Source organism: Vagococcus sp. 211 (assembly GCF_056322705.1).
In genome coordinates, this window is sequence record NZ_CM150475.1 from 1,785,745 (window position 1) to 1,843,415 (window position 57,671).

Consider the following 57,671-nt stretch of genomic DNA (forward strand, 5'->3'; position numbering starts at 1 on the left):
ATGTGTCTCTATCTAATCTATGCACAATATACACCCGGTTTTTCGGATGAGTTTGACGAACATAGGTCATTAGCTGGTTGTGAGCAGTCGGTTCAAATCCCCCGCCATTCATAGCAACCGATAGGATTCCTGCATCTTTTGAAATGACAATAAAATCATCATCTTCATACATAATTTCAATCCCAACAATTGTTTTTTCTTGCATGGCTTTTTGATTGGTTTGAATCCCTATGATTTGTCCTGGTTTAATCGGGTGATTATGTTGTGTGGTGGCTTTGCCATTCACTGTTACTTGGCCACGTTTCAAAATTGATTTCACCGAATTACGGCTTGTTGTTGGCATAACCTCTAATAAAAAGGCTAGCAATTCACCTTCTTCTACAACCTTATGCTCTACGATACCTACCCCTTGATTCTTAGGTTTGTGTTTCGTTTGACTCGGTTTTCTGGTTCCTTTTTTACTCATTCTCTCACGACTCTTTTCTTTTATTTATCTACACTTATCCTTCTCCATCGTTTTTACTTTAACATATTTTTAAAGAAAACAAAAAATAAATAAGACAGAATCTTAAAAATAACTCTCTGTCTTATTTATCTGACTACAATCTAAGCTCATCCCCTACTGCCATGAACAAACCAACATGTTCTGGCAAGGCCTTAACGAAAGACTCACCGTCTTGTTCAATCACTGGGAATGTATTGTAATGAATCGGAACAACGTGTTTAGCCCCAATCCTAGCACTCGCTTTTAAAGCATCTGTTGGACCCATCGTGAAATTATCACCAATTGGTAAAAACGCCACATCAATTTGAGTCTCTTCTTTTAACAAACCTAAGTCGCTAAAATAAGCAGTATCCCCTGCATGATACACGGTCTTTCCATCAATGGTTATGACAAATCCCCCAGGTTCTCCCATATAAAGCATCTCTTCTCCCAACTCATAGCCAGAACTATGCTGAGCAACTACCATCTTAACTCGCCCAAAAGGAAACTCATAAGCACCACCAATATTCATACCATGAGTGTTCTTTATGCCTTGCTTTTCTGCAAAGTGTGTGACTTCTGGTACCCCTATAATCGTTGCCCCGCATTTCTTTCCTATCTCAATCATATCTCCCACGTGATCATTATGACCATGAGTAATTAAAATATAATCCACAGAAATATCTTCCACTACTAAGTCTGTTAGTGAATTACCTGTAATAAAAGGATCTACAATGATACGAGTCCCATCAGCTGCTTCTATGACTACAACGGAATGTCCATGATACGATATCTTCATAAAAAAACCTCCTTTTTCTTTCAGTATAACACGACAAACAAAGAAGAGATAAAAATAAAAAACTTGCTAGAATCAGCAAGTTTTTTTAGTGTTATTTATAATAAACTTCGTCTAAGAATAACCCTTGAGATGGTACAGTGATTCCTGCTTGTTCTCGCACTTTTTTCTCAAATATCTCATCAATATCTGATAATTGCATGCTTCCTTGACCAATTTCTAAAATCGTTCCCATGATGATACGCACCATTTTGTGTAAGAAACCGTCTCCTTTAAAGGTAAAATGTAACATACTACCATCTTGCTCCATAGTTAATGAGTCAATGGTTTTCACCGTTGATTTTTTAGATTTTTTTAAAGCAGAAAAGCCTAAAAAGTCATGGGTTCCTTCAAATTTTTCACAGGCTTGTTTCATTTTCTCAATGTCTAATGCTTGCCCTTGATGAAAGCTATATTGGCGTTGGAATGCCGATGGAATAATATCATTCCAAATATAATAGCTGTATTGCTTACCTTCACAGTGATATCTTGCATGAAATCTTTCCGGTACTTCTTCCATGTGATTAATCACAATGTCTTGAGGTAAATAAGCATTCATAAACTCAATCATGTCTGCTAAAATCATCGTTGATTCTGTTTTAAAGTTTGCAACTTGACCTCTAGCATGTGTTCCAGCATCTGTACGTCCAGAGCCCACAATCTCGATTTTCTCACCAGTCATTTGTTTAATAATGTTCTCAATTTTACCTTGAATCGTCTTATCTGAATCACCTAAACGTTGCCAACCTTGGTATCTCTTTCCATCATATTCAATGGTCATTTTTATGTTTCTCATCGGATGTTTTGTCTCCCTTATGTCTTTTCTATTTATATTACACAACACGACACAACTTTTTATTATCATCCTAAACATTCTAAGTACTCAGGATTCCATGTCAAACTGTTAGCTAACACTATAAAGGGTATTGCCTGTCATATAGTTAATACTCTACCATCATGTGGCTAACCATTGCAATAATACTGAATAAATAGTTGTAAAATAATAGAAAAGAATGGTCCTTTTACCATATCCATACCACTTTCCCTATGACTTGCTGTTGAGTAATATACCCATAAGTACGGCTATCATTAGAATATGGCCGATTATCTCCTAGTAAAACAAAACAATCTTCTGGAACAACGGTCTTATCTCCTAAATCTGACAATGTCACGTCTTCTGTAAACTGGCCACCATTCTCTCCAGCTTCGTTGACCTTATTAACCAAGTATTTTTCATCCTCAGGTTGGTCATTTATCAACAATTGATCCTTCACATGTTTCACTTTTTCACCTGGTAGCCCAATCACACGTAAAACGACACTCTGTTTCGTTCCTCTATCTACTAACACTAAGTCATGTCGTGTCAGTCTTGCTCTTTTTTTGACGAATAGGATGTCCCCCTTACTTAAAGTCGGCAACATGCCGTAGTTAGTAATAGACGTCACTTTATAGAAACTTAACAGAATGCCAACAACCACGATTCCCCACAATAACAAAGCATATATAAGGTAAAGAACACGATTTTTTTTATCGTGTCCCTTTATCTTAGAAGCCCTTTTTTTATTCCTTGTTACCATATGATTACACCTTACTTTTCTTTCAATGCCGTCTCATCAATACCAAAATAGCTATATACCTTTTTCTCTGTTTTTTTAATTTTTTCAATGTCCTTTTTTGTTTCTTCTACGGCTTCTGGATTACCATAAAACTGATTGTACGTCACACTGTGATTAATACCTAATTCTTGGATACTTTTATAGTATCTATTTAATCCTAACTGTCCTTCTTCTGAATTCAAGGGGTTTGCTGAATACAAGGCATAACTTGCCATTGTATTCGCTAAGTATTTGATATTACGGGAAAGTTTATCTTGGTCCTCTTTCCCTTCCCCAGCTAACTCTATTTGTTCTTCAAAATCTCGAATGAGGTAGTAACCATTTACAACGGTTTCTGTATCTTCTGAACTCATATTGGTTGCTATGTAGTGTTTCATATACAGACCACCTAAGCCACAACTGACACCTAAAACAAGACTAATCATACCTATTTTTATCTGGGAGATTTTTCTTTCGTTTAGTAACGATCTTTCTTCTTTCAGTCGTCGGTATTTTTTCTTATTCCGACGACTGACTCCTCCCATTTTTTTAAGTCGGTTACCAGTTACTAAGCTTTGGCTGAAGAAGAAAACAAAGAGACATAAGCCAATAACGGATAACACAAGTAAAACGATTAGTATATTTTCGGTGCTTAGCATGTGAATTCCTCCTATTTTCTTTTTCTCTTAGTGCTCTTTCCTTTATTTCCTTGTTTTTTCTTATTGGCAATATTAGTAATCAAGGTGTAAGCAACAATAATAAACAACACACTGCCTACAGCAATTGATAGAATCAGCGTCCAATTAACACCTTTTTCTTCAATTAATCCCACATCTCTTTGGTTAAACTGATCTGCTTCTTCTTTTGTAATCGTAAAATCCTTCGTCCATTCTTCTCTGATATTATCAGCACCGGTCACTAATATATTAGCCGTATACTCTCCAGCCACCATTTTTTCACCATTCATACTAACAGGAAAATCAATATGGGTGTTAGGTGCCATCCGCATGTCTGTTTTTTTCGTTTCATAAAGGACAGTTTTAGATCCTTTTTTCATAATTTGAACTTCCGTTGACATGTCTTCTAACATGGCTGCGTTAACATTAGAATAGTTGACATAAATAGTGTTTTGATAATTAAATTGCTCCCCGTATACCTTGTTTAATTCCAAAGCTGGCGTCACCTTTTTATCTGAATTTCTGAGAGTCATCCCCACAATATACATGTACTTATTTTTTACCTGTGAACCGGTAACTTTTTCTTTCTTGTCCTTACTGTCATCTCTAATTAACTGGATACCACCTAGAACAATCCCATCGTAGCTCGTTTTCGGCATCTTTATTTCAAACTCTGCCTTTTTAGATGTCCCTGGTTCAATGGTCACAGATTCTGGCCCTTTGACTAATTCTTCGAAATCAAACTTTAAAGAAGAATCTGTATCAATACTATTATCTCCGTATTCAACTACCCCATTTTTATTCGTCTTCGCACCATTCAATCCAACTAAAACGGTGACTGGTTGTTTTGACGGATTAATCAATTCAATCGACACTGTTTGACTTTGGCTTGGCTTCATTAGTAAATCATAGTAGCCTTTATCACTTGTTTGATTGTCTGGGTACTCAATATTATAAGTAAATCCTGCTGCACCAGCTGGATCTGTTGTTTCTTCTGCAAATGCTAGTGACGCGCCAAATACATGACACCAAGCAAAAAGCAAACAGATAATGACGACGAAACTCCCTCGTTTATTTTGTTGTTCCATTTTTTTACACCTCTTCTTTATTTTTAATAAACATGATACAGACTAGTTAAACTAATCTGTATCAGTTCGTTGGTTATTTTTTCTACATTGCTGCTTCTAAGGTCCAAGTAATCTCTGCTACATAATTACCTGTTGCCATTGTAGAAGCTGTCGCTGCTGGTACAGTCAATTCAACAGAATCTTTAGCTGTTCCAGCTACCCCACCATTACCTGTTGGGTGATCTTCAGGGTTCCAATCGTCACTTTGCCCGAACTCTACAAAGTATTCACCTTTACCTAATTTATCTTCTGATTTAGCAGTTACTACGTCTACAGCACCTTCTTCTGTTAACTCAAACGTCGGTTTATCTAAATTACCCCAATAGTCAGTATTAGCCAATGAGTTCATCATCCCATTAGAATAGGTAATACTTGAGCCATCTAATGTATTAGACGCCCCTTCTGCACTTGCGTTGGTAAATTGTTTTGTCAATTCTGCCTTTAGAGTATAACCAAAGTTGTCACTGCTACGGATATCTGTCCACTGTACAAAGTGACCACGATTAACTTCTTTTTCTCCTTCTACTTGTTTCACTGTTACTTCTTTGGCTTTTTTATTAATTTGAGAAACGCCGGTCTCAATCTTTTCAAAATCCAAAGATGTGACAGCTTGAATAACAAGAGAGCCTTTATCAGGGTTCACAACAATGGGCTCATCAGGTTCCACTTCTTTCTCTGGATCTTCCGGGTCTTTTGGATTCTCTTCAGTACCACCGGCTGTTCCTTCTGTGACTTCTACTTTACCATCAGAGATAAGTTCTCCTGGTGCAGCTAATACCGTTGTTGAGCATAATGCTAGTCCTAAGGTTGCGATTAATGTACTTGTCATAAATTTTTTCATGTGTAATTCCTCCTATTATTTTTGTTGGTTTTATTTATTAAGGTAACTTGGCTAATATCCAAGTTATCTCAGTATCATATTGCACTGGGTAAATAGGAACACTATCAGGGACCGTCAATGTCACAGCTGAATTAGTGTAACTATTTTTTTTAAAGGTGTCATTCATAACTGGTTGACCATCTTTATCCAGTAATGGTGAAAGAGTTGAAGCTATTTCACTGTCCTCTTTCCCAGAATGACCAAATTCAATGGTCCATATTCCCATACCAGAACCTGGTTCTGCCTTAGCAACATCATAGGATTCTCCTATGGCATGTAAAGCTATTGTGTCTCTGGTCACTTCTGGAGCCTTCATTACTGAAGCTCCTAAGGAATCTGCATGTCCTTTATCAAAGGACAACACAGCCCCTCTTAATTCTTTCTCATCTGTCTTTTGAATGACAGTGTTCGTAAATTGTTTTTCTTGTTTAACTTGTAAAGTCCAACCATCCGCCCGCTGCCGCTCATCCGTAACTTGGATGTAATACCCTCGAGCTTTCGTGTCATCATGAAAGAGTTGTGCCATAGAGGGGTAGATGCGATGGCTTTTAGTTATTTCTTGTTGCCCAAAGTTCAAAGAAGACACAAAATCAATTCTTAGACTGCCTGTAGTGTGGGGGCCAGGGCCAGGATCCACTTGTTTTCCAGGTTCTTCTGGATCCGTTGGAGGCGTCATGCCTTGCCCTGTCACTTCAACCATCCCTTCCCCCTCCAATGCTTCTCCTTGAACAAATACGGGACATACCATTAAACCAATGCTTAATAATAAACTAAACACGACATTCTTATATTTAATCGTCACATCCATATCCCCTCCTCTCCTTTATCATAATTGCCATACTCACTATTACTACTAATAATAAACCCGTTACCCTTGTGCTAAAATCTAAGTTGTCTCCTGTTTGTGGCAGATAATTTTTTTTATCACCTGAAGTGTCTTTCGTCCCTGACGGGGAGGTTTGCTTTGTTTCGTCGCTTTCAAAGAATGTAATTTGCCCATCAACGTTTGCACTTCCTCCTACTTCTTGTATTTCAGCCAGTCCTCGTACATTGAAAACAAAGCATCCTAATACAATAAGTAGAAAAGTCGCGATTACTTTATTTTTGTTTACCATTCTCAATCCCCCCTTAAGGTGCACTCTTCAGTGTCCACAACAACTCGCCTTTGTAAGTTCCAAGGTTTCCTAACTCTATTTCATTAATGTATAAACCTAAGCCACTCCCTTCCTTAGACCATGTGTCACTAATCACTGCTGAACCACCGTCTTTGCCAACAAAAATATCCGTTTCTGAGCTTGTTAACACCCGCTCATCTTGTTGATTTAGTCTATACCTAAAGGCATCTGTTAACATATTATTACCTGAAGTTAAAGGTTCTAGTACTTTGACGGAAACCGTCCATTTAGACTGATTGGCTCGACTATCTGACACCACTAACTTGTCTTGATGCGCTAAATTTTCAGCTTCTTTCTTTTCTACTGGCTGTCCTCTGTACTCCACCTTACCAAAATCAAACATCTCTGGTGCTGATGCCAGTAGAACGGTACCAAACACTTCTGTTGTCTTGACGTCTGCTTCTGCTTGATATGTTTCTTTCTTGTGTTGCTCATTTTCTGGACCAGGAACAAAAGTAGCTTCTCTCGGAGAGTTCCCAGTGGCATCAAAAATATTCATAATTTCTTTGCCAACCGCACTCACCAATACCTTCGTATCAAACGTGACTTTTGCTGTTTCTTGCGAGGTCAAATCCCCTATCGGAATCAGTAATTCATGTTTTTCTTCATCGTAGGTATACTCTTTTTCCGATAGTTTCATACCATTCAACTTAATATTTCCACGCTCTTTATCAAACACCACTTCTTTTGGTAGATAATCTCTAATGATGACGTCTCGCCAAGTCGTTGGTACCACACTTTCTTTATCATTTTTCACTGTTAATTGATATGTCAATGTGTCTCCTACTTGCGTTGTTTCTCCCCCACTAGAGGTATAACTTTTCTTAACATGAGGTTGGTCTGGTAACACATCTTTCGCCACTTTTAAGGTTGCTGGGTAAAGGGCTTTTTTATCACGAGCATCGTGATAGTTTCCTTTGCCTTGTTGATATTCTTTATATGGGACACTAAGGTTTCCTAATACATTATCTGGTTCTGAGGTGTAACTGTCTGGTAACGTATACGTCAAGTGGGTGCCTTCAATGACGACCTCATCTTTTAAATACACTTCAACCTCGTCTGTTTTATCCACATATCTCGGCAAATCAAGTATCCAATTTCCATCGTCTGATACTGTTGTCGTTATTAATTGTCCCGAGTTATCTAACAACCACTCATTTTTGACTTTAATGAAGACTTTAGCTCCAGGCTCATCACCTGTTCCCATGATCTGTTTAATACTATTGGTCACAGGATGACTTATTCTAGGTGTTTTTGGAGGTGTCACGTCAATAGTTGTGGTTTCATCTATCTTAATATCACTAGGTAGACTCACCATATTCGTTTCTTCTCCTTTATTAGGAGAGCCTCGCCAAGCTTCTAAAACATTAATTTTCCATCCCTCTGTCATAAATTCATCTCGGTACTTACTTATATTCTTAGGTAGATTTAGTTGAATAACACCCATTTTAGTCGTAGCACCATGAATTTGTTGGGCTTGACTTGACGCAATGTCTTCAACTATCTTTTTCCCTTGTTGATCATAAACAGCTAACACAGCATGTACTTCATCATCAAAGGCATCTCTGGGTTCGTCGTTTCGACCTTCAGGTACAATAGCATGTGCATAAATACCCGTATCAGCATTCGTTGGTACTCGTAGCTGATTGATCTGCGCTGCTTGATTGTTTCCATTAATCCGAGACATATTAACCATTGAGCCATTCAATGTCATAAAATCACGAATCTCTTGTGACGTACCTGTTTCAATTTTCCCGTAATTGGCACCTGAAAGAAAATAATCAGTGGTTAAGAAACTCTGAGTTGGGTTCCCTGTAACGTCTGTCCCAACCTTCCAAAAAGCAACTGTCGAATCTTGACTGCTTAATTTCCCAGAACTATTAGAGAACACTGTTCCTCCACCATCACGCATATTAGTGAAATCATAATATTTAGGACAATTCAGTGAGACATTTACAATACTCCCAGCAAATATTCCTTCATTACTAGAACTCGTACGCCCCCTTGCTATCATATACGTTGAAGTACCCGCCACAATATCTATGGCCTCTCCTGAATAAATAGCCGGTCCAAGATCCGCTGTAATCTCTACATTCGAATTTTCTCCACTTACTTCAAATGTATTAGGTGCAGCGTTAGAACCATTGGTATAATAAATACCTTGATTGTCTGTATTACCGCTACCGTCTTCAGCTCTTCGTCCACCTTTATTGTGAACAATGAACTCAGAACCGTTTTTCACAAAGATCTCGTTGTTCTCACCGTACATCCTGACACCAGGTGGTAAAGTTGAGTTACTATCTGTCGATTTTTTAATTTCCATTTTAGACCCTTTGTCCATCTCAAAGGTCATATCTCCTACCAATCTAAAACGCATGGTAGGTGATAAATTATTTGAATTACCAATGGAAGTCAAGATAATCTCTGATTCTTCAGTGATATAAAAACCACCCTTTAACGCCTGCATAACAACGGCGGGAGTCGCATTGGTTCCTTGAAGAGAATCTACTTCTAAAGAAGCTTTGTCTGATACAAAGAATTCTCCACCAGCACCTGACATAGAAATAATGCCTCCATTACTCCCGGTTCGGGTGCCTCCACCTTCTAAAACAACGTCTGATTTTTCACCCTTCAAGTTTAACGTAAAGTTTGGACAACCCGTGTCATTTGTTCCCACGTTGATGACGCTTCCTCCACCTGATAACCGGCGATTCTCTCCTTCTCCCGTGACTTCGTTAAAACTAGACGCAACTAAACGGGTTTCCATTAAATTTAATTCTGAATTCGCCGCAGCGTTGGTAGCAGAGAAAAACGTCCCTCTAACACTCGTACGAGAATCATTTTTGTGATAAATCTCTGCTTGAGTAAAGGTTATTTCCGAATCTGGAACGCCTGTCTCGATAAAAGATGTGGTTGCTTCAGTGTCTTTAACTTGAATCATTCCATTAGAAAAATGGAACACTGGTGCTGTACCTGACATATTAAAGACGTTAGAGTCATGACTATCCATAATGATATTCAGATGATTCATCTCTACTTTAAAACCTCTACCAGAATCAACTAAGCCATTAATACGACCAAACTCCCAATCTATTGGAGAATCATTGTTAACCATTAAATTAACTGAACTGGATCCTTCAATAAAATAACCTGCTTGTTGATTAGAAGCCCCCTTATGAACAGAGGTATTAGACAAATCCACATTGAGTGCTTCTGATGAAGAAATAAAATTCCCTCTATAGTCAGAACTGCTGTAATAAATATTGGTACCACTATCAGCCGAAACATTACCTGAAGTAGAATGATAGAACGGATATCTCGCTTCTGAATTGTAGGTCAATTCCCCACTAATGTTTAAATCACCCGCACTGATAAATGAAGCACCACCGGTATAGTTAAACGTATTACTACCCGTCATAGTTACCTGACTATTTGGTAAGTGAAGCAATGGTCGTCTCACATAATCAGAACCTTCTGAAGACACGTTGTCGAGTATAACGTGCCAGTTATCACCGCTACTTCCATTCAATATTGCCGTAGTATTACTACCACTGTAAGACAGATTTTTAATAACAAGTTGTGTTGGTACGGATACCGAATCAATTCCTATGCTTCGATTGGTAGTACCGGTAAAATCAAAGTGATGGCCATTCCCATTAATCGTTAAGTTACGATCTAATCCCAATCGATCTAGGCTATTATTAATAGTAATATCTGCTTCTAACTCAATGAGGTGAACCGTTTTATCTGACAAAGCCGTTTCAAAATCGTTCCAATTGTTAACAACTTTCCGATTAGCTCCTCTAATGTTTGACTCTTGTGTTAGATTTAATAACCCTCTTGATTCTTGTTCAACTATTGGTTCTTCCTTTGTGGTTTCATTTGTTATGTCCTTAACAACGTCTTTAGCAATGTTTTCATCAATTTTTTTAATTCTCTCAGCTTCCACATCAATCGTGTCAAATGTTATTTTTTTGACAACTTTTCCATCAACGCTTAACTGAACAAACCCCTCTTGGTAAGCGTCAGTTACTTTCCCAAAATTAAAATTAAAAACAGATGCTTGATTATCCTCACTAGCTATAAAAGTAAAACCATCCTCACTTACATGATTAGACGATGTCATTTTTATCTTGTCAGTATCAATCTCATCACCTGATATTTGAGATTCTTCCACTGATTCAGCCCCAAAACCACCAATACCACTGTATTTGATTGTTACTTGTTCTCCTTTAGATTGATCTATAGTAAGAGATACATCTATTTCATCTTTTGTATCCTGTCCTTTTTCTACTAAGTACTGTGCCTCGGCACTATCTACAGAAACCATACACGAGATGAACATGACAAGGAAAGATAACATCCCCCATATTTGTACCGACCATGTTCTGTTAATCGCTCTTATTTTATGGCCGTTCATCTGTTTTCTTGAATCCATCTATTTCTCCTCCTTTCTTGTGTAAAAAGAATAGTTGTTATATAAGCTGCGTTATGTAAAGTATCTTAACAAAAAAAAATTTAAATAATTAATTATTAGTTTTTTTTCATTTTTGTGTAAATTAATATCTCAATTTTTCTTGTTTTATGAATAAATAACGTGAAAAAACTGTTTATTCTATTTAGTCACAATTATTATCAGATTTTTACTGTTTTTTCCTTTTTATTCTCACTTTCTCTAGTCGAACACCGTTATTTAATTACTTTTGTTATTTTATTTTTTCACAAAGATTATTTTTTTTGTCAAAAACTGCTTGTATTATGCAATAAATGAATAGTTCATTTTACTCACCTTTTACTCATATTTCACTTATAAAAAACTCATATAACACTCTTTTTTCACACCATTCTTTTAAAAAAATTCATACTTTTATCTTCTTTTTGATGATTTATGAGTTTTTTTTCAAAGTTATTACCCTTATTATCTAAAAAAGAATAAAAAAATAGAGTGATTAGCTTAATACTAATCACTCTATTTATTAATTCTTAATCCAAATCAACGTTATGATAGATACTTTGTACGTCTTCTAAGTCATCTAATACATCAATCATTTTTTCAAATTGCTCTAAATCTTCGCCTGTTAAATTGACTTCACTTTGAGCCAACATTTGAATTTCAGCTACAGAAAATTCCGTAATGCCTTTTTCTTTCAAAGCTTCTTGAATATTATGGAAGTCTGTTGACTCTCCATAAACAATAATTTGGTCTTCTTCATCAAAAACATCTCTTACATCAATGTCTTTTTCCATTAAATATTCTAATATCTCATCAGCATCTTCTCCAGCAAAACCAAAGATAGCCGTATTATCAAACATATAGGCTACAGCACCTGATACACCCATATTTCCACCGTTTTTACCAAAAGCTGCTCGCACTTCTGCTACAGTACGGTTCACATTATTCGTTAACGTATCTACAATTACCATTGAACCATTAGGACCAAATCCTTCGTAACGTAACTCTGAATAGGTTTCATCCCCTGAACCTTTCGCTTTTTCAATCGCACGATCAATAATGTGTTTTGGTACATTATACGTTTTAGCGCGTTCGATAACAAAACGTAGCTTTTGATTAGAATGCGGATCAGGCTCACCTGATTTTGCTGCTGCATAAATTTCAATTCCAAACTTTGCATACACTTTACTATTGTTTGCATCTTTTGCAGTTTTCTTTGCAACGATGTTTGCCCATTTACGACCCATATATTCCACTTCGCTTTCTTATTGTCATTATTAGTTGCTTTCGTCATACAAAAACGTCCTTATTTATTATACTTGTAAACTGCTCGTTCTCAAAGGATTTTTTTTGGATGTAAGAAAAAATAAAGAAACTTTCATAAAAAAAACTTACCTTTTTTTCATATCTTACTATTTCTTTTAATTAAGTCGACTAAAAAAACTTTAAAAGCGAGATATGTATGGTAAAATTGGCTTACAAAATGATAATGAAGGTGATGTTTTTATGGAAAAAATCGATTGGAATAATTTAGGATTCTCATATATCAAGACTCCTTTCCGCTACTTAGCAACATGGAAAGATGGGCAATGGGATGATGGTGTGTTAACAGAGGATAATCAATTACATATTAGTGAAGGCTCTGCTGCTCTTCATTATGGACAACAGTGTTTTGAAGGAATGAAAGCTTACCGTTGTCAAGACGATAGCATTAATTTATTCCGTCCAATGGAAAATGCTAAACGTTTAAATCAAAGTGGTAGTAGACTATTAATGCCACATATACCAGAAGACATGTTTTTAGATGCCGTGACACAAGTTGTGGCTGCAAATAGAGAATTTGTTCCTCCTTACGGGACGGGTGGATCATTATACATTAGACCATTATTAATTGGTGTCGGGGATGCCATTGGTGTTGGTCCAGCTCCAGAATTTATTTTCACTGTTTTTTGTATGCCTGTTGGGCCTTACTTTAAAGGTGGGCTGAAACCAACCAACTTCTTAGTATCAGACTATGACCGCGCTGCACCAAATGGGACAGGTGCGATTAAAGTTGGAGGTAATTATGCTTCTAGTCTTCTTCCAGGTGAAGAAGCTAAAGAGAGAGCTTTTGGGGACTGTATTTATTTAGACCCTGCCACACACACTAAAATAGAAGAAGTCGGATCGGCTAACTTTTTTGGAATCACTCATGATAACCAATTTATTACACCTATCTCACCTTCAATCTTGCCAAGTATTACAAAGTATTCTCTGCTATATTTAGCTAAAGAACGTCTTGGTATGGAGGCGATCGAAGGCGATGTTTGTCTAGATAAATTAGATGAGTTCGCTGAAGCTGGTGCTTGTGGTACTGCTGCTGTCATTACACCAATTGGTGGGATTCAACACGGTGATGATTTCAAAGTCTTCTACTCAGAAACTGAAGTAGGTCCTGTTACTAAACGATTATACGATGAGTTAACAGGCATTCAATTTGGTGACGTCGAAGCACCAGAAGGTTGGATTGTCAAAGTTCCTTAAATAGAAGAAACAAAAAAACAAAGGCTAATATATGGCCTTTGTTTTTTTGTTTAAGCTAGTTGAGTTAGTATAAAGTCATCATTATCTGTTATAACAAAATCTTTGGTGGTAAGGTTTGCTTTTAATATAGAACACGATGTACCATCTCGACTCTCTCTCGTAATCACTATCTGATGGTCATCAGGTGTTTGAACCTCTATTTTCCCCTCTAAATCAAAACTATTCGAGGAATTTCTGTAGCGTAAAAGGTCAAATAAACGTTCCACAACTGGGCGTGATACTTCTTCTTCAATTTCATTTAAATCATAATAATGACGATTGATATTTCGACCTTCTTTACTGCTCTCAAGTAGTTCGATATCATTTTTACCTGCTAACAATCCCACATAATACACTTGAGGAATTCCTGGAGCAAAACACTGGATGGCTCTTGCCAATAAGTAACTTCTATCATCATCACCTAGGGCACTATAATAAGTACTATTAATTTGATAAATATCTAGATTATTATATGCTTCAGATGAATAAACTTTCTTCACATTGGCTCCTACTTGATACAGTTGTTCTGACGTATAACTAATTTCATCATCACTTAATAAGTCTTTTGCATCAACTACTCCAATACCGTCGTGTGTGTCAAGTGTTGTAAATTGTTTCATGGGACTCTGTTTTAACCAACTTGCAAGACGATGACTTTTACCACTATATAACGAATATAATGTAATCATAGGCAATGCAAAATCATAAATAAAATAATCATGCTCCGAAATTTTCATCTGAATACTATAGTGCTCATGTATTTCCGGCAATAATGCTACCCCATATTGGTCTGCTTCCTTCCTAATATTATCTAATAGTTCCCAGATATCAGGTTCTATAAAGAAGCAATTAGAATCTAATCGCTTAATCGCATACGCAAAGGCATCTAAACGAATCACTGAACAACCGTGTTTAGCCATGTCTTGAATCGTCTCTCGAATGAATTGTTTTGTGATGTCTTTTGTCACATCTAGATCAATTTGTTCTTCTCCAAATGTATTCCAAACACGGCCTACGTTACCATTGTCAAATGTCACCCTTTGAAAAGGAGCTTGGTCTTTTCTTTTATAAATGAGTCCAACGTCTGCTTCTGTAGGTCGATTTTCTGGATAGAATGTGTCAATATCAATAAACATGTCTTTGTATTTAGAATCTAGATGGTATTTTTTATAGTCTTTAAAGTACATTGATTCTCTTGAGATATGATTAATCATAAAATCAAACATTAAGTAATAATCTTTTGATAAAGCTTCAATATCCTCCCACGTTCCAAAAGTCTTATCTACAATCGTATAGTCACTTGGAGCAAATCCTCTATCTCCTGTTGACGGGAAAAAAGGCAGTAAATGAATACCACCAATAACGCCTTCCAATTGTTCGGTGAGGACATTTTTTAATTCTTTTAAGTTTTTCCCTAGACTATCCGCATAAGTAATCAGCATCACTTCGTTCGTTATCATTCTTTTATGGTCTCCTTACTCTCTGATTTCTAACACAACACTCTGATAACCAGCCAAAACTAATTCGTCTTTTGTTTCATTAAAACAGAGATCTAAGTTGCTTAATAATACCTTTGATCCCTTTGGAATAGTAACAACCGTCTCTGCTGTTTGAAAATTATTAAGAACCCAAATGCGTTGATTCTCAGCGACTCTTTCATAAGCAACCAAATTCGTTACTTCTGCCATCAATGGGTTAAATACCCCATAAACTAAAGTATCCCTATAACAGTCATTTTTTCTGAGAGCTATCATCTTCTGGTAGTAGCGATAAATAGACGCTTCTTTCGCTTTTTCTTTTTCTACATTGACCTCTTGGTAGTTTCCATTCACTGGAAGCCACGGCGTCACATCAGAAAAACCACTATTTTTTTCATCGTTCCATTGCATTGGTGAACGTGAATTGTCTCTACTCCTTGGTGTAATCAAACGAAAAGCTTCTTCCTCGCTGTATCCATTATCTAACGCTCTTTGGTAATGATCATGAGTCGATAAATCATCAAAAGTGTCAATGGTTTCATAATCCACATTAGTCATCCCTATTTCTTGTCCTTGGTAAATGAAAGGAGAACTTCTTAGGTGAAAATAAAGAGTCGCAAGCATAGTAGCTGAGGCATACCCTCTCTCTTTTTCCTCAATAAACTTATTAAGTGCCCGCGGACTGTCGTGATTTTCAATATGACTTGGTGACCAACCTATCTTCGCAATTTGACGTTGCGCTTCAAATATCTGTTCTTTCCACTCATCTACATGCCAATCCTGGTACTCATACCAATTACCACCTTTTGGTACTGATGGATGATCATATGAAAACTCAAAAATCATAGAAAAACAACCGTCATCCCCAACATAAATTCCCAAGTCTTCAAAAGGAACACCAAAAGCCTCACCCACTGTGACACAATCATATTTATCAAAGGTTTCTCGGCGTAACTCTGACAAAAAGTCATTGATACCAATCTGATTAATACTCCCTTTATCCACATGGGCCAATCCATCCACACCATCTGATGCTAAATTAGGAAATTCTTGGTTTTTCTTCAAGTATGAAATCGCATCTACTCTAAAACCACCGATACCTTTATCTAACCAATAATTAATCATCTCATATATTTTCTGACGTAACTCTGGGTTTTCCCAATTTAAATCAGGCTGTTCTTTAGCAAACACGTGGAAATAATACTCATCCTCTGAATTCGGTAATGGTGACCAACTACTCCCACCAAAAATAGCTCGCCAATTAGTTATTTCTTCTTTTTTCTTAATAATAAAGTAATCACGTTCCTTAGCATTAGTATCACTAATTGCTTTTTGAAACCATTCATGCTGATCTGAACAGTGATTAACAACTAAATCAAAAATAATTTTTATGTTTCTTTTTTTCGCTTCTTCAATTAATTCTTCTAAATCCTCGTTCGTTCCAAAGATAGGATCCACTTTATAATAGTTTGAGATATCATATCCGTTGTCTACCATAGGTGATTCAAAAAATGGACTAATCCAGATAACATCTATGCCCAATTCTTCTAAATAATCTAATTTACTAATTATCCCTCTTAAATCACCTACACCATCTCCATTACTGTCTTTGTAACTCTTTGGATATATTTGATAAAAAACAGACTCTTTCCACCATGTTTTCATAATTGCTTCCCCCTATTTAACTGCACCATCTGAGATGCCACTAATAATATTTTTTTGTAAGAATAAGAATAAAATGATAATCGGAATAATCGTAATCAACACTGCTGGAAAAATAAGATCCCACGCATTCCCATATTGACCAGATTGAATTTTGGCAAAGTACACTGATAACGTTAATGTTTTTACTTCACCATTACCTATGACTAGGAATGGTAATAAATAATCATTCCAAATCCACATAGAATTTAAAATGATTACAGTCATTGTCGTCGGTCTAACTAAGGGCATAATCACTTTAAAATATACTTTGAAAACTGAAGCGCCATCAATAATTGCTGCTTCTTCTAATGCTAGTGGTACGTTTTTAATAAAACCATGATATAAGAATATAGACATACTTAGACCGAAGCCACTATACATCAAAATTAACCCCAATACATTTTTCAAACCTACGCTATCAAACATGCTAATAAGTGGGTACATCACTGCTTGAAAAGGTATCAACATAGATGATGTAAAGAACAATAACATCATAGAAGAGACATTTCCTTTATGTCTAACCATCATCCACGCTACACTTGATGAAATAATAACAATCATTCCTACAGAAACAACAGTTATCACTAACGTCAGTAGAGCTGAATTGATTAAATCAATTTGATTGATAGCATTTTTGATATAAGAAAAATCTAAAGATTTTGGTAAAGCCAAAGGTGTTTTAACAATTTCAGTTTGTGATTTAAACGAGTTAATGATTAAAAAACTGATGGGAAATAGAGTATAGATAGCTAAAATTGTTAGAATAATATATTTCATTAATGTCCATGTTTTCATTTTATTCGTTAAATGTTTCATTACATCTCTACCTCTTTTCTTTTCGTAATCACAACTTGTGTCAATGATACAACAGCAATCAGAACAAAGAAGATAACCGCTTCTGCTTGAGCTAATCCGTAATTATTAGAACTATCCTTCGGTGCTCTTAAAATTTGTAAAGCTAGCATTCTTGTATTAAATTCTCCGTTAGTTAACGCCACGTTTGGATCTAGCATCTTAAAACAATTAGACAATACTAAGAAGAAAACAATGGTGAAAGATGGCATTAACATTGGTACCGTAACATTTTTAAATTTTTGCCAAGTATTAGCACCGTCAATGTCCGCTGCTTCATATAGTTCCCCTGGGATATTATTCAAACCTGTAATATAAATAATCATCATGTAACCTGACATTTGCCATACAACAATAAATAGCATAGCGAATAAATTTTTTGTATTATCCTGTGTCATATTCGTTAAGAAAGAAATAGGTAATATACCTTCTGGGCCAAATAATATCGTAGAAAAAATATTTTCAAAAATAAATAACCAAATAAAGCCTAAAGCTAATCCACCAAGTAAATTGGGTAAAAAGAAAGTAGCTCTAAAGAATCCGACTGCTTTAGAAATACTATTAACAAGTAACGCTAAACCTAGTGCTACTACGTTGACCGAAACAACCGCTAACATAGTAAATTTCAACGTATAAGCAAAAGCCTGTCTAAAACTTTCATTTTGGAAGGCTTTAATATAATTATCGAATCCTACCCAAGCTTGAAATGCATTGTCTCCTCCTGCAAAGTAAACACCTCTCCAAGCTGAGAAGGAATAAATTACACCAATAATAAAGGGAATCACAACCACACATGAAAATAAAATAAGGGCGGGAATCGTAAACGGCATAAACCATTTTTTATATACATTTTTCATCTGACTTTCCTCCTATTAAAAAATAATAAAGACAGAACCCTCGATCACCGAGGCGGTTGAGGGTTCTGTCTTTCATGTATTATTGACTGTCTTCTTTTAATTCAATCCAACGTTTAATAATAGTATCTGCCATATCAGGATAAGTTGACTCATCCCATGTTTCTTTAGTCATGTAATTTTCTTTTAATTCATTCCCTACAAACTCTAAGAAGTTTCCTGGTGAGGCATTGAAGGGATTAGATAATGTTTTACCAGTACTTACGTATTCTTGAATGGATTGATTTAATGTATTCGTAGATTTATCATTTTCTAAATCATTGAATAAGATAAAGCCGCTCTCATCTTGTAAGAATGTAAGTCCTCGTTCAGATGTATATAACCAAACAAGAAAATCCTCTGCTTGTTTTTTCTGTTCCTCTCCTGCTTGTTTGTTAATAATCCAATAGTTAGGAACAAATGTTGGAATGGTTTTGTTATAATCTTCTGGTGTCCAGTCTGCAATCTTAATGTCTTTTTGCTCAAACGGCATCTTAATTGGCACAATCTTTAAAGTCTCTAACATTGGTTTGTTCAGCTTAGAAAGGGTTGGATAAATCCAGTTACCTTGTTTAATAAATAGTCCTTTATGGTCTGCAAATAATTGTAATGAATTATCATAGCTTCCCACTGTACCATTGATAAAGTTTGTACCTCGTTGTAACGATTCATCTTCACCAGCGGCATGAGATGTATTGTACTCCAGTACTTCCATATACTTAATTAGAGAATCTTTCATTTCTTCAAATTGAGCTGGTTCCGAATAAAAAGCATCTGAATAACTTGTATAAACGGTATTCATCGCAACATTCAACATATGATCTGCATACGTCCATTTCTCAGCACCGGCTTCTACAAAAACACCTGTCAAACCTTTTGTTAATTCTGTTTTGTCTGTTGCTAAGGCATAACTGTTTCCATTTAATTCAATTTTTCCAGACTTATCATCTTGAATAAAATCATTGACTGTATCTGTAAAGGTAACAAAGGCCTGATAATCAACCACTTTTAAATCAGATAATAATACGTCAACATCGGCTTCTGGAAATAATTCCTTTAACACATTTGTGTCAACAATATAACCATATCCCTCTACTGTATAAGGTATTCCAAGATTACTACCATCCACGCTCAGTCTCATGTTTTCTGGAATCTCATTTACTAAAGATTTAAGTTCTTTATTATCTGTCTCTTCTAAATCATACATAAAGTCCCCATCTTTAGGTCCCCATGTCATTAAATTGTTGGTTGAAAAAATAGCTGGTGCATTTTTAGATGTCATTTCAGTATTCATTGTTTCTGTTACATCTGCACCCGATCCTGGTGAAAAGGTTTTAACTTTAATCCCCGTCTCAGCTTCATAATCTTTAGCTAACTCTTTCAAAGGTTCACCGATTTCGCTTTTTGTATTGAAAATATAAAGCTCATCACTTTTACTAGAACCTCCACTTGAACATCCTACCAATAATAATGCAGCTAAAGAAACAACACCTAGACCAATTATTCTCTTCTTCATCATTTACCCTCTCCTAACCTTTTTTGGAAAACGCATTCATTTAATAGTTAGAGTATATGACAATCGTTTTCATATGTCAATCGTTTTCATATAAAAGTAAAAAAAACTTGTATTCCCCATTTTGTAGGAATACAAGTTTATGTAGACTCACGAATAATGACTTCTGTTTCAAAAATAACAGGAGTAGGTTCGTCTTTTTTTTCTAATTTTGCTATCAACAACTGCGCAGTATAAGTACCTAGCTCATCTATTGGTTGATGAATTGTCGTCATCCGAGGTGACACCAGAGACGCTAATGGTTGATCATCAAATCCCATAACAGCCAATTCATTAGGAATCTTTATCCCTTGCTCATTGGCTTGTGAAATAATTCCAGCACCGACTTCGTCTCCATTTGCAAAAATAGCATCTGGTTTTATTTCTAAATTTTCGATACCTCTAATTAGCTCTTTTCCATTATTTATACTTAAAACATTAGTGAATACCAATTCTTCATTAAAAGGAATATCATACTCTTTCAGCGCCTGTTTATACCCCATTAACCGGTTATCGTATTGATCTATTTCAAATCCTGTACAATACCCAATTTTTCGATAACCGCGTTCTAGTAAGTGGCTAACACCCTCATAAGCTGCTTTTTGTTCATCGATACGTATAATCGGCATCTCATCATCATACATATAACGGTTACACACAACCAATTGATTTAATTCTATGTACTTTTTCAACGTCTTATAATTATTTTCAGTATTTGTCATAATAAGGCCATCAATTTGCTTAGCATCTAGTAACTTCAAAAAATTTAATTCTCTATCCGGATCTTCAAGTGTTTGGAGTATTACAACCTGATAACCTTCCACTGATGCTCTTCTTTCAATAGCATCTACTAAATAGGCAAAAAAAGGATTTGTCACACGCGAAATAATCACTCCAATTAATCTCGTTTTTTTTCCCCTTAATTGTTGTGCAATAATATTGGGCGTATAGTTCATTTCCTCCATCGTACTAAATATCAATTTTTTTGTTTTTTCTGACACATAGGGGTGACCATTTAAAGCTCTGGACACTATCGTAATGGATACTCCAGCTTGTTTTGCAACATCTTCTATGGTTGCCAAATCTTCCACTCCTTTTCTACTAAATCTTATCCACTAAATATAGATGACAGGATAACATAAGTCAATCTTTCATAAGATAGTACATTTACTAAAAAAGGAATAGTTCTAGTTTAAATTCCTTTTTCTAACCCTTCATAAACTCGTTTTTCCTAGAAAACAATTGACTTTCTAAAGGGAGAAGACTATATTTTTAATTGTACAAATTATAATTGCTATAAACAAGTACTCAAAGATTATTATTATGTTCAGTCAACTAACTAAACAAAAGGGGATTTTTTATGATTACATTAGAAGTTTTTGATCACTCATCTTGTAACATCGAAGGATGTTGCGGTGGTTCAGCAGCAACTAATCCAGACTTAATTAGAATTAACGATATTTTTGAATTATTCCAACAAGTCCCACCTATCGATGCGACTCGTTATGAGTTATCTCAACACGCTGACATTTTTGAAAAAAATGATAAAGTGATGACTTTATTAGAAGAAAAAGGTAAAGAGTGCCTACCGATTACTGTCTTGAATGGTGATATCGTTAAATATGGTGACTACCCATCTAATGAAGAAGTATCAAGCTACACAGGTATCTTAATCGTTGACAACGACGGTGGTTGTTGTGGTGGAGGCGGCTGTGGCTGCTCATGTTCTGCTTAAAAAATAACTAAAAAATGAGAACAGCTAACTGTTCTCATTTTTTTATTATCCTTGTTTTTTCTTAATCGGACAGTCCACACCTGAACAATCACAGGCACTTTCTTTCTTGATAACATATTTATAGACTACCATTCCGACACCCATAAAAATAAGGCCAGCTAAAATCAGTGTTCCCATATTATCACTCCTATAATAGACTAATTCCCTCAATACTTGTTACCTTAGGTTCAATTGGCTTCATACTCACTAAAAAGATGCCTACTCCAATAACAACAAACGACAGTATCGTTCCCATACCAAACTGGCCACCTTCAAACATCACGTGCCCTAATTGGTAGACAACAAAACTTACTAAGTAAGCTAAACCGCATTGATACGCAATCGCAAAGCTTGTCCACTTCCAATCACTCATCTCACGCCTAATGGCCCCAATAGCAGCAAAACATGGTGCACATAATAAGTTAAATAACAAGAAAGAGTAACCAGCAATAGGTGTCATACTACCGCTTAATAACGGCCAGTACTCAACCCCTGTCTCTGATACTTCTTCCATATGGCTGAATAAAATACCAAAAGTACCTACCACATTTTCTTTTGCGACTAAGCCTGTAATAGTCGCTACTGTTGCTTGCCAATTCCCCCAACCTAAGGGCGCAAACATAATAGCAATACCACGACCAATGCTTGCGAGCATACTTTGATCTGCGTCAACCATTTGTCCGGTATAACTAAAAGAAGATAAAAACCAGATAATCACAGAACTAGCAAAAATGACTGTACCTGCTTTCTTGACAAAAGACTTAGATCTTTCTAATGTTTGACGAAGACTGTTTTTCCATCTTGGCAAATGATAATCTGGTAATTCCATAATAAAGGGTGCTGTATCACCTCTAAACAAAGCTGTTTTCTTTAAAATAATGCCTGATAATACAATAGACCCAATACCCACAAAATAGGCAGAAGGTGCTACCCAAGTGCTATTTGGGAAGAACGCCCCCGCAATCAAACCAATAATTGGTAACTTCGCTGAACAAGGCATAAAAGTAGTCGTCATAATTGTCATTTTTCTATCACGCTCATTCTCAATCGTACGACATGCCATAATACCAGGTACGCCGCATCCCGTTGATACAAGCATTGGGATAAACGACTTGCCAGATAAACCAAAACGTCTGAACAAACGGTCCATAACAAACGCAATCCGTGACATGTAGCCACAATCTTCTAAAAAAGACAAACATAAAAATAAGACCATTAACTGAGGTAGAAAGCCCAACACTGCGCCCACTCCAGCAATAATTCCATCTAGTATCAAAGACTGTAACCAGGACGCAATGTGCCAGGACTCCAGTACCTTGGTCACCACATTTGGTACGATGTCGCCAAATAAAACATCGTTCACCCAATCTGTTCCAAGTGTTCCAACGGTTTGAATAGATAAGTAATAAACCAGCCACATTACCAGTGAAAATATTGGTAACGCTAACCAACGATTGGTAACGACTTTATCTACTTTATCACTCATCGTTAATTGATAATCCCTTGACTTCACACTACACAAAGCAACGATTTTACCAATAAAATGGTACCGTTCATTAATAATAATGCTCTCTCTATCATCTTCCATCACTTTTTCCGTAATATGCACAATGTCTTCGATGTCTAATTTTTCTTCTTCTGTAAATGAAACGCTAGATAGGACGTGTGGGTCTCCTTCAAATAATTTAATACTGTACCAGCGTTTTTGTTGGTCAGATATACTTGATGGCAATAAATCACTAATCTCTTCTAAAGCCACTTCTAATCGATTATCATAAGTAGGATAAGAAGGCATACCTTGTCGGTCCATTCTCTGAAGATTATCTGATACTTCTTTTAGACCTTGATTCTTTAATACACTCATTTTGAATACAGGAATGTCCAGAGAATACGACAGCTTCTCTTCATTAATTCGTATGCCCTTCTTTTCTACCACATCCATCATGTTCAATGTTAAGCTCATGGGAATCCCTAGTTCCAGCAATTGCGTGGTTAAATAAAGATTCCGCTCTAAATTACTACCATCTACAATATTCAGCAAACCGTCTGGCCCACCGTCTATGAGATAGTCTCTTGCTACAACTTCTTCTGGTGTGTAAGGTGATAGAGAATAAATACCTGGTAAATCTTGAAGAGTGACAGCTGTATTATTTTTTAATTTACCCGCTTTTTTTTCAACCGTTACACCAGGCCAATTCCCAACAGATTGATTGGATCCCGTCAATTCATTAAACAAACTAGTCTTGCCACTATTTGGATTACCTACTAATGCCATTGATATTTTTTTCATCTATCACAACACCTTTTCTACTAAAATCAATGCCGCTTCTTGTTTTCTTAAGCTTAAATCATACCCTCTAACACTAATATCTATCGGATCTCCTAATGGCGCGTATTTTTTTATAACAATAGGTGTCCCTTTTGTCAGTCCCATGTCCATCAATCGACGTTTAATAGCTCCTACAGCTACAAAATCAACGACTTGGACTAACTCTCCAATCCCTATTTGATCTAACGTCGTCATCTCTTGTTCCACATGCTTACCACTTTTTTGTACCATAATCCCTTGTGCAATTCCTTGATCTAGCCCAACCTTCGTCCCTTTAAATGACACGATGACAGGTTGCCCTGTTTCGTTAGAAATCATGACCAAAGAGGTCCCTGGTAAAAGGCCTAAATTTCTTAAGTGCCTACCATAGACAACATCTCCGTTATACGAAACAAATTGGTAAACTTGATTTAATTGACAGTGCGTTAATGATTCCATCGTTTCTCCCTTATAAGCCTCTTTGATGTCTTTTATCCTCACCGAAACAATTGATAGTGAGAACCATTCTCATTAATTCTACACGCACTGATAATCATAGTCAATCCTTTCTTGTGATATTTGGCACATTAATAAAAAAGGAGCGGATTTCTCCACTCCTTTTTTATTTATTTTGTTATGACGTCTGATTTAAATTCTTAGTCTTACCCCATTCGTTATTCTTTTTGATCTTGACGAATGTCTTCCATTATATCTTTCATTGGTCTAATCTTTTCTATTTCTTCCGGTTGACCGTTTCCTTCATTTCCCTCGTCCTTCGTCTCATTCTTCTCATTAAGAGGGCCCTTAGGTGTTTCTTTCTCATCAGGATACGATGTCGGTAATTCCTCTGGATTATTTGGTTCTGTTAAAGGTGATAACGGTTCTTCAGGATCTGAATTGACTAAAGGCATGTTAGGTTCCTTAACTTCTGGGTCTACTAAAGGGGAAATAGAGTTCTTCTCATAGTCCTCTTGCTTGTTTTTTTCCTTGTTATCATGCTTATTTGTATTCATCTTATTCATTCCTTTCTTAGTATCGTTTATCCTAGTAAGTCTAACAGTTGTTCTTTCTTTTTTTCCATCATACTTTTCTTGGTATCTTCTTCAGGTTCTTTCTTGTCATCCTCTGAAAACAGTAACTGTTTTAGTGCATAAGTGATGGTAGCAAATAACAATACATTGACTAATTTGTTCTTATTTTTCATGTGACTCATCCCCTTTCTCCCTCACAACTCATAAGTTTTAGTGAGTTCCCTAATTAAAGCTTATGCTTATACGACAACAATAGCAAGCGTTTCCACTCGGTGTCATTATTCGTTATCCAACGGGAATAAAACTGTCACATTCTTTTATTTAGATGACAATCATTACTGTTCATTAAATCCTATATATATCATTTTTTTGTTTTACATCTCTATAAAAGATCACCCAGCAATGTAGCTTTATTAAATAAAATGACTTATTCCTAACACTTCTATTTTTAACACACCTTTTATGATTAATTCATGTTACATTCTCATTTCATCCGTTTACATACCTACTTTAAATATAAAAACCTATACTTATAGCATATTGCATCTCTGGAACGTACAAAAAAACCTCAGAATACTTTCTGAGATTTCTCTGTTCGTTCTATCTAGAAAACATACGTTTAAGTGAATATACAGTTAAACTGCTTGATGATCTGATTGATTCTTATACACTGGCTTACTCTCCCTTAGCAATGCTTCTAAATCCCTCTTTTAAAGTCTGATTTTGAGTCTCTTTGAAATACAAGTTATTTTCATGGTTTCCTTGATTTTGTTGCGTCACTAAGACCACAGGCTCTCCCCTATGGTAAGCAAATAAATACACATGTTTTGATACATAATCTTGAGTATCAGAATCGGAATACAGTGCCACAATTTGATATTCTTCTTCTCCTAGACCTGTGTCAGACCACCGGCTAGAGACTTGTGATTCGTCAACAGCAAGATGCATTTTTCCATCCCAGAGCGCCTCTGGTAACATCACGCCATAATATTTCACATTGTTAGAGGGCTGATAAGATTCATAGATCTGGTTCATGGTCTGACCCCAATCAGCCATGAAAAAGCTTAACTGTTCTCCTTGTTGCGGTGTCCAAAGCTCTTCTTCTGCTTGCTTCTCTTTTGGCTTTTCTTTTGGCTTCTCTTGTTTAACTTCTTTCTTCTTATCAGTATCAAGCAAAGCTTCCTTTTCCTTTTGAGCATACTCACTTAGTTGTTTTGAACCATCTTTGAAAGAAATGGCCTTATCATAGTATGCCTCAGCCTCTTTTATCTTCTTCCCTTTAGCTAGTACTACTGCTTGGTTATAGTAATCAAGTTGTGTCTTTAACCTCAGGGCTTCGCCATCCTCTTTTTTATTCTCAAGGGCTAGCTCTACAAATCCCTCTGCTTGCTCAAATTTTTTCTCAATAATGGCCTCTTTTGCTTTTTGCATGGATTGTTGGTAATGCTCGTTGGTTTGCTGATTCTTACCGCAGCTTGATAGTAACAATACTGATAATACTAATATCAGCGCCTTTTTTTTCATACGAATATCCCTTTCTCTTCTCCTTAACACAGGAGATTTATGCTTCATTATTATATAATGTTCTCCTTTAAAAAGGGAGTTTTTTACTGTCTTTCTTTTCTTAATTGACATTCTAGACGAAGTTTACTATGATTATCTTAACAATTAAACAGTTAACTATGAAGAGTTGAGGTAGTGATACGACACAATGACCTCACAGCAACGTACCAATTTTTGGCAACGTGCTTCCGTCGTAACCCATAGTGCGTCGCAAAACAGCTCGCAATCATGGTGAGCTGTTTTTTTGTTATTAAAACAAGCAAAGGACGTGTTATAATGTATTATTGGAACAAAGGGGAACTAATCACCCTAAAAAAAGCAACGGATGAAGAGCTAAACGAAGCCATTCAAACACATTTACGTGTAGCCAAAACCTCTTCTTTCTATCAACCTGAACTAAACAAAGCGGCATCTCTTATGGCTCTATTACAAGAACATCCAATGATTGAAACGTGGAACAAGGATTATTATTTAGCAAAAGCTGAAGCGATAGCCTATGCTAATAAGCACCCCTACACAGGACCTAGAAACTATATTGAAGCCATGGGGCGAAAATATAGTTAACTTATTCTGTCCTCTGTGACTGATTTAAGGTATGATATAGACGTAAATAATAAGAAGTAGGTGAAACACATGGGAAAATACCAATTAGATACTAAAGGACAAGCCTCTGTCACTAAATATCATGAAAAATTAACACCAAATAAAGGCGATAAAGCCAAGCAACTGGCTGAATTGCGTGCGAGTTACTTAAAGAAAAAACAAACTAAAAATAAAAAATAATTAAGATTTTTAATACTAAAACCCCACCTTATCGCAAATAATAAGGTGGGGTTTTTCTTATTCTTCTAAAGGCCATTTCATAGCAAGCAAGTAATTTTTATCATACTTTCTTGCTAAAGAGTGAAGGAAAGTTTCTACAGCATTCCTGTCCATGGGAACCTGATGAATCACTAACTGATACTTTTCTTTTTCCTCTTCACTCGCCTCTTTTTTAAAATAACCCCAGATATGTTCGTAAGCTACTCTCAAGCTTTTATCCGTTGGAACAAGGGCTTCTAATTCAAAGAGAATGGCTTCATACTCTGCTTGTTTACAGGATGTCCACTGATTCTCTTTTGCCATCAAGCGAATATAGTTATAAGCTTGTTGCGAGTGAGCCATCACCCAATATTTATGCTTGGCCCAGGAATCTTGAAAGGTTTTTAGTTCGTTTCTAGTCACTTGGTCCATGAGACTCACTCCTTCATGTTGGGTATTTTTTATGCAAACATTTTATTTCTGTCTGGCTTCATTCACAGCTTTGTATAATTCACCTGTTGTTGTGATGTCACCTAATTTAGCCACAGGAACCTCTGCTTTTTTAGCTAGGGCTTCTATGTCTTCTGACTTCACAGGTTGTGACACATTGATAGAGGCAATATTCGTTACTTTACCTTCTTCGATACTTGGTATCTCTAAAATATCAGCATTTACCAACTCTACCACATCTTGTCGGTAAGGCGAATCAGTCTCTACGCCAATGACTTGCCAATTATTTAATAGAACACCTTCGTACACGCCATTCTTTTCTTCTTTAATGTATCGAGCTGACAACTCTCTAATACGTCCTTCTACTTCGCCATACGCTTCATCAGCAAACGTTGAGTAACCTTCTTTGAACGTTCTACCTGCTAGAGGGCCATCTTCTGATACTAAGAAATTCATACGGTATTGGTTCATCCCGATTTTAATAGGCTCTTCAGCTGTAATCGGTGTATCATCCAAACGTCTTAAATTGACAATACGCTCCCCTGCTTTTTTCGATAAATCAATGTCGTATTTTACATTATAAAAACGATCATTTGTGTTGTATTTACTTGTTCTTCTAGCTTCATTGAAACTCACCGTTACATCTCCTGGGATCGTTTGATTATAATAATCTGCCCCCCATTCCATGTAGTCTTTTAGATCTTTCCCTGTAATATCAAATACGGTCACTTCACCATCTGTAAATTGATAGTTTCTTGCGATATCTTTCTTCTTAATTTCCCCAATATCAAGAGAAGGTGTATCTGTATCAATTTGGAATGCCACAACATCTGCGCCTTTACTGTAGTGTAACATCACCTCGCCAAAGAAATTCACTAATGGGGTTTCTGTGATTTGTGCCTCTGGTATGCCTTTTATTTCATTATCAGGCACAAGGTCAAGCGTCGTCAATTCACCTAAAACAGTATTGGCATCTGCTCTCGCTTTTTTATGATACGGTTCTAACAACGTCACAATTTCTTCGTCTTCTTCATATCCTGCGACTTCAATAGCGGATCCTTTTTTATCTTTAAGTGTGTACCCTTCTTTGTCTTCTACTAAATTTAAATCAACTCGTGAGACAAATCGGCCGTACTTATCAGGTTCCACAATCAAGACATCATTAATAAACTCTTCTTCCACTAAGGTGTGCATATGACCTGCAAAAATCACATCAAGTTCTGGTACTGCTTCTGCCATATCTGCCACACCTGTGTTATGAATATCATTTTCATTGGATATCCCCATATGAGTGACCGCAACTAATACATCCACTTCTTTTTTTAGTTCTTTGACAACTTTTTTTGTTTCTTCTACAGGATCCGTCAATTTTTTCCCATCAAAAATAGCTGTATCTTTTTTAAACTCTGCGACTAATGGTGTTGTCATACCAATAAACCCAATTTTAACACCATCTTGCTCTATTTCTTTATAAGAATCAAAGTAAGGCGTGCCGTCTTCTAATTGGACATTTCCTGCAAGAACAGCTCCATCAAATTGATCCGTTACTTTATCTAGCACATCAAAACCATAGTCAAATTCATGATTTCCCATGGTCCATACATCATATTTCAATGCTTTTAATACTTCTGTTGCAGGATGTTTTTCTTCATTTTTAAACAATTCTGCTGAATTATCTTGAATTAAATCCCCAGCATCTACAAGTAAGGTATTTTTTTCTTGTGCTCTCACTTCTTTCACAATACTACTGATTTGAGTGAAGCTTCCTACTTTATTTTCCACATCTGTAGCATAGTCCCAGGCCATATAACGACCATGGATATCCGATGTTCCAAGAATCGTAATCTGTTTGTCTCCTTTATCAGACCCTTTGCCACTCTCTTTTACCTCTTTACTAGCACAACTTGCTAATAGACCCACACTAAACAAAACCATAGCACCTTTAAATAGTTTCTTTTTCATTATTCGCTACTCTGACACTCTCGACAGAGTATCCCCCTTTCGTTTTGAAAACCTTTTCACGAAAATAACTGTAACACATGTTATGTGATAAATCAAAACATGCCAAAAGCTATTTTAGCTTTTGGCATGTTTCTTATAATCCTTTAAAAGTTGCTACAACATTTTCTACAGTAAAGCCATATTTTTCAATCACTGTGTTCCCAGGAGCGCTTGCTCCAAAAGTATCAATGCCCATTGTTGCTCCATCAAAACCTACATAACGTTCCCAACCAAGGGTTGCTCCCATTTCAATGGATACGCGTTTTCTAACAGCTGATGGTAAGACACTTTCTTTATAAGCAGCATCTTGTGCTTCAAATAATTGAGTACTTGGCATAGATACCACTGACACGTCGATGTTTTCTTTTCTTAATTCTTTTTGTGCTTGTACGGCTAAGTTAACTTCCGAGCCTGTCGCTATCAAAATACCTTCTGGTTGTTGCCCTTCTTGCGGAGAAATCACGTAAGCCCCTTTGACTACGTTCTCTGGTGCAAGCTCTTTACTACCTTCTAGTACAGGTAAGTTTTGACGAGATAAAGCAAGAACTGTCGGTGTTTCTTTTGATGTGATAGCTATTTTCCAAGCTGCGGCAACTTCGTTACCGTCTGCTGGGCGAATGACATTCACATTTGGAATACTTCTTAAGCCTGATAATTGCTCAATTGGTTCATGGGTTGGTCCATCTTCTCCAACGGCAATAGAATCATGAGTTAAAACATAAGTTACTGGTGCTTTTTGAATCGCTGATAAACGCAAGGCTGGTTTTAAGTAATCCACAAAGACAAAGAATGTCCCGCCGTATACTCTAGTACCACCGTGTAATGTAATACCGTTCATAGCTGCTGCCATAGCGAATTCACGCACACCAAACCAAATATTACGGCCTTCGTATTGTCCAGGTTCAAAATCTGTCTCTCCCGCAATCATCGTGTTATTTGATGATGATAAGTCAGCAGATCCTCCCCAAAAATGAGGCACCGTTTTGGCGATTTCTTGAATCACTTCTTTACTTGTTACACGACTTGCCGCACTTGTCTCTAATTCATACACAGGCAATGCTTTATCTAAATCAGGCGTGATGTCATTATTGAATGCTGCCTTAAATTGAGCAGCTAATTCAGGGTATGCTGCTTGATAGTCCTTGAACAAGTCGTTCCATTCTTCTTCTGCTTGTTGTCCTTTAACGACCATCTCTTCATGGAAACGCGCCGTTACTTCTTCTGGTACCGTAAATTCAGGATAGTCCCAGCCATAAGCTTTTTTGGCAATGGCAATGCCTTCAGCACCAAGTGGTGCTCCGTGGACTTTGTTCGTTCCTTGGTTAGCCGCACCGTAACCAATAATTGTTTTCACTTCAATAATCGTTGGTTTCGTTGTTTCTGCTTTAGCAGCTTCAATGGCTTTAGAAATAGCTTCTAAATCATTACCGTCTCTCACTAAGATATGTTGCCAACCTGTTGCTTCAAAGCGTCCTTTTACATCTTCTGAGAAAGATTTATCTAATGGACCATCCAAAGAAATATCATTTGAATCATATAACACAATCAATTTATCTAATTTTAAATGCCCAGCTAAACTAATGGATTCTTGAGAAATACCTTCCATTAAGTCCCCATCACCACATAAAGCATACGTGTAATGATCGACAACCTTAAAGTTATCACGGTTGTAAGTCCCTGCTAAGTGCGCTTCAGCCATAGCAAAACCAACACTCATAGCAATTCCTTGTCCTAAAGGACCTGTCGTCGCTTCCACACCATCCGTGTGATACACTTCTGGATGCCCTGGTGTCAAACTATCCCATTGACGGAATTGTTTAATCTCTTCCATTGGTAAGTTATAACCTGATAAATGCAATAAACTATATAACATTGATGAACCATGACCCGCTGATAAAATAAAGCGGTCTCTATCTACCCAATTTCTTGAGGTACTTGGATTCACTTTCAAGTGTTTTGTCCAAAGGGTATAAGCCATCGGTGCAGCTCCCATTGGTAACCCTGGGTGTCCTGAATTTGCCTTTTGAATCATGTCTAAGCTTAGTGTACGAACTGCGTTAACTCCTAATTGATCTATTTGGTCAAACATTGTTTTCCCTCCACTATTCTTAAAATAGCCCTTTTCAATCCCTTACTTTAAAAAGAGCTATTATTACTAATAAAAGTATTTTATTGGTTAAATATTTCAATAAAAGAGTCTAATGTCTGTGTCTGTATTAACTCTTTGACGTACTCTTCATCAGATAATTTTATTGCTAATTCTTGTAGTATTTCCAAATGAACAGAATCTTCTCCTGCGATACCAATGATAATAAATGCCTCATTATCATCATATTTAATTCCTTGTGGATAGTGAATAACAGAGATACCTGATGTTTTAACATATTTTTTATCTTCATTCAGCCCATGAGGTATTGCAATGCCATTGCCAATATAAGTGATATCTGATTCCTCTTTTTTCAGCATAGAAGCAATATACTCTTCTTCAATAAAACCATTTTCTAATAGCACTTCCCCTGCTTTAGTAATAGCTGCTAATTTAGAGACACTTTTTTGACCATGACGTACTTGCTTTTGACTAATGTTCATCTTTAACTTCCCCTTCTGTTAAGTTTTTAACTAGAATATCATATTGTGGGTCATTTAGAAATGATTCAACGGTTCGAACAATCGCATTAGGAGCAGCTTTTTTTGCTCGCTCATATAAGTTTTTATGAGTCACAATTACTTTCGTATTTTTATCAACAACATCAACAGCAGAATTCTCTACTATAATAGATAAACCGGCATCTTTTACTTTCTTTTTAAGAATACCACTTCCCATAGCGCTTGAGCCAATTCCTGCATCACAGGCGAAAATAATTCTCTCAATGTCTTCTGTCTTCCATGATTTAACAGCGTCTGAAGTTGACACGCTTCCTTCTTTTTTAACGCCTAACATCTCACCAATGTCATCGCTTAAAGACACATCCTCATCTTCTTCTGCTGATTTATCAAATTTTAAGATAGCCATTGCGGTAAACATACTCCCTGCAATTCCGGCTAAAATACCTAATAAGACAGGAATCGCGCCACCTTTTGGTAACATAATTAAGAATGAGACGATACTTCCTGGATGAGGATACCCTGCTAACCCTGCATTCAATAGGACCCAGACAATAATTTGAGCAATACCACCTGCAATGACAGCTAAAAACATAAGCGGTTTCATTAATACATATGGGAAATACACTTCATGAATACCACCAATAAATTGAATAATTAACGCTGATGGTGCTGATTTTTTACTGTTCCCTCTACCAAAGAAAGAGTACGCTAATAAAATCCCTGCTCCTGGAGCTGGACTTGATACTAACATGTAAAACAATGTTTTTCCGCCGTGCTCTAAAATTTGGGCCGCTCCCAACGGTACAAATATTCCTTGATCAATAGCGTTATTTAAGAAAAGTACCTTGGCTGGCTCAATAATCACCGCTAACAAAGGATATAAGTTAGCTGTAATTAAGAAATTAATGCCAGCTGTTGCTGCATCGGTTAATACGGTAATAATAGGTCCAATGACATAAAAAGAAAAAACGGACATAATTAAGCCAACAATACCAATTGAAAAGTTATTAACTAACATTTCAAACCCTGATTTTATTTTGCCTTCTAGCACTTTGTCCACTTGTTTCATTACCCAACCACCAAGAGGTCCTAACATCATAGCTGCTAAGAACATAGGTATTTCAGAACCAAAGATGGCTCCAGAAGCAGCCACAGCTCCGGCTACAGCTCCTCTTTGACCATATACCATCTTACCACCTGTATAAGATATAAGAATGGGTAACAAATACTGTAACATTGGCGAAATCATTGTAGCCAAATCTTCGTTAGGAAACCAACCTGTTTCTAAAAACAATGCCGTAATTAAGCCCCAAGCAATAAAAGCCCCAATGTTTGGAATCACCATTCCGGCCAAAAAACCACCAAATTTTTGAATTTTAACTTTTAAGTCCATTTTTTTCCCTCCAACTATCCTTTTATTAAAACATGATATCCCCACCATTAACACTAATGGTTTGTCCGCTGATATAACTTGCATCATCACTCAGTAAGAAACACGCTAATTTTGCGACATCTTCTACTTTACCAATTTTTCGTAATGGGATTTTTGATTTAAAATAATCCATTACTTTATCTGGGTCTAAATTTCTTTTTTTAGCATAATCTTTTTTTTGTACATCCCACATAGGTGTGGCAATCACTCCTGGAGCAATGCTATTAACACGAATACCACTCGGACCAAATTCTGCTGCTAACGATTGTGTCAAACCGATAATACCAAACTTACTTGAGCAATACGCTTGATAACTACTCGTTCCTACTTTGCCAGATTGTGAAGATAAATTAATAATACTTCCCTCACCGTTTTCTAGCATATGTTCAATCGCTACTTGGCTACAAAGGAATTGTCCCTTTAAATTGATGTCCATTGTGTTGTCCCATAATTCTTCTGTGTGCTCAAAGAATGGCACAATTTTTGAGATACCTGCGCTATTTACCCAGTAACTAATCAAACCTAAGTTAGATTTGATCTCATTCCCTAATGCTTTAATAGCTTCTAAATTAGTTACATCTAACGCCTTACCTAACGCCTTACCTCCTTCTTTGATAATCTCATCAGCTACACGTAACGCATTGGTCACGTTAATGTCTGTCACTACAACCTGCACACCTTTTCTAGCAAGTTCTTTAGAGATACCTTCTCCGATTCCACTACCTCCACCAGTGACAACAGCTATCTTATCTTTCATACCTTATCAACCCATCCTCTCGTCAGGAGGTCATGACCTCCTTATGTATAAGGTAATAATAGCACGATTTATCACATTGTCAACCGCTTTCACATATTTTTATGATTTAATCTAACTTTGTGAACACTCAAATCGCCACGGTCTCTTGACACTGAGTATTCAATTAATTCGCCATTATCGTCATACGTTTTAGTTCTAACTTCTTGTATTGGGTCCCCTTCTTCAATCATTAGAAGCGTCGCATCTTTTTTAATGACAATTTTTGCTCTGAATTCTTTTTCAGCAAATGTAATGGTCGTATGGTATTCTTCTTCCATAATTGTGAATAAAGATTGATCATTAAAATCAAACTGATCTAACTGTTTGAACTTACTTTCAGGAACATAGGTTGTAACGACAATAATGGGTGTTTCATCAATATAACGCAATCGTTCCAAAACATAGTAATACTTCTCCGTCTCCCCGAAAATAGTTGCTAGGTATTCCGTTTGCTTGATTTTTTTAATTTCTAATAGCTTGGTAAAGTTTTCTTTCCCCTTCATTGAAAACTCTTCTCTAAAACTTCTTAACTTTTCAAGATCCCACGTACTCTTTTTCTTAGGTGATACAAACGTCCCAATGCCTCTTCTTTTTTCAATGTATCCTTCTTTTTCAAGGTTATCAATAGCTTGTCTAACAGTTGTTCTGCTTAGTCCTGACTGCTTGATAATCACATGTTCCGCTGGTAAACTTTCATTCTCTTTATATACACCCTCTTCTATTTTCTTGATAATTGATCGTTGTAATTGGGCATACAACGGTAGTGGATTACTTTTATCTATATTAAACGTGTCCATGTATTTCTCCTCCAACATATAGTGATGTCCTGTTATCATTATACTTGAATCACCTGTTTTTTACACCTTGAATGACAGATTTGTCACTATCTTCCTTATTGATTACTCCTTCTTCTTAAATCAAGATAGTTTAAAATCTAGATAAAACAGGCTATAATCTTACACAAGAGAACTAAAGGAGGAATTTATTATGTCACACACATACACATCTATTGAACAATTAATTGGTCGTACGCCTTTAATTGAATTAAATAAAGTAAAAGAACACTTCAACTTATCAACCACTATCTTAGCTAAAGTTGAGTCCTTTAACCCTGGTGGCTCTGTCAAAGACCGTATCGCTAAAGGAATACTAGATGATGCTGAAGCAAAAGGTCTCATTACAAAAGAGACAACACTGATTGAACCGACCTCTGGTAACACAGGAATTGGTTTGGCTATGCTAGCGGCTGCCCGTGGGTATCGTTTAATCATTGTTATGCCTGAGACCATGTCTGTTGAGCGTCGTCAGTTAATGTCTGCTTACGGGGCTGAACTGGTGCTAACAGAGGGCGCTAAAGGAATGAAAGGGGCCATTGCTAAAGCAGAAGAATTACTTGAAAGTACTGATAATAGCTTCATGCCTTCTCAATTTTCTAACCAAGCGAATCCCGACACTCATTATCAAACGACTGGTCCAGATATCTGGGAAGAAGCTGGCGGCCAGATAGATGCTTTTATCTCCGGTGTGGGCACAGGCGGCACGCTAACCGGTGTGGGACGTTATTTAAAAGAGCAAAATAAAGACATTCAACTCATCGCTGTTGAACCAACAGATTCACCTATCTTATCAACGGGGAAAGGTGGACCACATAAAATTCAAGGAATTGGTGCAGGGTTTGTTCCTGAAACACTGGATACAGCCATTTATGATGAAGTGATGACTGTGGACAACGAAGAGGCTTTTGCTATGGGGCGCATGATGCCAACAACTGAAGGGCTTCTTGTGGGTATCTCATCAGGCGCAGCTATGTCTGCTGCTATTACCTATTCCAAACGCCCTGAAAATAAAGGCAAACGCATTGTGGTTTTATTACCTGATACAGGTGAAAGATATCTATCAACCGCTATGTTTAGCAATTAAGGAGAAAATCATGGAGAAAAATTATCATGGGATTCATGAAACCGTGGCTAGTATTCGTCATTATTTCTTCGCCCTGTTATTTCCCAACTATTATCATGTACCTAATATCCAGATAACTGACGAGGCACTAGAAGAAAAAATACACGAAGCGATTGCCTTTGTAATAGAAGAACAAGACGCTATTGATGACTTATCAAAACAAGTAATGGTGGCACTCCCTCATATGAAAGAACTCATCATGACGGATGTTTCTGCAGCATACGACGGAGACCCCGCTGCGACGAGTGAAGATGAAATCATACTTGCTTACCCTGGCTTCAAAGCCATCAGTATTCATCGCCTAGCTCATGCCATGTACCAGCTGAATATCCCAATTATCCCTAGGTTATTATCAGAAACCGCTCATAGTGAAACAGGGATTGACATTCATCCTGGCGCTTCCATTGGTCCTTATTTCTTCATTGATCATGGAACTGGCATTATTGTCGGAGAAACAACGGTCATAGGACAACATGTTAGCTTGTATCAAAGTGTGACATTAGGCGTTCGCCGCTTTAAAAAAGCCGAAGATGGCACTCTATTAAAAGGTGGGAAACGTCATCCAACCATTGGTGATAATGTTACTATATACGCCGGTGCCACAGTACTTGGTGGAGACACATTCATTGGTGATGGGGCTGTAATAGGCAGTGGGGCTTGGGTGAAAGCATCTGTACCACCCAACACCTGGCTACTTAAAGAATAAACCAAAAATATCAGAAGAAAGAGGACCCTTCCTCTCTCTCCTGGTATTTTTCTCTTTCATTCTCTTTAAGGTTGATATGAAAGGGTTTAATTATAGTATTTTTTACTATTACCTCCCTTTCTTACATTAAGTTTTCATGAAAATCACAAACAATCCTATCTCTATTCTTTACAAATCCATAAAAAAACAAGTATAATATATAGATTATGATAAAAATATTAGAATTTTAATCAATTTGTCATTTTTAGGAGGGGAATAAATGATTACATTTAAAGAAGTAGATAAATATTACGGGTCATTTCACGCATTAAAAGGGATTAACCTAACCATAGAAAAAGGGGAAGTCGTTGTAGCCATTGGTCCTTCAGGCTCTGGTAAAAGTACCATGCTAAGATGCATCAATGCATTAGAAGAAATTACAACGGGGGATTTATTTGTTGATGGCGTTAACATCCATGACAAAAAAACCAATTTAAATGAAGTACGAAAAAATTTAGGGATGGTATTTCAACATTTTAACCTGTATCCCAATATGACGGTTCTTGAAAATGTCATCTTAGCACCTATGAAAGTGCTGAAAGAAGACAGAGAACACGCGGTTCAAAAAGCCGAAAAATTATTGGAAAAAGTCGGAATGTTACATAAAAAAGACGAATACCCAACTCAATTATCAGGCGGACAACAACAACGTATTGCTATCGCTCGTAGTTTAGCTATGGAGCCCGATGTAATGCTGTTTGATGAACCGACATCTGCTCTAGATCCAGAGATGGTTGGAGAAGTACTAGACGTAATGAAATCACTAGCGAAAGAGTCTGGGATGACAATGATCGTTGTTACCCATGAAATGGGCTTTGCTCGTGAAGTAGCGGATAGAGTTATTTTTATGGCTGATGGTCAAATCTTAGAAGACAGAGAATCAGAGAGCTTCTTTGATAACCCTCAAGACGAACGTGCAAAACAATTTTTAAGTAAAATTATTAATCAATAGTTAGGAGTGATGACAATGAGACAACGCTTAATGAAAACAAGTTATCTATTCTTATTTTTTATAGGCCTCATCTTTTTAGCTGGATGCCAATCAAAGGATCTGACTAATCAAAACACCCTAGAAAAAATTGAATCCTCTGATAAAATTGTCTGGGGCGTTAAGTACGATACAAAACTATTTGGCTTGATGAACATTGAAAGCCGTAAAGTAGAAGGCTTTGATATCGACATCGCCAAAGCCTTAACAAAGGAAATAATCGGAGATGAAAACAAAGCGGAATTTGTGGAAGTGACATCCAAAACGAGAATTCCTTTACTCAAAAATGGGAACATTGATGCCATTATCGCAACAATGACCATTAGTGACGAACGTAAAAAACAAGTGGATTTTTCTGATGTGTATTTTGATGCAGGACAATCCTTATTAGTAAGTAAAGACAGTCCTATTAAAAGCGTGGATGACTTAACAGATGAGACGACGGTATTAGCTGTTAAAGGGTCAACTTCGGCTGAGAATATTCGAGAACACGCACCACATGCTAAAGTATTAGAACTAGAAAATTATGCTGAAGCTTTTACTGCCCTTCAATCGGGACAAGGTGATGCGATGACAACAGATAACAGCATCTTACTCGGGATGGCTTCAGAAAATCCTAAATATGTCCTTGCTGGAGACAAATTTACAGATGAACCTTACGGGATTGCCTTAAATAAAGGACAAAAAAGGTTCCAACAAGCATTAAATGATGGCATCCTCTCTCTAAAAGAGAATGGAACCTATGCTGATATTTATAAGAAATGGTTCAATGAGGAACCTAAATAGAAAGGTGGTAAAAGATGCTAAATATTTGGCAAACCTACCAAGCTGATATTTTATCAGGTTTAAAAATAACAATTACGGCTAGTTTAATAGCGTTACTTTTTAGCTTGTTGATTGGAACATTTATGGCCATTTTACAAGTATCAAAAACAAAATGGATCAAGAGATTAGGAAATAGTTATGTTAATCTTTTTCGTAACTTGCCTCTCTTGATTGTGGTGATGTTCTTCTTCGTTGTCATGCCTCTTTATGGCATCAAAATAGACGGAATTACCGCTGGGACCATTGGCTTAACCCTTTATACCTCTGCTTTTATTGCTGATACAGTACGTGCAGGTATCGAAGGGATTCCTAAAGGACAAATGGAAGCTGGACTCGCTTCTGGCCTAACCTATGCTCAAGTGATGCGGTTAATCGTGCTGCCTCAAGCATTTAAATTAGTCATCCCACCACTAGGCAACCAATTTATTAACTTAGTCAAAAATTCATCGATTCTAGCCATGGTTACAGGGGCTGATTTGATGTATCAAGGAGACTTAATCGCAAGTTCTACCTTTAATACCATTGGTACCTATACATTGATTGGGCTAATCTATCTCATGATGACCATGCCTCTATCTTACTTAATGAAATATCTAGAAGTGAGATTAGCGAAAGCATAAGAAAGGAGTCAGTAAAATGGCGTTAGAACAAGTATTTACATGGAGCAACATGCGGTTCATATTAGACGGTCTATTAGTGACTCTGGAAGTCGCTGTCGTTTCTATTATCTTAAGTTTTGTGATTGGTAGTATTTTAGGTGTCTTACGTTACTTGAAAATCCCAGTGTTATCTTTAATCGTGGGACTTATTGTGGATATTATTCGTAATCTTCCTTTGCTTCTGATTATTTTCTTTACTTATTTTGCCTTACCTCAAATAGGCATTCAATTTAGTATTTTTTGGTCCGCTGTTGTGGCATTGACGATTTTCGAGTCAGCCATGTTATCAGAAATCATTCGCGGTGGACTACTCGCGGTACCTAAGGGACAAATGGAAGCTGGTATGTCGACTGGCTTAACAAAAGGACAAACCATTTTTTATATTATCTTGCCTCAAGGGCTAAAACTAATGGTCCCTCCTTTAGTTAGTCAATTTGTCTCATTAATCCGTGACACCTCTCTGGCAGTGATTATCTCTCTACCAGAATTAACCCATAATACAAAAATCATTTACGCACAGTATCCAAATACCGTGCTACCTATGTTCTTCATTATGGCCTTCTGTTACTTCATCATTTGTTATTCTCTTTCTGCTTTTTCAAAGCGTTTTGAAATGAACTATGTAAAGTAACAATAACAAAAAAAGCTATCCTAACTCGTGGTGAGTGGGATAGCTTTTTGTTTGGTCTCATTTACTTAGATATAAAGTTACTTCAAAATTAAAAACAACTTCGTCTTCTAAATTCTACAAATTAAATATTTCTTTTTTACTTCAGACCTATTATCATTTTTTTACTTCTACTTTTATTATTTTAAATTTTTTATGTTACGATAAAAACTATGCAGAATCATATAAGAGAAACAAATGATATAAAAACAATAAAAAGCTTTATCAGTTATTTAGCTGATAAAGCTGCCATAGTAATGTAATTATACGGCTGATTAAAGTGGGGTAAAAAGAATATGTCGAGTAGAGCTAATTCATCGACAGTCACTTGTTTGGCTATTGCCAATGAGAACATATGAATTCCCATAGACATATCTCCTTTAGAACTCATTTGGGTGCCTAATATACGTCGACTAACTTTATCATAAACAATTCTTAATTTTACCTGTTCATTGTCTTTCATAAAGCTCAGTTTTTGTAAGTCCTCAAAATCAGTCATAGCTACATCAAACCCTAATTTTTGAGCTTTTTCATAAGAAATACCTGTTGATACCATATTTCGACCAAAAATACTAATTCCATTGGATCCTTGGACACCTAGTGACTTGATATCCGAACCACCTATACTATGGCCTGCAACGATGCCAGAACGAACAGCATTAGTTGCTAAAGCAATATGCGTCACATCATTTAAAGCGTTGGAATAAATAGTGGCGCAGTCCCCAATCGCATAAACCTCTGATATACTAGTTCTCTGATGTTCATCTACCAAGTACGCTTTTTCCTTTGATAACTTCAGATGGCCCTCTCCTAAATCTACATTCGGAATAAAACCAAGAGCATTTACAACTAAGTCAACAGGGTATTCTCCTCTATCTGTTACAATACTACTTACCTTATTATCCAAAGAAGCTATTTTATCTTTAGCCGCTTTTGCATCTGGGTTTATTTTAATCTCTTCAATTAGCTCTTCAATATAACGTAAAAAAACTTCTTTTACATCGTTTTTCTGATAGGATGTCACTTTTTCATTTAAATGTAACTCAACACCATTTTCACTCAGTGTTCGGGACATATCATCTGATAACCATGAGTCATAATACGCAGATAAAACCTGGCTCTCAATATCAAAAAGCAAGACATTTTTACCTCTTCTTTTGATAGCCTCCGCCATTTCAACTCCAATATATCCAGCTCCTACTACAGCGACATTATTTACCATAGTTTGATTTAGAGCTTCATCAATAACTATGCAGTCTTCAAATGTTTTTAAACAATGAATACCCTCGTAATCATTACCTGGCAAATTAAGCTTAATTGGTTTTGATCCTGTTGCTAAAATGAGGTTGTCATAGGTTTCTTCAAACGCCTCTCCATTCACACCACAACAGGAAACGATTTTTTTAGAAAAATTAATAGAAACAACCCTTGTCTCCATATAGATGGTTGCCCCTTTTTCTTCAAACGCTTCTTTATTCGTATAAAATAGGGTCTCGTAGGAATCAATTTGTCTTCCCACCCATAAAGGTGAACCACATCCTAAATAGCTTAAACTATTACTTTTATCAATCATAATCACCTGTTGATCCGGATAATGATCAAGCAATGTATTAGCAGCAGCAATCCCTGCATGATTAGACCCAATAATGACTGTTTTTACCATTATCTATTCTCCTTACTCTCTCATAAGTACTCATTGTTTAAAGATTTCTAATATAAATGACTCATCATGCCTTTTATAAAGAAACCATGTTACAAAAGTAGCTTCAAGAAACAAGCTGAAACTCATGAGATTTTTGGAAAAATCTTTATCCTGAATTCCTTCTTATTTTTTGAAGCTAACTACTTTCCTTACAATCTATGACCTGCCTTATTTACCACTTAATGGTAAAATTGATTCTACCTCAGCGTGTGGTCTTGGAATGACATGAACGGATAATAATTCACCAACCCGTTCTGCTGCTGCTGCTCCAGCATCCGTCGCTGCTTTTACGGCACCCACATCTCCTCGGACCATAACAGTAATAATACCACCGCCTACTTTTTCTTTACCTACTAAAGTTACATTAGCTGCTTTCACCATTGCATCTGCTGCTTCAATTGAACCAATTAATCCTCTTGTTTCTACCATTCCTAATGCATCTGATTTCATTGTGTATTTCCTCCTAATTGAAGTTTGTATTTTTTATTATTTTAAAATGTCAATTCTAGTACTTGAAGTAACACCTAAGGCATTTGCTTCTTCAGTATCTATATGACACTCTAATCCTGAATTTGATGTTGCTCGAATCATGACATTGTTAAGAACCCCGCCTCTTGGTCCACTAAGTTTAATTGAGACCTTCTCTCCATCAACTACACCAAAATATTTAGCTTCTTCTGGCAACATATGAATATGACGATGAGCTACAATCACTCCTTGCCTTATCTGAACAGAACCTTTTGGTCCGATTACAGTCGCTCCTGGTGTCCCATTCAAATCACCAGACAAACGAACTTCGCCTTTAACACCTATCTTAAATGTATCTCCTTGAAGGATTTCAATTTGAGTCATCGGTCTTGCCGGTCCGAGTACACGAATTTTCTCTAAAGTTCCTTTTGGTCCACAAACCGTCACACACTCTTTGCAAGCGTACTGTCCTGGCTGAGATAAATCTTTCAACTTAGTTAGCTCATAGCCTTCTCCAAATAAAGCATCAATGTCTCCCCTAGATAAATGGGCGTGCCTATTAGATATGCCTACTGGTATCGTTCTAGCCATTTCAGACATAGGTTGTTGTTGTTTTCCAGATAGTTTCCCTTCAACAAGAACGCCTAGTACACGATTTAATACTTCTTCGTATTGCTCCATCACACTCACTCCCTTACTATTTATTTATTTCTTTTAACAGCTGTTTAACAACCTCTTCTAATTTGGTAACGTCCAATTCCTCTGAAGAATTATTGGCTTCAGATAATCGAGGTCTGGATTCACAGCCTTTGCTCCAAGTTACTTCTTCCATATGTTCGCTAATTTCATAATCAAACAAAGGATCTCCAGCTACTAATGTTCTAACATCCTTTAACCCATAAGCAACTTTTTTGATATTCAAGAGGTTTTTAGGACTAACATTTTCTGATACTGAACTACCACCAAATGTTCCACAACCTAATGTAAATGAAATCGGTAGACCTGTACTGATACCTGTCCCACCTTGACTTCCACCTGTATTAACTAATATTCTTGAAGCCGGCTTAGCAGCAAACTTCAATACTATGTCTCGGTCATTTGTATGAAGACTCATTGTGTGACCAATGCCATTTTGTAGTAATTCAATGCTCAAATGGCAAGCTTCTTCCCAATTATCAACCACATAGAATCCTAAAACAGTTGTTAATTTTTCAAAGGATAATGGGTAACCCTGTCCTACACCTTTTTGTGGACCTACTAATACTTTTGTACCACTTGGAACACTGATACCAGCTGCTTTTGCAATCACATCTGCAGAACGTCCAACAAATTGTGCATTCATCGCGTTTCCATTCTTAAACAATAAGCGACACACTTTGTCTGTTTCTTCCTCAGTCATAAAATAGCCACCTTGTTTATTTAGCTCAAAAATGACTTCTTTTTCATTAACTGACTCGCAAATAATCGCTTGTTCTGATGCACAGATAGTTCCATTATCAAAAGTTTTACTAGCAATAATTTTCTCAACAGCCTCTTTAACATTTGCCGTTCTTTCAATATAGGCCGGTGAATTTCCTGCTCCTACTCCAATAGCTGGTTTACCTGAACTATAAGCCGCTTTAACCATACCAGGTCCACCCGTTGCGATAATCAAAGATACTTCCTTACCATGCATTAACTCATTTGTTGATGCCATAGTTGGTGTTGATACACAACTAATTAACCCTTTTGGTGCCCCTGCAGCTTCTGCTGCTTCACGCATGATTTCACTAGCTGCTAACGTACATTTCTTGGCGGCAGGATGAGGCGCAAATACAATCGCATTACGTGATTTAATGGCTATCATCGCTTTAAATAAAACAGTGGATGTTGGATTTGTTGATGGTATGATTCCCATGACTAAGCCTACTGGTTCAGCGACATCAAATGTTCCATTCTCTACGTCTTCTGAAATAATCCCTACTGTTTGTTGGTCCTTAATTTCTTCATAAAGTAAAACAGAGGCTGCGTGATTTTTATATACCTTATCCTTTATTTTACCAAAACCAGTTTCTTCAACAGCCATTTTTGCTAAACAAACAGCATGTTTCTTAGCAGCATCACGCATACTTTTTAATATTACATCCACTTGTTCTTGAGTGAAATTAGCCATTTCATCAGCGGCTATTTTTCCATTTCTAGCTAAATTTCTAGCTTCTTGTACTGAACATAAATCTTTATCAAATGCTTCCATTATTTTTTACCCCTTTGCCTTGTTATGACTATTTTTTATAGTGTCTAATGTAGGCTGTCATTAATTTTTCTTTACTGGCTTTTTTTATTTCTTTACGAGATAGTTTAACATCAGATAATCGTTCTAAATGGTTTCTTAATTCTGATACTTTATACTCAACTAAACATGTCCTAAGTTGATCGATGTCCTCGTTCTCTAACCAGTCATTTAATGCTTCTTCTAATGGTTTTTGATCTATTACTTCTTCAACTATCTTTTCTACGACTGCCACTTTTTCTTTCTCAATACCTTCTGTTACTTCAATAAGATGTCCAAATAGATCAGCAATCGAATCATCCGGTCGAGGTATCGTATGAATAGAAAGTAATGAACTCTCATTTAATTGAGAAACAGAAGCTGCTCCTGCATCAACTGCTGATTTAACAGCAGCAACATCTCCTGAAATAACGATGGTCACTATGCCACCACCAATTATTTCTTTGTTTACCAGATGAACTTCTGAAGATTTCAACATAGCATCTAACGCTTCAATAGCTGCTATGAGGCCTGTTGTTTCAATAAACCCTAACGCTTCTTTCATCGGTTACTCCTTTACACATTTTGACATTTAATGATTCACATATAGTAAGTTAACATTTTCTTCACTTGTCCACGTAACGAGTGTCTGTTTTGGTATAACAACCACATCACCTTGCTTCACAGCATATTCTTTCTCATTAATTGTCATATTAAAACAGCCATTCATAACATAATAAACTTCTTCTCGACTCGTTTGATGTGGACAACTAACACCATTAAAAGTTAAAAAACCTAATTTGATAGACTTCTCACTTACTAGCTCTCGTTTTAAAATAGAAACATCTTGTTGTTTTGACACTTGTTCTAATTGAACAGACTCTCCTTTTATAACTGTTGTTCCACTAGAATCAATCATTGCTTTAAAAGGCTCACTAGGTACCTCAATAGCTAGCACTTCTTTTAGTAATAAAATCAACTCTTCTGTCGTAATCTCTTGTTTATCTGATTCTTCTTGTATTTGAATTAAAATGCCGTAATCTTCTGCCAAGTCTTTGGCTAAATCTGTCACGATTGTCTTTTTGGTAACATAAAGAGTGCCCAAACCGCTCTTGTGACATTGCGTAACATCTTCTGCAGAAACTAGTTTTTTCATCGACACACTTTTCCTTTCTTTTCTAAACAGATTCACAACTTTCATCAATAATTCCAATCACTGCTGCGTCTACAGGTACGGTATCATCTTCTAACATCCTTCTTGCAGCCGATCCTGTGGTTACGATGACTCTGTCTCCAATGCCTGCTCCAATAACATCTACAACAACAAGTCGCTCCCCATCTCTAGATCCGCCGATAACTACTGCTAGCATCAATTTAAATCCGTTAAGTTTATCTGATTTCCGAGTTGCCCAGACATTATCTACTAACTTTGCAGTTACCATAAACGCTCTTTCTCTCGTCTATCAATTTCATCCATCGCCGCCATAACGGAGGCAGTGTCCCCAAATATCGCTAGCATAATCATATTTTGAGGGCATGTTCCCTTGATATCTTCAACAACAACACCTACTGCTTTTTCAGCCACATCAGCTGCACAAACCATTTCAATTAATTTTCCTTGAACTAAACCAACTGCCCCAATATCTTGAAGAGCTTCTTTTGGTCCTGAACCTTTTCTTCTATTTAATATTGCTAGAGTATTTTCTCCAGGTGATTTTATTATGCGACAATCCATAGCCCATTCTCCTAATCCATTATTTGATTGGTACAACTTTTAGCAATCCCAAGTGGCGTGACGAACATTGGGTTGCGTGGTTTAAATGTTGGTATCTTAATTTTTTCTTCGATTAGTTTTTCAATCCCTGTCAAACACGAAGAGCCTCCTACTAAATAAATGCCATCTATGTCATAACCTTTTATTTGTTTTTCAATAATAGAAGCAATTTTTTCAATCACAGGTTTTAACGTCACTATTAATTCACTATGATTTGTTTCATCTCGTTTATATAGTTCTGCTTCTTCGAAAGAGATCTTATACGCACCTGCTATAACAAGAGAAAAGTGGGTCCCCCCTGTTGCCTCATCAGAAACATTAATCACTTTCCCATTTTTTAATATGGAAATCCCTGTTGTACCTCCACCAATATCAACAACTGCTCCATTTTTGATATGAAGGACTTCATTCGCTGCTGTTGGTTCGTCTAAAATGGAGGTCAATTCAAACCCGGCACTTTGTACCACATTTTTAATAGCACCAGAATCTAAAGCATCTGTCCCTGGAGGTATTGCTGAAGAAGCGTATACTAACTCTGTACCTAAAGCTTCTTCAAGCTCTTCTTTCAATTCCCTAACAATTGTTACTGCTCCAATATAATCAACAACCATGCCATCTCTTACAACATCTGCATACCGATAGGCACCAGCAACAGGCTCATAATGAGTATCTAAAACAGTTAGAACAATACAAGCTGTTCCCAAATCAACGCCTGTATAATAATTAGTCTTATTCGTCCGTTTAGGATGGTCAATGACAGATTCAAATTTAGAAACCAATTCATCGCATTTTTCTAGCTCTTTTTTACTCACTACTCACCACTCCTCATCAATTGATTGACTATATCAATCAATTGCTTTTTTAAATAAGATAATTCATTGCATAGTTTTTGATTGTTTGTTTCTAAGTCACTAATCGAGAAAATCGCTTGTTCCAACTTTATCAACAATTGGCCTCTCGTGCTCAAAACATGATGTACTTCTAACTGACTCTTATAAGGCGCAAGCGATACGTCTTGCTCTCCCCTTATTCCTACTTTTATCTCATCAGCCAATAAAAATAAAGTATGACTGATAGTAAAATCAATTTCATTGGCCAATCGACCACACTCTAAACAAGATAGTCTCAATAAGTCAAACTCATTAGTTAACACTTGTGTTGAATGACGTTTATCCTGAATACTGTTAAGCTTTATTTTTTTGTCGCTTAAAAATTGCTTAGCTTCCGGGGTCAATCGGTCTTCTTCTTGTAAATAAAAATCACTAAATGCTTGCTTCCTATACTTAACTTTTAACTCGTTTTCTGTAATAAAGTGCATTTAGTGACCTCCTTTACTTAGTTTTTTATAAATCCCTTCTAAATCCTCTATAGTAGGTACACGGGGATTCGTTAAAGTACATTTATCTTCCATTGCTTTTTCAGACATACTAGATAAAGCACTTAAAAAATCACCTGTTTCTACCCCCATCGCTTCAATCTTTTTAGGAATTCCTAACTGATCTGTATAACGATTTATTTTAGAAATCAATGCTCTCACTGTTGCCTTTTTAGTGCCTGATTTGATACCCAGTAATTCAGCAATTAGCACATATCTATCTAAAGTAGCTGTTTCTTCTACTAAATCTAGTCCCGCATTGTAACTAATAACATAGGGTAAAATCAGCGCATTTGCTCGACCATGAGGAATATGAAATTTGCCACCTAAGGCGTGAGCCAAGCTATGACAGATTCCCAGTGATGCTTCACTAAATGCAATTCCAGCTAAACAAGAGGCATTATGCATTTTTTCACGAGCTAATATATTAGAACCATCTTGAGTTGCCTCTAATAAATAAGCCCAAACCATCTTGATTGCCTTCTCAGCACAAGCGTCCGTAAAATCTGAGGCATCAGTTGAAACATATGCTTCAAAACAGTGAGTTAAGACATCTATGCCTGTATCAGCTGTTATATCTCTAGGCACTGTTTTCGTTAATTCCGGGTCTAAAATAGCAATTTCTGGAATCATGGTATCCGATACAAGAGCATATTTAGCTTGTTCTTCATTATCTGTAATAACAGAAAATGCGGTTACTTCACTTCCCGTGCCACTCGTTGTCGGAATACAAACTAATTGAACGTCATTAACCTGTGTTGATTCCCTATAAATTTCTCTAACAGCTTTTGCTGTATCTAGAGCCGAACCCCCACCTAATGCAATAATACTACGTGGTTTTATACTTAAAGCAGCTTGTAATCCTTTAGTCACTACTTGAATCGTTGGATCTGGCACGACTTCTGAAAAAATCATATACTGAGTCGAATTATCCTCTAACAAAACAGTTATTTTATCCACCATATGAGATAATTCCATGAAAGGATCACATACAATCAATGTATTTCCTAGCTCTAACTCATTTAATGCGTTCAAAGCATCTTGACCAAAATAAATTTCTGTCGGCATTTTAAATCGATTCATTATTATTTCACTCTCCTTTCTTTCTTATTTTGTTACAAAATAATTCTATTGATGCCTCACTGCTTAAATTAACGCATTCATAAGGACTTTCTATTTTGATTTCTTCAAACATCTTGTCACTCTTCTCTAATTGGAAGCTAGAGGGAAGCTCTGTATGATACGTCAACACTCCTAGTACTGGGACATTAAATATCTTTGCAAAATTAGGTGGGTACACTTTCTTTTTTTGCATAACAGGATAGAGCATTAAGACTAAATAAGCTTGCGTTCTCAAAGAAATAATGTGTTTACGCATATCAGGACTTTCTAAATAACTACCGGGAACACAAATGGTGTGGTTACCATAAACAATGTGCCCTCTTTTTTTAATAGGTCCCTCTTCTTCATTTATATAATGGGTTAGCCTAGCTTTCCCGCTATTGTTTGGACCTATGATTAATATCTTTTTCCTCATGTTTTAGTCATTTCTTCAACAGTAAACCCTAACTGTTCCTCGAGAATACGATTAACTTCTTTTAAAGAGATTTCCACACTTTGAACATCGCCTTGAATCACAACAGACCCTGTAAAACGGTCTAAAAATCCAATCGTCACATCTGCGGCCTTACTTGCTATATCAGCTGCAATAACTGCTGTCTCATAAGGTGATAAAGTCAATATTCCTATTGCTCCATACGGGTCAACTCCAATAGCTTCATAAACATCGACAATAGGAGAGGCAATTAAATGAGATAAAGTGACTTGTTTACCAGGAACAGATTCCTGTATGACACGCGCTACTTGTTCTTTCATCATTTAGTCTCCTTTTTAGTTAATGTCTGACGACTTGTACAGGAAAATCATATGCTTTAATCCAACCTTCAATCTGATCTAATTCATCATTTGATAAACTAGGATCACCGTCTACTGGATACTCCATACCTAACTGACCATACTTATTGACGCCTAGCTTATGATATGGCAATAAATCAATCCCTTGAAAATTAGGGTAATCTTTATATGGTAATAAAAAATCAATAATTGCTTGAATCTCTGACTCACTTGAATTGATGCCTTTTAACATTGGCATTCTTATCTTAATCCAGTTGCCTAATCTAAGAAGTTCTTCTAAGTTTTTTAAAATTCTCTCGTTGCTAATGCCTGTTAGTTCATTGTGTCTCACTGGATCCATGTGTTTTAAATCAAATAGAAAATAATCCACATACTCTGATAAACTAAGTATTCTGTCCATTCTAGTATGGCCACATGTTTCAATAGCTGTATTTATTCCATCACCTTTACAGGCTTTTAACAAAGCTAACGCAACTTCTGGTTGGGCTGTACACTCACCACCACTTAAGGTAACTCCTCCACCAGACATGTCATAAAAAGCTGAATCTTCATGAATAATCTCCATTAACTCTGGTATAGTCCTAATTTCCCCTGTAATATTGAGTGCTGCCATTGGACAGGCCTCTACACATTTATTACAACCGTTACATATTTTCTCACGATCGATTTGGTGATTGCCTTCTTCATCCATATAGTGGATGCCCATGGGACAAACGTCCACACAGGCTCCACAATCAGAACATGAACTTTGTTTATACATGACTTGAAATTGTTTAGAAATACCTTCTGGATTGGCACACCATTGACAACGTAATGGACACCCCTTAAAAAATACCATTGTTCTAATACCAGGGCCGTCATGAACATTGTATTTTTGCACATTAAAAATCATTGCTTGGCGCTCAATTCCACCTTCTTTTATTCCTGTCATACCATTCATCTCCTGATTTTTTTTTAGAATTTTTCTAGCATTGTTCGGCTGATAATCTCATCCTGAACGTCTTTACATAACTCAACAAAGAATGCACTGTACCCAGCGACACGGACAATTAAATCACGGTATTGTTCTGGATGTTTTTGCGCTTCAATTAATGTATCGTTATCTAAATAGTTAAACTGCATTTCACCATTTCCTAAATGACAAGCTGTACGTAGTAGTGTGATTAAACTTTCTTCACCTTCTGGAGAATCTAGTAAACCTGACATAATCTTGAAGTTATGTACCATCCCTATGTTCATACTGTCATTAGACATTTTAGAAATGGACTTAATAATCGCTGTAGGCCCTTTAAAATCAGCACCTTGTGTTGGACTAATACCATCTGATAGAGGTGTCCAAGCATCACGACCGTTAGCAGAAGCTCCCGTTAATTGACCAAATGGTGTGTTGTTTGAAATAGATAATGTTCCATGACTTAATACTGAATATAATGTACGGTACTTTCTATGTTCTTGTTCCGTGAAATTGATTAATTCTGCAGCAATTAAATCTGCATAATCATCGTCATTACCATATTTAGGGGCTTTCAAACAGTCCGCTTTGACTTGTTCATAGCCTTTAAATTCTGCTTTTAATGCCGTATTTATCTCATCTAATGTGTATTTTTTGTCATCAAAGACTAATTTTTTAATAGCTGCCATTGAATCTGCATAAGTCGCAAGTCCTGACCAAACCACTCCTGGTCCAAAGTTATACATTGCACCACCTGCTGAAACATCATGACCTGATTCCATACAGCCCTCATACATTAAAGACATCAATGGTTTTGGTGCTAATTCGCGATGAACACGTTGTGAAATAACAGTTGCTACGTTAGTCCATTTAGTAATGTATTTAATTTGTTCTTTAACAGCTTCTTCAAATTGTTCATACGTTTTAAATTCTGATAACGCACCTGTATTTGGACAAACTTGTTTACCATACCATAATGGTGTTCCTTGATTTAACACAAGCTCAATACAGATTGGCCATTGAGTATATCCTGTTGATGTCCATTGATACAGACGTCCTGATTTTTGAGGTTCCACACAACCCATTAAGCAGTAATCTCTAGCATCTTCAATAGAAACACCTTTAGCAAGCATCATTTTGATATGTGTGTCATCAAAGTGACAAGCTGGGAATCCCATACCAGCTTTGACAACTGATACAATTTTTTTCAAGTATTCTCTAGGAGATTTATTATGAATACGACATGCCAATGATGGTTGATAAATTTTTACGTGACGAACAGCATCCATTAATAGGTACGTTAACTCGTTGGTTGCGTCAAATCCTTCACGTGTAACCCCACCAACACACATATTGACAAATGGTTGGTAACCAGCGAAGAATTTAGAACCACCTTCACTTGTAATCCACATCATTTCTGACATTTTAATTAACATACAGCCTGATAATTCAAAGGCTTGGTAATCATTCATACGGCCTGAATCGATATCATTTTTATAGTACTCATACATGTACTGATCCACACGTCCAATTGACATACCTGTTTGATTTTCTTCAACTACTAATAAAGATTCAATAGTCCATACGGCTTGGATTGCTTCCCAATAAGTCTCCGGTTTATTAGCTGGTACTTTCGCATTAATCTTAGAAATTTGTTCCAATTCTTTTTTACGTTTTGGATCCGTTTCTTTACTTGCTAATTCAGCTGCATATTCAGACATACGTCGTGCGTAAATCATTACACCTTCAGTTGTATCAATAATTGATTTATAGAAATAAATTTTATCAATATCATCTGGGTTTTCATATTGTAACTGCTCTAAATGTTCCTTAGCTTCTTGTTGAATATCAAGCATGCCTTTTTTCATTAAAATAACGTCGTAACCTGGGTTAGAATCCCCACCACCATTGATTTGATGATAGGAACAATCTGATACAAATGACTCGCCTGATAATTCCCACACTCCTGCATCACGGTATTGGTCTTCGCAATACTCATCAACTGATTTACCTTTCCAATAAGGGAATAATTCTTCACGCATCACACGTTTATCCTCATCAGAAATAAAGAATGGATCTTGTTGACGCGTGCCAATTGTATCAATTTCATCCTCCATCCAACGCCATGCGATATCTGGTGAGAAAGCCCCTGCACGAGGTGCTCCATTAGGTGCCCCAACGATTAATTCGTTATCTTGAATAACCAAAGGTGCTGTTTCACAGCAATATTTAAAACATTTACCTCTTAAAACACTTTTTGGCATACCTGGATTTTCTTTAGCAATTTTGGTAATTGCTCGTGCTCTATGCGTTGTAATAGCTGGTACATGTTTCATGTATGTTTCTTTTAAAGCCACTAATCTAGGTGTAATCCCTTCAGGAATATTGGTTCCTTCAGAATGAAATTCTACCGTTTCAACTACTTCTTCGCTTTCAATATCTTCTTTAACAGATGCAAACATACGCATTAAAGCTGCTTTTTCTGAATCTGTTAATTCTTTAGTTGCTTCAGCTAATTTTGCTGAAAAATCTTGCATATCCATCTGAATCCCTCGCTTATTTTATTTTATTGGTGAATGATTTTTTTCAAAATTTTAACTAATTCATCCTCATTCATCGTGTTATCAGTTTTCGCTGATACTAATTTTTCTACTGGATAACCAATTTGTCTGACGTAAGTTAAATCTTTTGCTGTGATATTTTTTGCTGTGATTCCTTGTCCCATAGTCAAACCACCTAGAACAAAAGTAAAAGGAAGGGTTGATTCAAGACCTAAACTGTTAAAAGTTGCTGGGCCGTTAACTAGCACCCGACCTACTGGTTTTTTTAAAGAAAATTCATTAGTTACTTTTTGATTGTGTGAATGGATCACTAAACTGTGACCATTTTGCTTAGTTTGCAATAAATTAATACATTTTTCACAAGCATGTAGCCAATCAGGTTCTAAATAAAACATTAAAATCGGAAACTTCATTTCATCAGAATAAGGATTTTCATCAAATATGTACTCTTGCTCCGATACTAGTACTTTGGTATCCTTTCGAGTAGTAAATCCTGCTTTTTCTGCTAAATAACAAGCAGATTTACCCACAACTTCTGGACAAACAGAAGAACCATATGGCTTAATTAAATTAAGTAATAATCGTTCTTCTTGCTGAGTCATAAAATGAGCACCTTGATTGATTAACTCTTCCTTTACTTGATTAGCAATGACTCCTTCTACAATTAGATATTGCTCTGCACCAGGCAGGATACCATTATTAAATGAGCGGCTTCGAATAATATCAAAACAAGCTTGCTTCACGTTAGCTGTTTTTTCAATAAAAACAGGAGTCGATCCTGTACCTCCATAAATCATCGGACGATGTAAAACGTTGGATGCGTCTTTACATTTTTTTTGACCAATGTTGATGATTAATGCTGCCGAGGTATGATTGGTTATTTCAGAAATCCCCTCATTCGACACATGCTGCATACTATTCAAACAGTTTTTAGGTAAACCGCTCATTTCTGCTAAATGTTTGACAAAAGAAATCGCTTTTCTTGTCGAGTTGGCCCCTCTTTTATGTGGAACAAAAACACAAGTGTTTCCTGCTTTCAAACTCAGTAACGTAGTAAAAATAGTATTAGTTATGCTATTTTCAGCTGGAAGAAGTATCACTATAACACCTAAAGGTACCCCTACTTCTGTAATATCACCTTGTGTATTTGTCCCTAGAACACCGATACATTTTTGATTCAATACGCTTGATTCTACGTTATCTAATACTTGATACAATAACTTTAATTCATCTTCTGGATTACCGTACTGCGTTTCAGAAATATTTTCATCAATCAATATTTTTGCTTTTTTTCTTATTTCAGGGAGCATTATTCCAATAATTTTATCAATAATAGCTTGGTCATATTCTTTTAACATGTAATGAGAATCTCTTGCAGATTCCATTAAGATACGTGCTTCTTGAATAGACTCTAAATCTTTATCAACAAACGTCATTTATTCCACTTCCTCACTACTTGGCAACAGGTTCTCTAATGCATAGCGTGAAACGATTTTGCTTAAATCAATATGAGGGCTCGCGATAACAACTGAGCTGTATACTTCTGCTTCCATATTTTCTACAGCTTGCACTCCCGCTTCTACTGCCGCCTTACACGCTGCTACATCTCCTTTAACGATGACTGAAATATAACCAGACGCTACGTTTTCATAGCCTAAGACTTCTACATCTGCTGCTTTACACATCGCATCTGCTGCTTCTAACACAAAGACTAAACCAAATGTTTCAATGGCCCCAATAGCTTCATATCTTTCCATAGCTTCTTCCTCCTTACCTTTATAAATCAATATCATGAACCGAGACGATATCGCCTACAGCTCTGATTGGTCTTGGCATCACATTATGTGCTGTCACTTTACCAATCTCACTAGCCACTGCAACCCCTGCTTCCACAGAAGCACGAACAGCAGCTACATCGCCTTTTATCATAACTGTAACGAGAGTTGAGCCAATATTTTCATAAGAAACAAGTTCCACATTAGCCGCTTTCAACATTTCATCTGCTGCTTTTAATGCGGGGACTAATCCTAGAGTTTCTACTAGTCCTAACGCTTCATCACCTTGATATCTCATAAATTGTCCTCCTAGATGTTTTATTATTTTTTAGGAACAAATTTTTCCACTGTACTGCGGCCATCATCTGTAATGTTGTAATACAAAACCAAATCATCTTTATTGTCTAATTCATATTTTGTTAATGAAGCCAGATCATTCGCTTCTAGGGCCATTAAATGCTCCAAGAACAAATCATAAGTAAACTGTTTTTCTTGACCATATACAGTCTCTAAACTTGTCATTATTTCTTGAATATTAGATTCTCCAGATTTATCTAAATGATTTAATACAGCCATTCTTGCTGGTAAAGTCATCTTATTCCACCTCTTTTTTCTTGATTAGGTCTAAAGGATTCATCGTAACGATAATCGCGCCACATACAATAACAATTGAACCAATCACAATCGTAGAGGTTAATTCTTGACCTAAGAAGAGAACTGAGAATAAAACCCCCCAGAAGGCATAGGTAACGTTTAAGGACATACCAATGGCACAACCTACCATAGAATTTGCTTTGTACCAAGTTAAGAATGACACTGCTGCACTTAAACCTGAAACAACCAACCACATTACTGGTGTCACTGCTTTGAGAGTTCCAAGGAATAATGGGAATGCCCCTGCAAAAATAAATACTAATAATAACGTAACAATTCCTGAAATCAATTCTCTTAAATTCACCGCAACATCAGTATCAATCATGGCTCCACCAAAACTAGAGAAAACGCCTTCTAATCCCCAACCAACTGCTGCTATCAAGGCGCAAATAATTCCTAAGGTAAAGTTTGGTGCTCCTTCTGGTTTAACAAAGTTAATAAAAATCGCACCCATAACACATAAAATCATACCGAAAACAACTCGTTTAGTTGGTTTTTGTTTTAAGAAAATCCAAGCAAATAAAGCGCCAAACAAACTACACGTTGCAGAAATCGGGATAGCGTAAGCTCCAGCCATAGCTAAGCCTACTAGGTAAGCACCATTAGCAATAGGTCCACCTAAAAGAAAACCTACTACTAACATTTTTCCTGGTTTTGTTTTCAACGTTCTACCTAATTCTTTCAAACGACCTTTTTTCCAGTTAAAAATCAGTAACCAAATCCCTGCAAAAAGGTCATTTAGCCCCGAACATACAAAAGGAGCTGCAATAATACCTACTGCACTCATTAATGGATCATAACCAGTTGCTACAATAACAAGCGTTGAATAGATACCATATGTTAGGCCAGAAATAAGACCATTTGAAATACCTGCTTTTTTAAATTTATTATTAACCGTTTTCATTTTCACATCTGCCATCGACTGATTGGATGTATGTGATTGAACCATTGTTTTTTGACTATCCATCGTAAACTATTCTCCCCATCTTATTTAATATTATGTGGTAAAATTGTTTCTACTTCAGCATGTGGTCTTGGAATAACATGAACTGATAATAATTCTCCAACACGTTCTGCTGCAGCTGCTCCTGCATCTGTCGCTGCTTTAACCGCACCGACATCTCCTCTAACTAATACGGTTACAAGTCCACTCCCAATCATTTCTTTTCCAACTAAAGTGACATTAGCTGCCTTCACCATAGCGTCAGCTGCTTCAATTGAACCGATTAATCCTTTTGTTTCTACCATTCCTAATGCATCATACTTCATTTTTACTTCCTCCTATTTTTTAACTTGATAATCATTACTACTCCTATAAGATAATTCTTCCCCTTAGAGACAAAGTCAAGCATATTATTATCATCATGTTATTTTT

The 57,671-nt window shown here is 36.5% G+C and carries 61 protein-coding genes (1 of these 61 running past the window's edge); 10 read left to right on the forward strand and 51 right to left on the reverse strand.

What is annotated here, in order from left to right; translation table 11 throughout:
• The 11 genes from ACVWM0_RS08585 to ACVWM0_RS08635 all read right to left on the reverse strand — a co-directional run.
• Window positions 1-466 carry the 5' portion of an RluA family pseudouridine synthase gene (locus tag ACVWM0_RS08585; protein WP_476472226.1) on the reverse strand. 485 nt of this gene lie to the left of the window's left edge, so 466 of the gene's 951 nt are visible here — the first part of the coding sequence; it begins with the start codon at window positions 464-466; its stop codon lies off the left edge, out of view.
• Window positions 467-599: 133 nt separating this feature from the next.
• Entirely contained in the window at window positions 600-1,283 is a 684-nt protein-coding gene (locus ACVWM0_RS08590) for a metal-dependent hydrolase (RefSeq protein WP_476472227.1), read from the reverse strand.
• A gap of 91 nt (window positions 1,284-1,374) precedes the next feature.
• Window positions 1,375-2,115: a tRNA pseudouridine(38-40) synthase TruA gene (gene truA / locus ACVWM0_RS08595; protein WP_476472228.1), complete on the reverse strand. Its 741-nt coding sequence runs from the start codon at window positions 2,113-2,115 to the stop codon at window positions 1,375-1,377.
• Window positions 2,116-2,341: 226 nt separating this feature from the next.
• Window positions 2,342-2,896 (reverse strand): signal peptidase I, encoded by a 555-nt coding sequence (gene lepB / locus ACVWM0_RS08600; protein WP_476472229.1) that lies wholly within the window; start codon window positions 2,894-2,896, stop codon window positions 2,342-2,344.
• 11 nt (window positions 2,897-2,907) lie between these two features.
• Window positions 2,908-3,573 (reverse strand): hypothetical protein, encoded by a 666-nt coding sequence (locus ACVWM0_RS08605; RefSeq protein WP_476472230.1) that lies wholly within the window; start codon window positions 3,571-3,573, stop codon window positions 2,908-2,910.
• A gap of 11 nt (window positions 3,574-3,584) precedes the next feature.
• On the reverse strand, window positions 3,585-4,679 hold the full coding sequence (locus ACVWM0_RS08610) for a WxLIP family cell surface protein (RefSeq protein WP_476472231.1): 1,095 nt from the start codon (window positions 4,677-4,679) through the stop codon (window positions 3,585-3,587).
• Between the two features lie 82 nt (window positions 4,680-4,761).
• Entirely contained in the window at window positions 4,762-5,559 is a 798-nt protein-coding gene (locus ACVWM0_RS08615; RefSeq protein ID WP_476472232.1) for a WxL domain-containing protein, read from the reverse strand.
• 37 nt (window positions 5,560-5,596) lie between these two features.
• A complete protein-coding gene (locus ACVWM0_RS08620) occupies window positions 5,597-6,400 on the reverse strand; it encodes a WxL domain-containing protein (RefSeq protein WP_476472233.1) in 804 nt (267 codons plus the stop codon).
• On the reverse strand, window positions 6,390-6,713 hold the full coding sequence (locus ACVWM0_RS08625; RefSeq protein ID WP_476472234.1) for a hypothetical protein: 324 nt from the start codon (window positions 6,711-6,713) through the stop codon (window positions 6,390-6,392). Before ACVWM0_RS08625 ends, ACVWM0_RS08620 begins: the two co-directional genes overlap by 11 nt.
• Before the next feature lie 13 nt (window positions 6,714-6,726).
• Complete coding sequence (locus tag ACVWM0_RS08630) at window positions 6,727-11,211, reverse strand: pectate lyase-like adhesive domain-containing protein (RefSeq protein ID WP_476472235.1); 4,485 nt, start codon at window positions 11,209-11,211, stop codon at window positions 6,727-6,729.
• 545 nt (window positions 11,212-11,756) lie between these two features.
• Complete coding sequence (locus ACVWM0_RS08635; protein WP_476472236.1) at window positions 11,757-12,473, reverse strand: YebC/PmpR family DNA-binding transcriptional regulator; 717 nt, start codon at window positions 12,471-12,473, stop codon at window positions 11,757-11,759.
• Window positions 12,474-12,732: 259 nt separating this feature from the next.
• Between ACVWM0_RS08635 and ACVWM0_RS08640 the strand changes: the two genes are divergently transcribed.
• Window positions 12,733-13,749: a branched-chain amino acid aminotransferase gene (locus tag ACVWM0_RS08640; protein WP_476472237.1), complete on the forward strand. Its 1,017-nt coding sequence runs from the start codon at window positions 12,733-12,735 to the stop codon at window positions 13,747-13,749.
• 50 nt (window positions 13,750-13,799) lie between these two features.
• On the opposite strand, the gene gtfA is transcribed toward ACVWM0_RS08640, so the two are convergent.
• From gtfA to ACVWM0_RS08670, 6 genes are all read right to left on the reverse strand, one after another.
• Window positions 13,800-15,248 (reverse strand): sucrose phosphorylase, encoded by a 1,449-nt coding sequence (gene gtfA / locus ACVWM0_RS08645; RefSeq protein WP_476472238.1) that lies wholly within the window; start codon window positions 15,246-15,248, stop codon window positions 13,800-13,802.
• 15 nt (window positions 15,249-15,263) lie between these two features.
• The gene (locus tag ACVWM0_RS08650; RefSeq protein WP_476472239.1) at window positions 15,264-16,931 is read right to left on the reverse strand and encodes an alpha-glucosidase; all 1,668 of its coding nucleotides are present in this window, start codon (window positions 16,929-16,931) and stop codon (window positions 15,264-15,266) included.
• Between the two features lie 12 nt (window positions 16,932-16,943).
• On the reverse strand, window positions 16,944-17,786 hold the full coding sequence (locus ACVWM0_RS08655) for a carbohydrate ABC transporter permease (RefSeq protein WP_476472240.1): 843 nt from the start codon (window positions 17,784-17,786) through the stop codon (window positions 16,944-16,946).
• Window positions 17,786-18,679: a carbohydrate ABC transporter permease gene (locus tag ACVWM0_RS08660; RefSeq protein ID WP_476472241.1), complete on the reverse strand. Its 894-nt coding sequence runs from the start codon at window positions 18,677-18,679 to the stop codon at window positions 17,786-17,788. Before ACVWM0_RS08660 ends, ACVWM0_RS08655 begins: the two co-directional genes overlap by 1 nt.
• Before the next feature lie 79 nt (window positions 18,680-18,758).
• A complete protein-coding gene (locus tag ACVWM0_RS08665) occupies window positions 18,759-20,234 on the reverse strand; it encodes a hypothetical protein (RefSeq protein ID WP_476472242.1) in 1,476 nt (491 codons plus the stop codon).
• 134 nt (window positions 20,235-20,368) lie between these two features.
• Window positions 20,369-21,349: a LacI family DNA-binding transcriptional regulator gene (locus ACVWM0_RS08670; protein WP_476472243.1), complete on the reverse strand. Its 981-nt coding sequence runs from the start codon at window positions 21,347-21,349 to the stop codon at window positions 20,369-20,371.
• A gap of 278 nt (window positions 21,350-21,627) precedes the next feature.
• Between ACVWM0_RS08670 and ACVWM0_RS08675 the strand changes: the two genes are divergently transcribed.
• Window positions 21,628-22,002 carry an arsenic metallochaperone ArsD family protein gene (locus ACVWM0_RS08675; RefSeq protein WP_476472244.1) on the forward strand — a complete coding sequence of 125 codons (375 nt, stop codon included), beginning with the start codon at window positions 21,628-21,630 and terminating at the stop codon, window positions 22,000-22,002.
• A 45-nt stretch (window positions 22,003-22,047) separates the two neighbouring features.
• Here the strand turns inward: ACVWM0_RS08675 and ACVWM0_RS08680 are convergent, their stop codons facing one another.
• The 6 genes from ACVWM0_RS08680 to ACVWM0_RS08705 all read right to left on the reverse strand — a co-directional run bounded on the left by ACVWM0_RS08680 (window position 22,048) and on the right by ACVWM0_RS08705 (window position 26,904).
• The gene (locus ACVWM0_RS08680; RefSeq protein ID WP_476472245.1) at window positions 22,048-22,179 is read right to left on the reverse strand and encodes a hypothetical protein; all 132 of its coding nucleotides are present in this window, start codon (window positions 22,177-22,179) and stop codon (window positions 22,048-22,050) included.
• A gap of 10 nt (window positions 22,180-22,189) precedes the next feature.
• Window positions 22,190-24,331: a ferrous iron transport protein B gene (gene feoB, locus ACVWM0_RS08685; protein ID WP_476472246.1), complete on the reverse strand. Its 2,142-nt coding sequence runs from the start codon at window positions 24,329-24,331 to the stop codon at window positions 22,190-22,192.
• Window positions 24,332-24,334: 3 nt separating this feature from the next.
• Window positions 24,335-24,808 (reverse strand): FeoA family protein, encoded by a 474-nt coding sequence (locus ACVWM0_RS08690; protein WP_476472247.1) that lies wholly within the window; start codon window positions 24,806-24,808, stop codon window positions 24,335-24,337.
• 215 nt (window positions 24,809-25,023) lie between these two features.
• Window positions 25,024-25,362 carry a hypothetical protein gene (locus tag ACVWM0_RS08695; RefSeq protein ID WP_476472248.1) on the reverse strand — a complete coding sequence of 113 codons (339 nt, stop codon included), beginning with the start codon at window positions 25,360-25,362 and terminating at the stop codon, window positions 25,024-25,026.
• Between the two features lie 26 nt (window positions 25,363-25,388).
• Complete coding sequence (locus ACVWM0_RS08700; RefSeq protein WP_476472249.1) at window positions 25,389-25,562, reverse strand: hypothetical protein; 174 nt, start codon at window positions 25,560-25,562, stop codon at window positions 25,389-25,391.
• 493 nt (window positions 25,563-26,055) lie between these two features.
• Window positions 26,056-26,904, reverse strand: a complete 849-nt coding sequence (locus ACVWM0_RS08705; protein ID WP_476472250.1) for a DUF4767 domain-containing protein — start codon at window positions 26,902-26,904, stop codon at window positions 26,056-26,058.
• Between the two features lie 315 nt (window positions 26,905-27,219).
• On the opposite strand from ACVWM0_RS08705, the gene ACVWM0_RS08710 reads away from it, so the two are divergent.
• Both ACVWM0_RS08710 and ACVWM0_RS08715 read left to right on the forward strand, forming a co-directional pair.
• Window positions 27,220-27,507, forward strand: a complete 288-nt coding sequence (locus ACVWM0_RS08710) for a hypothetical protein (RefSeq protein WP_476472251.1) — start codon at window positions 27,220-27,222, stop codon at window positions 27,505-27,507.
• Window positions 27,508-27,576: 69 nt separating this feature from the next.
• Window positions 27,577-27,726 carry a hypothetical protein gene (locus ACVWM0_RS08715; RefSeq protein WP_476472252.1) on the forward strand — a complete coding sequence of 50 codons (150 nt, stop codon included), beginning with the start codon at window positions 27,577-27,579 and terminating at the stop codon, window positions 27,724-27,726.
• A gap of 57 nt (window positions 27,727-27,783) precedes the next feature.
• Here ACVWM0_RS08715 and ACVWM0_RS08720 read toward each other — a convergent pair whose 3' ends face one another.
• From ACVWM0_RS08720 to ACVWM0_RS08750, 7 genes are all read right to left on the reverse strand, one after another.
• Window positions 27,784-28,176: a DUF1722 domain-containing protein gene (locus tag ACVWM0_RS08720; protein WP_476472253.1), complete on the reverse strand. Its 393-nt coding sequence runs from the start codon at window positions 28,174-28,176 to the stop codon at window positions 27,784-27,786.
• A gap of 42 nt (window positions 28,177-28,218) precedes the next feature.
• Window positions 28,219-30,156, reverse strand: a complete 1,938-nt coding sequence (locus tag ACVWM0_RS08725; RefSeq protein WP_476472254.1) for a bifunctional metallophosphatase/5'-nucleotidase — start codon at window positions 30,154-30,156, stop codon at window positions 28,219-28,221.
• Between the two features lie 133 nt (window positions 30,157-30,289).
• Complete coding sequence (tkt, locus tag ACVWM0_RS08730; RefSeq protein ID WP_476472255.1) at window positions 30,290-32,284, reverse strand: transketolase; 1,995 nt, start codon at window positions 32,282-32,284, stop codon at window positions 30,290-30,292.
• Between the two features lie 80 nt (window positions 32,285-32,364).
• A complete protein-coding gene (locus ACVWM0_RS08735; RefSeq protein ID WP_476472256.1) occupies window positions 32,365-32,784 on the reverse strand; it encodes a PTS mannitol transporter subunit IIA in 420 nt (139 codons plus the stop codon).
• A complete protein-coding gene (locus tag ACVWM0_RS08740) occupies window positions 32,774-34,195 on the reverse strand; it encodes a PTS transporter subunit EIIC (RefSeq protein WP_476472257.1) in 1,422 nt (473 codons plus the stop codon). The genes ACVWM0_RS08735 and ACVWM0_RS08740 overlap by 11 nt, the downstream gene beginning before the upstream one ends.
• 25 nt (window positions 34,196-34,220) lie before the next feature.
• Window positions 34,221-34,991 (reverse strand): SDR family NAD(P)-dependent oxidoreductase, encoded by a 771-nt coding sequence (locus ACVWM0_RS08745; protein WP_476472258.1) that lies wholly within the window; start codon window positions 34,989-34,991, stop codon window positions 34,221-34,223.
• 89 nt (window positions 34,992-35,080) lie between these two features.
• Entirely contained in the window at window positions 35,081-35,827 is a 747-nt protein-coding gene (locus tag ACVWM0_RS08750) for a GntR family transcriptional regulator (RefSeq protein WP_476472259.1), read from the reverse strand.
• 190 nt (window positions 35,828-36,017) lie between these two features.
• Between ACVWM0_RS08750 and cysK the strand changes: the two genes are divergently transcribed.
• The 6 genes from cysK to ACVWM0_RS08780 all read left to right on the forward strand — a co-directional run bounded on the left by cysK (window position 36,018) and on the right by ACVWM0_RS08780 (window position 40,837).
• Window positions 36,018-36,950, forward strand: coding sequence for a cysteine synthase A (cysK, locus tag ACVWM0_RS08755; RefSeq protein ID WP_476472260.1), 933 nt, complete (start codon window positions 36,018-36,020; stop codon window positions 36,948-36,950).
• Between the two features lie 10 nt (window positions 36,951-36,960).
• Window positions 36,961-37,695 (forward strand): serine O-acetyltransferase EpsC, encoded by a 735-nt coding sequence (epsC, locus tag ACVWM0_RS08760; protein ID WP_476472261.1) that lies wholly within the window; start codon window positions 36,961-36,963, stop codon window positions 37,693-37,695.
• Between the two features lie 259 nt (window positions 37,696-37,954).
• On the forward strand, window positions 37,955-38,686 hold the full coding sequence (locus ACVWM0_RS08765; protein WP_476472262.1) for an amino acid ABC transporter ATP-binding protein: 732 nt from the start codon (window positions 37,955-37,957) through the stop codon (window positions 38,684-38,686).
• A gap of 15 nt (window positions 38,687-38,701) precedes the next feature.
• Entirely contained in the window at window positions 38,702-39,508 is an 807-nt protein-coding gene (locus ACVWM0_RS08770; RefSeq protein WP_476472263.1) for a transporter substrate-binding domain-containing protein, read from the forward strand.
• Between the two features lie 14 nt (window positions 39,509-39,522).
• Window positions 39,523-40,167, forward strand: coding sequence for an amino acid ABC transporter permease (locus tag ACVWM0_RS08775; RefSeq protein WP_476472264.1), 645 nt, complete (start codon window positions 39,523-39,525; stop codon window positions 40,165-40,167).
• 16 nt (window positions 40,168-40,183) lie between these two features.
• Complete coding sequence (locus ACVWM0_RS08780) at window positions 40,184-40,837, forward strand: amino acid ABC transporter permease (RefSeq protein ID WP_476472265.1); 654 nt, start codon at window positions 40,184-40,186, stop codon at window positions 40,835-40,837.
• 265 nt (window positions 40,838-41,102) lie between these two features.
• Here the strand turns inward: ACVWM0_RS08780 and ACVWM0_RS08785 are convergent, their stop codons facing one another.
• The 21 genes from ACVWM0_RS08785 to ACVWM0_RS08885 form a co-directional block, all read right to left on the reverse strand.
• Window positions 41,103-42,536: an FAD-dependent oxidoreductase gene (locus ACVWM0_RS08785; protein WP_476472266.1), complete on the reverse strand. Its 1,434-nt coding sequence runs from the start codon at window positions 42,534-42,536 to the stop codon at window positions 41,103-41,105.
• Window positions 42,537-42,743: 207 nt separating this feature from the next.
• Complete coding sequence (eutM, locus tag ACVWM0_RS08790; RefSeq protein ID WP_206966865.1) at window positions 42,744-43,025, reverse strand: ethanolamine utilization microcompartment protein EutM; 282 nt, start codon at window positions 43,023-43,025, stop codon at window positions 42,744-42,746.
• A 36-nt stretch (window positions 43,026-43,061) separates the two neighbouring features.
• Complete coding sequence (locus ACVWM0_RS08795; RefSeq protein WP_476472267.1) at window positions 43,062-43,724, reverse strand: phosphate propanoyltransferase; 663 nt, start codon at window positions 43,722-43,724, stop codon at window positions 43,062-43,064.
• 16 nt (window positions 43,725-43,740) lie between these two features.
• Complete coding sequence (locus tag ACVWM0_RS08800; RefSeq protein ID WP_476472268.1) at window positions 43,741-45,276, reverse strand: acetaldehyde dehydrogenase (acetylating); 1,536 nt, start codon at window positions 45,274-45,276, stop codon at window positions 43,741-43,743.
• Window positions 45,277-45,304: 28 nt separating this feature from the next.
• Window positions 45,305-45,856: a BMC domain-containing protein gene (locus ACVWM0_RS08805; RefSeq protein WP_476472269.1), complete on the reverse strand. Its 552-nt coding sequence runs from the start codon at window positions 45,854-45,856 to the stop codon at window positions 45,305-45,307.
• Between the two features lie 27 nt (window positions 45,857-45,883).
• Window positions 45,884-46,447: a cupin domain-containing protein gene (locus tag ACVWM0_RS08810; RefSeq protein ID WP_476472270.1), complete on the reverse strand. Its 564-nt coding sequence runs from the start codon at window positions 46,445-46,447 to the stop codon at window positions 45,884-45,886.
• 22 nt (window positions 46,448-46,469) lie between these two features.
• Window positions 46,470-46,733: a EutN/CcmL family microcompartment protein gene (locus ACVWM0_RS08815; protein WP_476472271.1), complete on the reverse strand. Its 264-nt coding sequence runs from the start codon at window positions 46,731-46,733 to the stop codon at window positions 46,470-46,472.
• On the reverse strand, window positions 46,727-47,026 hold the full coding sequence (locus ACVWM0_RS08820) for a BMC domain protein (protein WP_476472272.1): 300 nt from the start codon (window positions 47,024-47,026) through the stop codon (window positions 46,727-46,729). The genes ACVWM0_RS08815 and ACVWM0_RS08820 overlap by 7 nt, the downstream gene beginning before the upstream one ends.
• Before the next feature lie 11 nt (window positions 47,027-47,037).
• A complete protein-coding gene (gene eutJ / locus ACVWM0_RS08825) occupies window positions 47,038-47,877 on the reverse strand; it encodes an ethanolamine utilization protein EutJ (RefSeq protein WP_476472273.1) in 840 nt (279 codons plus the stop codon).
• A complete protein-coding gene (locus ACVWM0_RS08830) occupies window positions 47,877-48,383 on the reverse strand; it encodes a hypothetical protein (RefSeq protein ID WP_476472274.1) in 507 nt (168 codons plus the stop codon). The genes eutJ and ACVWM0_RS08830 overlap by 1 nt, the downstream gene beginning before the upstream one ends.
• Window positions 48,384-49,523, reverse strand: coding sequence for a 1-propanol dehydrogenase PduQ (locus tag ACVWM0_RS08835; protein WP_476472275.1), 1,140 nt, complete (start codon window positions 49,521-49,523; stop codon window positions 48,384-48,386).
• A gap of 7 nt (window positions 49,524-49,530) precedes the next feature.
• A complete protein-coding gene (locus ACVWM0_RS08840) occupies window positions 49,531-49,977 on the reverse strand; it encodes a EutP/PduV family microcompartment system protein (protein ID WP_476472276.1) in 447 nt (148 codons plus the stop codon).
• Entirely contained in the window at window positions 49,974-50,315 is a 342-nt protein-coding gene (locus ACVWM0_RS08845; RefSeq protein WP_476473697.1) for a BMC domain-containing protein, read from the reverse strand. The genes ACVWM0_RS08840 and ACVWM0_RS08845 overlap by 4 nt, the downstream gene beginning before the upstream one ends.
• A gap of 19 nt (window positions 50,316-50,334) precedes the next feature.
• Complete coding sequence (gene cutD / locus ACVWM0_RS08850; protein WP_476472277.1) at window positions 50,335-51,285, reverse strand: choline TMA-lyase-activating enzyme; 951 nt, start codon at window positions 51,283-51,285, stop codon at window positions 50,335-50,337.
• A gap of 23 nt (window positions 51,286-51,308) precedes the next feature.
• Window positions 51,309-53,849, reverse strand: coding sequence for a choline trimethylamine-lyase (gene cutC / locus ACVWM0_RS08855; protein ID WP_476472278.1), 2,541 nt, complete (start codon window positions 53,847-53,849; stop codon window positions 51,309-51,311).
• 23 nt (window positions 53,850-53,872) lie between these two features.
• Window positions 53,873-55,303, reverse strand: a complete 1,431-nt coding sequence (locus ACVWM0_RS08860) for an aldehyde dehydrogenase family protein (RefSeq protein WP_476472279.1) — start codon at window positions 55,301-55,303, stop codon at window positions 53,873-53,875.
• Complete coding sequence (locus tag ACVWM0_RS08865) at window positions 55,304-55,624, reverse strand: BMC domain-containing protein (protein WP_476472280.1); 321 nt, start codon at window positions 55,622-55,624, stop codon at window positions 55,304-55,306.
• 19 nt (window positions 55,625-55,643) lie between these two features.
• On the reverse strand, window positions 55,644-55,940 hold the full coding sequence (locus tag ACVWM0_RS08870) for a BMC domain-containing protein (protein ID WP_476472281.1): 297 nt from the start codon (window positions 55,938-55,940) through the stop codon (window positions 55,644-55,646).
• 23 nt (window positions 55,941-55,963) lie between these two features.
• On the reverse strand, window positions 55,964-56,236 hold the full coding sequence (locus tag ACVWM0_RS08875; RefSeq protein WP_476472282.1) for a hypothetical protein: 273 nt from the start codon (window positions 56,234-56,236) through the stop codon (window positions 55,964-55,966).
• A gap of 1 nt (window position 56,237) precedes the next feature.
• The gene (locus ACVWM0_RS08880; protein WP_476472283.1) at window positions 56,238-57,263 is read right to left on the reverse strand and encodes a DMT family transporter; all 1,026 of its coding nucleotides are present in this window, start codon (window positions 57,261-57,263) and stop codon (window positions 56,238-56,240) included.
• Window positions 57,264-57,283: 20 nt separating this feature from the next.
• Window positions 57,284-57,565: a BMC domain-containing protein gene (locus ACVWM0_RS08885; protein ID WP_476472284.1), complete on the reverse strand. Its 282-nt coding sequence runs from the start codon at window positions 57,563-57,565 to the stop codon at window positions 57,284-57,286.
• Between the last annotated feature and the right edge of the window lie 106 nt (window positions 57,566-57,671).

What these genes read in the sequence shown, in the direction of transcription:
- ACVWM0_RS08590 (WP_476472227.1), bottom strand. Translation starts at nt 1,283, where the DNA reads ATGAAGATATCGTATCATGGACATTCCGTTGTAGTCATAGAAGCAGCT.
- truA (WP_476472228.1), bottom strand. Translation starts at nt 2,115, where the DNA reads ATGAGAAACATAAAAATGACCATTGAATATGATGGAAAGAGATACCAA.
- lepB (WP_476472229.1), bottom strand. Translation starts at nt 2,896, where the DNA reads ATGGTAACAAGGAATAAAAAAAGGGCTTCTAAGATAAAGGGACACGAT.
- ACVWM0_RS08605 (WP_476472230.1), bottom strand. Translation starts at nt 3,573, where the DNA reads ATGCTAAGCACCGAAAATATACTAATCGTTTTACTTGTGTTATCCGTT.
- ACVWM0_RS08610 (WP_476472231.1), bottom strand. Translation starts at nt 4,679, where the DNA reads ATGGAACAACAAAATAAACGAGGGAGTTTCGTCGTCATTATCTGTTTG.
- ACVWM0_RS08615 (WP_476472232.1), bottom strand. Translation starts at nt 5,559, where the DNA reads ATGAAAAAATTTATGACAAGTACATTAATCGCAACCTTAGGACTAGCA.
- ACVWM0_RS08625 (WP_476472234.1), bottom strand. Translation starts at nt 6,713, where the DNA reads ATGGTAAACAAAAATAAAGTAATCGCGACTTTTCTACTTATTGTATTA.
- ACVWM0_RS08630 (WP_476472235.1), bottom strand. Translation starts at nt 11,211, where the DNA reads ATGGATTCAAGAAAACAGATGAACGGCCATAAAATAAGAGCGATTAAC.
- ACVWM0_RS08635 (WP_476472236.1), bottom strand. Translation starts at nt 12,473, where the DNA reads ATGGGTCGTAAATGGGCAAACATCGTTGCAAAGAAAACTGCAAAAGAT.
- ACVWM0_RS08640 (WP_476472237.1), top strand. Translation starts at nt 12,733, where the DNA reads ATGGAAAAAATCGATTGGAATAATTTAGGATTCTCATATATCAAGACT.
- gtfA (WP_476472238.1), bottom strand. Translation starts at nt 15,248, where the DNA reads ATGATAACGAACGAAGTGATGCTGATTACTTATGCGGATAGTCTAGGG.
- ACVWM0_RS08650 (WP_476472239.1), bottom strand. Translation starts at nt 16,931, where the DNA reads ATGAAAACATGGTGGAAAGAGTCTGTTTTTTATCAAATATATCCAAAG.
- ACVWM0_RS08655 (WP_476472240.1), bottom strand. Translation starts at nt 17,786, where the DNA reads ATGAAACATTTAACGAATAAAATGAAAACATGGACATTAATGAAATAT.
- ACVWM0_RS08660 (WP_476472241.1), bottom strand. Translation starts at nt 18,679, where the DNA reads ATGAAAAATGTATATAAAAAATGGTTTATGCCGTTTACGATTCCCGCC.
- ACVWM0_RS08665 (WP_476472242.1), bottom strand. Translation starts at nt 20,234, where the DNA reads ATGATGAAGAAGAGAATAATTGGTCTAGGTGTTGTTTCTTTAGCTGCA.
- ACVWM0_RS08675 (WP_476472244.1), top strand. Translation starts at nt 21,628, where the DNA reads ATGATTACATTAGAAGTTTTTGATCACTCATCTTGTAACATCGAAGGA.
- ACVWM0_RS08680 (WP_476472245.1), bottom strand. Translation starts at nt 22,179, where the DNA reads ATGGGAACACTGATTTTAGCTGGCCTTATTTTTATGGGTGTCGGAATG.
- feoB (WP_476472246.1), bottom strand. Translation starts at nt 24,331, where the DNA reads ATGAAAAAAATATCAATGGCATTAGTAGGTAATCCAAATAGTGGCAAG.
- ACVWM0_RS08690 (WP_476472247.1), bottom strand. Translation starts at nt 24,808, where the DNA reads ATGGAATCATTAACGCACTGTCAATTAAATCAAGTTTACCAATTTGTT.
- ACVWM0_RS08695 (WP_476472248.1), bottom strand. Translation starts at nt 25,362, where the DNA reads ATGAATACAAATAAGCATGATAACAAGGAAAAAAACAAGCAAGAGGAC.
- ACVWM0_RS08700 (WP_476472249.1), bottom strand. Translation starts at nt 25,562, where the DNA reads ATGAGTCACATGAAAAATAAGAACAAATTAGTCAATGTATTGTTATTT.
- ACVWM0_RS08705 (WP_476472250.1), bottom strand. Translation starts at nt 26,904, where the DNA reads ATGAAAAAAAAGGCGCTGATATTAGTATTATCAGTATTGTTACTATCA.
- ACVWM0_RS08710 (WP_476472251.1), top strand. Translation starts at nt 27,220, where the DNA reads ATGTATTATTGGAACAAAGGGGAACTAATCACCCTAAAAAAAGCAACG.
- ACVWM0_RS08715 (WP_476472252.1), top strand. Translation starts at nt 27,577, where the DNA reads ATGGGAAAATACCAATTAGATACTAAAGGACAAGCCTCTGTCACTAAA.
- ACVWM0_RS08720 (WP_476472253.1), bottom strand. Translation starts at nt 28,176, where the DNA reads ATGGACCAAGTGACTAGAAACGAACTAAAAACCTTTCAAGATTCCTGG.
- ACVWM0_RS08725 (WP_476472254.1), bottom strand. Translation starts at nt 30,156, where the DNA reads ATGAAAAAGAAACTATTTAAAGGTGCTATGGTTTTGTTTAGTGTGGGT.
- tkt (WP_476472255.1), bottom strand. Translation starts at nt 32,284, where the DNA reads ATGTTTGACCAAATAGATCAATTAGGAGTTAACGCAGTTCGTACACTA.
- ACVWM0_RS08735 (WP_476472256.1), bottom strand. Translation starts at nt 32,784, where the DNA reads ATGAACATTAGTCAAAAGCAAGTACGTCATGGTCAAAAAAGTGTCTCT.
- ACVWM0_RS08740 (WP_476472257.1), bottom strand. Translation starts at nt 34,195, where the DNA reads ATGGACTTAAAAGTTAAAATTCAAAAATTTGGTGGTTTTTTGGCCGGA.
- ACVWM0_RS08745 (WP_476472258.1), bottom strand. Translation starts at nt 34,991, where the DNA reads ATGAAAGATAAGATAGCTGTTGTCACTGGTGGAGGTAGTGGAATCGGA.
- ACVWM0_RS08750 (WP_476472259.1), bottom strand. Translation starts at nt 35,827, where the DNA reads ATGGACACGTTTAATATAGATAAAAGTAATCCACTACCGTTGTATGCC.
- cysK (WP_476472260.1), top strand. Translation starts at nt 36,018, where the DNA reads ATGTCACACACATACACATCTATTGAACAATTAATTGGTCGTACGCCT.
- epsC (WP_476472261.1), top strand. Translation starts at nt 36,961, where the DNA reads ATGGAGAAAAATTATCATGGGATTCATGAAACCGTGGCTAGTATTCGT.
- ACVWM0_RS08765 (WP_476472262.1), top strand. Translation starts at nt 37,955, where the DNA reads ATGATTACATTTAAAGAAGTAGATAAATATTACGGGTCATTTCACGCA.
- ACVWM0_RS08770 (WP_476472263.1), top strand. Translation starts at nt 38,702, where the DNA reads ATGAGACAACGCTTAATGAAAACAAGTTATCTATTCTTATTTTTTATA.
- ACVWM0_RS08775 (WP_476472264.1), top strand. Translation starts at nt 39,523, where the DNA reads ATGCTAAATATTTGGCAAACCTACCAAGCTGATATTTTATCAGGTTTA.
- ACVWM0_RS08780 (WP_476472265.1), top strand. Translation starts at nt 40,184, where the DNA reads ATGGCGTTAGAACAAGTATTTACATGGAGCAACATGCGGTTCATATTA.
- ACVWM0_RS08785 (WP_476472266.1), bottom strand. Translation starts at nt 42,536, where the DNA reads ATGGTAAAAACAGTCATTATTGGGTCTAATCATGCAGGGATTGCTGCT.
- eutM (WP_206966865.1), bottom strand. Translation starts at nt 43,025, where the DNA reads ATGAAATCAGATGCATTAGGAATGGTAGAAACAAGAGGATTAATTGGT.
- ACVWM0_RS08795 (WP_476472267.1), bottom strand. Translation starts at nt 43,724, where the DNA reads ATGGAGCAATACGAAGAAGTATTAAATCGTGTACTAGGCGTTCTTGTT.
- ACVWM0_RS08800 (WP_476472268.1), bottom strand. Translation starts at nt 45,276, where the DNA reads ATGGAAGCATTTGATAAAGATTTATGTTCAGTACAAGAAGCTAGAAAT.
- ACVWM0_RS08805 (WP_476472269.1), bottom strand. Translation starts at nt 45,856, where the DNA reads ATGAAAGAAGCGTTAGGGTTTATTGAAACAACAGGCCTCATAGCAGCT.
- ACVWM0_RS08810 (WP_476472270.1), bottom strand. Translation starts at nt 46,447, where the DNA reads ATGAAAAAACTAGTTTCTGCAGAAGATGTTACGCAATGTCACAAGAGC.
- ACVWM0_RS08815 (WP_476472271.1), bottom strand. Translation starts at nt 46,733, where the DNA reads ATGGTAACTGCAAAGTTAGTAGATAATGTCTGGGCAACTCGGAAATCA.
- ACVWM0_RS08820 (WP_476472272.1), bottom strand. Translation starts at nt 47,026, where the DNA reads ATGGATTGTCGCATAATAAAATCACCTGGAGAAAATACTCTAGCAATA.
- ACVWM0_RS08830 (WP_476472274.1), bottom strand. Translation starts at nt 48,383, where the DNA reads ATGCACTTTATTACAGAAAACGAGTTAAAAGTTAAGTATAGGAAGCAA.
- ACVWM0_RS08835 (WP_476472275.1), bottom strand. Translation starts at nt 49,523, where the DNA reads ATGAATCGATTTAAAATGCCGACAGAAATTTATTTTGGTCAAGATGCT.
- ACVWM0_RS08840 (WP_476472276.1), bottom strand. Translation starts at nt 49,977, where the DNA reads ATGAGGAAAAAGATATTAATCATAGGTCCAAACAATAGCGGGAAAGCT.
- ACVWM0_RS08845 (WP_476473697.1), bottom strand. Translation starts at nt 50,315, where the DNA reads ATGAAAGAACAAGTAGCGCGTGTCATACAGGAATCTGTTCCTGGTAAA.
- cutD (WP_476472277.1), bottom strand. Translation starts at nt 51,285, where the DNA reads ATGACAGGAATAAAAGAAGGTGGAATTGAGCGCCAAGCAATGATTTTT.
- cutC (WP_476472278.1), bottom strand. Translation starts at nt 53,849, where the DNA reads ATGGATATGCAAGATTTTTCAGCAAAATTAGCTGAAGCAACTAAAGAA.
- ACVWM0_RS08860 (WP_476472279.1), bottom strand. Translation starts at nt 55,303, where the DNA reads ATGACGTTTGTTGATAAAGATTTAGAGTCTATTCAAGAAGCACGTATC.
- ACVWM0_RS08865 (WP_476472280.1), bottom strand. Translation starts at nt 55,624, where the DNA reads ATGGAAAGATATGAAGCTATTGGGGCCATTGAAACATTTGGTTTAGTC.
- ACVWM0_RS08870 (WP_476472281.1), bottom strand. Translation starts at nt 55,940, where the DNA reads ATGAGATATCAAGGTGATGAAGCGTTAGGACTAGTAGAAACTCTAGGA.
- ACVWM0_RS08875 (WP_476472282.1), bottom strand. Translation starts at nt 56,236, where the DNA reads ATGACTTTACCAGCAAGAATGGCTGTATTAAATCATTTAGATAAATCT.
- ACVWM0_RS08880 (WP_476472283.1), bottom strand. Translation starts at nt 57,263, where the DNA reads ATGGATAGTCAAAAAACAATGGTTCAATCACATACATCCAATCAGTCG.
- ACVWM0_RS08885 (WP_476472284.1), bottom strand. Translation starts at nt 57,565, where the DNA reads ATGAAGTATGATGCATTAGGAATGGTAGAAACAAAAGGATTAATCGGT.